The following is a 55,301-nucleotide window of genomic DNA, read 5'->3' as shown; positions in this document are numbered from 1 at the left end:
TGTTTCGACGCGGCCGACGCCGATCGTTCAGTGCGCCTCGAACGCCTCCGCCACGGCCAGACGAACCCCGTCGACGGCGGCGGAGCCCGCCTCGCGCTTGAGCGAGGTCATGTCGACGTCGGGCATCCCGCAGGCCACGGCCCAGCCCCAGGGCGTCAGGTCGCCGTCGACGTTGAGCGCGAACCCATGGCTCGTCACGCCCCGGCTCTGCCGCATGCCGATCGAGATGATCTTCCGCCCGGTCTCGGCCGTCCACACCCCGGTCAGCAGCTCCGACCCGGGAGGCGTGTCCCGGCGCTCGGCGGGCACCCCCAGCTTGCCCAGCGCCTCCACCAGCCGCAGCTCCACCTCGCGTACGTAGTCGACGATGCCCTCGCCCTCGTCCAGCTTGACGACGAGGTAGCCGACGAGCTGGCCGGGCCCGTGATAGGTGAGCTGGCCACCGCGACCGGTCTCGACGACCGGGATGCCATGGGCGGGGTCGGGCAGGTGGGCGACGGGGGTGCGGCGCCCGACGGTGTAGACGGACGGGTGGCTGAGCAGCCAGAGCGTGTCCGGCCGCGCGTCCTGTTGGCGCTGCCCGACCAGGTCGGTCATGCGCTCCATCGCCTCGTCGTAGTCGACCAGCTCATCCTGGATGAGCGTCAGCGGCCTCGCCCTCATGCTTCGAGGATATGCCCCGGTCTCAGTAGGTGGAGACCTCGATGAGGTTCCTGTCGGGATCGCGGAAGTAGACCGACGTGATCGGGCCCTGCGCACCCGTACGCGAGACGGGGCCCTCCTCGACCGGGACGCCGCACGCCTCCAGGTGCCGCAGGACCTCGTCGATCGGCACGGCGCTGATCAGGCACAGGTCGGCCGAGCCGGGCGTGGGCCGGGCCGCCTTGGGGTCGAACTCCCGCCCCTTCTCGTGCAGGTTGATCTTCTGCGAGCCGAAGCCGAGCGCGCGTCGACCGGCGCCGAACGTGACCGCCTCCATGCCCAGGACGCGACCGTAGAAGGCGACGGTCTCCTCGACGTCGGCGACGGTGAGCACCAGGTGGTCGAGGTGGTCGATGCGGATCACCGGGCCAGCCTACGCGGGGGTGAACCGTCCGCCGGCGAATGACGTCTTCAGCGGTATGAAGCCTGTGCATCGGATCGGCCCGGCCGCCGCGGTCGTGGTGTGCGCCTCGGTCGTCCTGGCCGCAGGCGCGTGCGGCGGCGGGACGCCGCAGGCGCCGAGCCCCGCGTCCTGCCCGCAGCGCTGGGAGAGCGACAAGATCGGCGACTGGGTGCCGGACGCCTCCGGTGTCGAGGGCGCCTCGGACTCACTCGCGCCCGGCTCCCCCGTCGGCGCGCTGATCTGCGCCTACCCGGGCGACAACACGAACCCGGGCCAGGAGCCGCTGGCCGGCTCGCGCACCCTGACCGACCAGGCGCCGGCGATGGCTCACGACCTGGGCTACCTTCCCGTCACCAGAGACGGCGTCGAACGGGCGTGCACGCTGATGGGCGGGAAGATGACGAACTACCTCGTCCGGTTCGCCTACCCGGACGGCCGGGCCCTGTGGGTAGGCACCGCCGAGGAGCCCAACTCCTGCGTGACGACCACCAACGGCACGGTCAACACTTTTTCGTACGTCGGGCCCAGCGTCGCCGCCGTCTACCGCACCGGGACCTGGCGGCTCGTCCAGCGGGACGTCCCCTGCGGCCCGACACTCGGCAGGCGAGGTCAGAACGAGCGGATGGTGCCCGAGGGCCCTGCCAAGGTTCGCGTCTGCCGTCAGGTCCCGGTGACGGGCTCGACCCCCCGCCCCGCCGTCGGGGCGGAGCACGGGGAGCAGGAGGCGCGCGCCCTGGCCGAGGCGCTGAACTCGCTGGGCGCCAGACCCGGCGGGAACACCTGCCAAGAGCGGTCCGGTGGGCCACGTGAGATGTTCTACCTGCACTTCGGCTACGCGCAGGGGCCACCGGCGTGGGTACGGATCCAGCCCGGCTGCCGCCCTTCGGTGAACAACGGGATGCTCGTGGGCGATCTGACGGACGGCGTCCTCGATCGGATCGCCCGGCTGGCGCCGCCTGGATGAGCGCGGCGCCACCACGGGCGAGCGTCTAAGCCGCCGTGCGGTAGCCCTTCGGCTCTTCCGGGACGAGGATCCACATCACGACGTAGACCACCCAGAGCGGCCCCGGAATGAGCGAGAGCAGCAACCAGAGGATCCGGACGAGGGTAGGGGGCAGGCCCATCTTGTCGGCGAGACCGCCGCAGACGCCGGCCAGAATCCTGTGCTCTCGGGAGCGGTACATCTGTTCCTCCGTGTGGTGTTGCGACCTATCTCGACAACGGACGGAGTGGCCGACGCGCTCCTGTCAGGGACCCTGAGAAAACCCTGTCAGGGTCAGCCACTCATGTGCCATTCCCAGATGTCTGCTGGTCAGTCCCTCTCTGGGGTCCACATGGATGAGCAGGAAATCCCGCAGCCCCTGACGCACCCTGAGATATTCCTCGTCCTCCGCCCACACCTGGTCGTCGAACCACACGAACGGCCGCCGTCCCGCGTACGCGGCCACGTGCGGTGTCTTGAACATCTCCCCGTGCTCGCTGGGCTCGTCGGGGCTCATGTGGATGACCGGCAGCGAGGGCAGGCCGATCCTGGGAGCGATCCAGTCGTTGGCGTGGTGCTCCCAGGTGGTGGCCCAGACCAGCTCGGAGCCGGTGGCGAGGGCCAGCTCGATCAGGCGGTGGCCGTGGCGCGGGTTGAGGTGCACGGTGTAGACCTCGTTGCCGATCGTGCAGCGGTATCTCCGGAAGTCCGCGGTCGGCCGTCCCATGGGGTTGAGCACGCCGTCCACGTCGATCAGGAGCAGCGGTTTCACCGAACGGCTCCGGCCGTGATCCCCTGCCGCGGGCGCGCCCCCCGGCCCGCGGCCGTCCGGTGTTCCTGCGGGCTGATGCCGCGTACGCGTTTGAAGGCCGCGCTGAGCGCGAACGGGCTGCCGTACCCCACCCGCCTGGCCACCGAGCCGATCGTCGCCTCGGGCTCGCGCAGCAGGTCGGCGGCGAGGGTGAGACGCCAGTCGGTGAGGAAGGCCATCGGCGGCTCACCCACCAGCTCGGTGAACCGCCTGGCCAGCGACGCCCTCGACACACCCACCTCGGTGGCCAGGGCGGCGACCGTCCACGGGTGGGCGGGGTTGTGCTGCATCAGGCGCATGGCCCGGCCGACGACGGGGTCGCTCATCGCGCGGTACCAGCCGGGCGCCTCGTGCGCGGCGAAGTGCGCCCGCAGCACCGCGATGAGCAGCAGGTCGAGCAGCCGGTCGAGGACGGCCTCCTGCCCCGGCTCGTCCTTGACGATCTCCGCGCCGAGCAGCGCGATGACCGGCCCGCCCGGTCGCACGATCAGCCTGGGCAGCGCGTCGAGCAGCCGCCTGCTGACCTCGCCCTCCAGGCTGTACGTGCCGGTGAGCAGCACGGTGGCGCCGTCGGGGTCGTTGCCCCACGACCGCACGCCCAGGTCCATCGACTCGTAGACGGGCTCGCCGTCGAGCGTGGTGCAGCGCTGGCCGGGGTGGACGACGACCTGCGGGGCGGTGGCGGGGTCGTCGGCCACCGTGTACGGCTCCGGCCCCCGCGCGATCGCCACCTGCCCCGGCTCCAGCCGTACGGGCTCGCCGCCGTCGAACATGATCCACGACTGCCCGCGCACCTGCGCCATCACCGACAGCGGGGCCTCGTCCTGGATGCGCAGCGACCAGGGCGGGTCCATGATCGAACGGAGGAGGAAGGCGCCATGGGCGTGCGGCCCGTCGAGTAGCGCCGCGAGCTGGTCCATGGGTTAGACGATCGCATATGGGATTGCGCTTCTCAACCATGGAGAGTCTTATCGGTATGGGGACTTACTAGATGCATGACGATTTTGGTACTCGGCGGGACCGGCAAGACCGGCCGCCGGATCGCTGACCGGCTCACAGCACGCGGCCTGCCCGTACGGATCGGGTCGCGCTCCGGCGTACCCGCCTTCGACTGGCAGGACCGGACGACCTGGCGTCCGGCCCTCGACGGCGTCTCCGCCGTCTACCTGTCCTACTATCCCGACCTCGCGTTCCCCGGCGCGTACGACGACGTCAGGGCCTTCACGGAGGCCGCCGTGTCGGCCGGGGTGCGGCGGCTGGTGCTGCTGTCCGGCCGGGGCGAGCCGGAGGCGCAGGCCAGCGAACGCACCGTGCGGGATTCGGGCATCGAGTGGACGGTGCTGCGCTGCAGTTGGTTCATGCAGAACTTCAGCGAGGACTTCCTCCTCGGCGCGGTGCTCGACGGCGTCATCGCGCTGCCCGCCGCCGACGTGCCCGAGCCGTTCGTGGACGTGGACGACATCGCGGACGCGGCCGTGGCGGCGCTCACCGAGGACGGGCACGCGGGCCAGCTCTACGAGATGACCGGGCCGCGGCTGCTGACGTTCGCCGAAGTGGCCGACGAACTGTCGAAGGCGACCGGGCGGCAGATCTCCTTCGTCCGCGTCACGCCGGAGGAGTACCTGGACGCGGCCATGGCCCATGGCGTGCCGGAGGAGGCGGCGCAGGGCCTGGTCCACCTGTTCACGGAGATCCTCGACGGCCGCAACGCCTCCGTGGCCGACGGCGTACGCCAGGCGCTCGGCCGCCCGGCGCGCGACTTCACCGCCTTCGCCACGGCCGCCGCCCCGGCATGGGTGCTCCCGTCGTAGATCACCGCGTAGATCACCGTGCCGCTCCCGGGTGCCGGTATCGTGGAACCCGGCGTCCGACAGGCCGGGTGGAAATGGCCGGTCCCAGATTCCGCTAGCCTCACCCTCGTCACTCCCGCGCGCACGAGAGGTGTAGTCGTGATCGGCTGGCTAGAAGCGGTGGTTCTGGGGTTGCTCCAGGGGCTCACAGAGTTCCTGCCGATCTCCTCCAGCGCCCACATCCGGGTGGTCTCCGCTTTCGCCGGCTGGCAGGATCCGGGGGCGGCGTTCACGGCCGTCATCCAGCTCGGCACGGAGACGGCCGTCCTGATCTACTTCCGCAAGGAGATCTGGGAGATCATCTCCACCTGGACCCGCTCCCTGTTCAACAAGGAGCTGCGCGGCAACTGGGCGGCGCGCATGGGCTGGTACATCATCGCCGGCACGCTGCCCATCGGCGTGCTCGGCCTGGTGCTGAAGGACCAGATCGAGACGGTCTTCCGCGACCTGCGGCTGGTGGGCACGACGCTGATCGTCTTCGCGATCATCCTGTGGTTCGCCGACCACACCGCGCGCAACAAGCTCACTCTGGAAAAGCACCTCAGCTTCCCCCACGCCCTCGTCTACGGCTTCGCCCAGTCGCTGGCCCTGATCCCCGGCGTGTCACGCTCGGGCGGCACCGTGACGGCCGGCCTCCTGCTCGACTACCGCCGCGAGGACGCCGCGAAATACTCCTTCCTCCTCGCCATCCCGGCCGTGCTGGCCTCCGGCCTGTACGAGCTGAAGGACATCGGCGAGGGCGCGGCGCCCGCCTGGGGGCCGACCATCCTGGCCACGGTCATCTCGTTCATCGTCGGCTACGCGGCGGTGTCCTGGTTCCTGAAGTACATCAGCACCCACCGCTTCACCCTCTTCGTGATCTACCGGATCATCCTGGGCTTCTTCGTCATCCTCGCGGTCAGCCTCGACTGGATTCCGGCTCAGGGCTGACGGCGGCCCGCCTCAGGAGGCCCGTCCCTGTGACAGCGTCCGGGGGTAGCGGCTGCACAGGGCGAAGACGACGGCGAAGAGGGTCCAGGCCGTGACGTACGCGATCGGGTGGGCCCACGTGTCACCGATCACGTCGGCCAGCGCCTGACGGCCCTCGAAGTACACGGCCAGCCCTGCCAGCGCCCCCGGGACCGCGCCCCACCACCGCTGCCACCACACCTCGTGCCCGATCACCTCGAACACCACGAGCGCGATCGGCCCGAACAGCAGGAACTTCGCCTCGGGCGGGTGCGCCAGCAGCGCCGACAGCACCATGACCGCCACCGCCGACAGGGACGTCAGCAGGACGACGGTGCCGAACGGGGCGGGATTGTCACGCGGGTCGTTTTCGTCGGACACACCGGCCATTCTGACCGACCGCGCGGCGCGACGGGCCAGGAAGGGCCGGTGCCGCCCGCCGTCGAGGGTCACCTGACCGGCCCGCTCACCTCCGAGGCGGGCGCCGCCGCCCGGTAGGTGACCAGCGTGAAGAGCAGCGCCGCCAGGCCGAGGGCGGTCGACAGCACGACCACGCCCACGCCGCCGTGGACCTCCAGCACCGCCCCACCGGCCAGCCCCGCCACGAACAGGCCGAAGTACTGCGCCGACGACAGCAGGCCGAGCCCGATCGACACGTTGCCGGGCACGACCGTGACGGTCCTGAACTGCTGGGCCGGGGCGGTCATCCAGCCGACCGCGCCCCACAGGAAGGCCCACACCAGGGCGACGGGCAGCGCCAGGTTCGCGACGGGGATGAGCGCCAGGAAGACCGTGGCCGCGGCCAGCCCGAGGAGGATCATCCGGCGGGGGCCGTACGCGTCGGTCAGCCGCCCGCCGAGCAGGTTGCCCACGATCCCGCCCAGGCCCCACGCCCACAACAGCGCGGGGAGCGGCAGGTCGAACAGCGACCCGATGTAGTTGTACGCGCTGAACGCCGCCGCGAACGCCAGCAACTGCGTCACCATCACCGCCAGCACCCGCCGGTCGCGCAGCGGCTCGAACCGCTCCCGCAGCCGCCCCGACGCCGGGAGCCGCACCTCGGGCACCAGGGCCACGACCCCGGCGAGACCGACCAGGCCGAGCACCACGACCATCCACAACGTGGCCCGCCAGCCCGCCGCCTCGCCCAGCCAGGTCCCGAGCGGCACCCCGATGGCCGACGACACGCTCACCCCGCCCATGACCAGCGCCAGCACCCGTCCGCGCCGCTCGGGGGCGCTCAGCGCGCTCGCCACGGCCGACGAGGTCGGCGTGAACATGGCCGCCCCCGCCGCCGCGACCACCCGGGTGACCAGGACCAGGGTGTACGTCGGGGCCAGCGCGGTCAGCACGTTCCCCGCCACGAACACGCTCATGGCCAGCACCAACAGGGTCCGGCGTGACATGCGTACGGTGAGTGCGGCCAGGACGGGCGACAGGACGGCGTACGACAGCGCGAAGACGGTCATGAGCTGCCCCGCGGCGGACTGGGACACTCCCAGGTCCGCGGAGATGGGCGGCAGCAGCCCGGCCGTCACGAACATGCCCGTACCGATCGCGAAATTTCCGGCGGCCATCGGATAGAGCCGTGAACTCATGGATCCTCCATCAGAAAGTTGGACAGCCATCAAACTGACGTATAGTTGGATTGCTGTCAAACAATTAGACGGGGGTAGGGTTTCACCATGCGTGTGCTACCGCACCCGTCCGTCGGCGACCTCCGGCTCACCGAGGTCCTTCGGGCGCTGTCCGACCCCGTGCGCCTGGAGATCGTTGTCCGGCTCGCCGCCGCAGGAGAGCTGACCTGCACCGGCGCCGGCCACGAGCTCGGCGTGCACAAGTCCACCGCCTCGCACCACTACCGCACGCTGCGCGAGGCCGGCGTGGTGATGACCAAGCAGGAGGGGCGGCTCAACTACATGAGCCTGCGCCGCGACGACCTGGAGGCCCGCTTCCCCGGCCTGCTCGCCTCGGTCCTGTCGTCCGCCTCCCGCGTCTCCACCGGGGCCGATGCGGGGCGCTGAAAGGGGGCTGCCGATCCGGCACGTCCTGCCCGAGCTGCTGGCCGCGCTCGACCGGCACGGCAGCGCCGTGCTGACCGCTCCGCCCGGCACCGGCAAGACCACCGTGGTGCCGCTCGCCCTGGCCGCCGCGGGCCTGCGGGTGCTGGTGGCCGAGCCGCGTCGGCTGGCCGTCCGCGCGGCGGCCCGGCGGATGGGCGTCAGCTACACGATCAGGGGCGAACGCCACACGGGCGCGAACCCCATGGTCGAGGTCGTCACGACCGGCGTGCTGCTCCAACGGCTCCAGCGCGACCAGGAGCTGACCGGGGTCGACGCGGTCATGCTCGACGAGTGCCACGAGCGCCACCTCGACGCGGACACGGCGCTGGCGTTCCTCCTCGACGTACGCGACACGCTCCGCCCCGACCTGCGCCTGCTGGCCACCTCCGCCACCGCCGACGCCGCCCCGTGGGCCGGGCTCCTGGGCGGCCCCGTCGTCGCGGCCACCGGCGACGCCCACCCCGTGGAGACGATCTGGGCCCCGCCGCCGCGCCCGGTCGCCCCGCCGCACGGCCTGCGCGTCGACCCCGCGCTGCTGTCCCACGTGGCCTCGGTGGTACGCAGGGCGCTGGCCGAACGCGACGGCGACGTGCTGTGCTTCCTGCCCGGCGTGGCCGAGATCGCCAAGGTGGCCGCGATGCTCGCCGGAGAGGTGGACGAGCTGCTCCAGGTGCACGGCCAGGCCCCGGCCAGGGTCCAGGACGCCGTGCTGTCGCCGGGCTCGGCCCGCCGGGTGGTGCTGGCCACGTCGGTCGCGGAGTCGAGCCTGACCGTTCCCGGCGTCCGGGTGGTGGTGGACTCGGGGCTGGCGCGCGAGCCGCGTACCGATCACGCCCGTGGCCTGGGCTCACTCACCACGGTCAGGGTCTCGAAGGCGTCCGCCACGCAGCGGGCGGGCCGGGCCGGCCGCGAGGCCCCCGGCGCGGTCTACCGGTGCTGGCCGGCCGCCGACCACGACCGGCTCGCCGACCACGCCCGGCCGGAGATCGCGCTGGCCGACCTGACGGGGTTCGCGCTGCAGGCGGCCTGCTGGGGCGCTCCCGGCGCCGCCGGGCTGGCCCTGCTCGACCCGCCGCCGCCCGCCGCGCTGTCCGCCGCCACCCGCACGTTGCAGGCGCTCGGCGCCCTCACCCATCCCCCGGCTGCCGCCCAGCCGACACCCGTGCGGGTGACCGAGCGAGGGCGGCGGATGGTGGTGGCCGGTGTGCACCCGCGCCTCGCCCGCGCCCTGCTCGACCTCGGGCCCGAGGCCGCCGAGGTGGTGGCCCTGCTGTCCGAACAGCTCCCCCGCGACGTACCGGACGACCTCGTGGAGGTCTGGCGCGCGGCCCGTCGCGGCGGCACCCCCTTCGCCGCCCGCTGGCGGCAGGAGGCCGCCCGCCTGCGCCGCACCGCGGCAGAAGCCGCGACCACCGGAGCGGCCCTCCGGAGAGCCCCTGCCACCACCCCGAGCCGCCGATCCGATGACGAGCTGGCCGGGACGGCGGTCGCGCTGGCGTTTCCCGAGCGGGTGGCGCGCAGGCGCGGCGCCGGATACCTCATGGCCTCCGGCACCCGGGCCCAGCTCCCCGAGGGCTCCAAGCTCGGCACCGCAGAATGGCTGGCCGTCGCGATCGCCGACCGCCCCACCGGCTCGGCCTCGGCCCGCGTCCGGCAGGCGGTCGTCATCGACGAGGCCACGGCCCGCCTGGCGACCGGCACGACGGTCGAGGACGAGATCACCTGGCGCGTCCCCCCTGGCGAGCGCCGCGGCGACGTCCTCGCCCGCAGGGTCGAGCGCCTCGGCGCGATCGAGCTGTCCGCCACCCCGCTCAAGGACGCCGACGTCCGCCCCGCCATCCTGTCCGGCCTGCGCGCCGAAGACCTCCTGACCTGGACGAAACAGGCCAACGACCTGCGCGACCGCCTGGCCTTCTGCCACCGCGCGATCGGCGCGCCCTGGCCCTCGATGGACGCCCTGATCGACCTGGCCGACCAGTGGCTGGAGCCCGAGCTGTCCAGGGCCCGCCGCCGCGCCGACGTGGAGCGCATCGACGTGGCCGCCGCGCTGCGACGCCTGATCCCGTGGAGCGAACGCCTGGAGCGCACCGCCCCAGAACGCATCGAGGTCCCCAGCGGCTCGGCCATCCGCGTGGACTACTCCGGCGAGCAGCCGGTGCTGGCGGTGAAGCTGCAGGAGCTGTTCGGCGAGCAGGAGACGCCGACGATCGCGGGCGTGCCGGTGCTGGTGCACCTGCTCTCCCCCGCGGGCCGCCCGCTGGCGGTCACGGCGGACCTGGCGTCGTTCTGGCGTGACGGATACCGCCACGTACGGGCGGAGATGCGCGGACGCTACCCCAAGCACCCGTGGCCGGAGGACCCGCTGACGGCCCCGCCGACCCGCCGGACGAAGTGATCGCGGGCGACCCCCGTCGGCCGGAGGTCGCGCGCCCGAGTCAGGGGAGGAGGTCGTCGAGGGTCGGGTTCTCGATGACGGGGTGACGCCCGCCCCCGAGCCCCGCGTCCTTGAACCCGCTGGAGGTGGCCACGCAGACGACCGGGCCGTCGAAGTCACGGCGCAGCCGCCGGTATCCGGCCAGCCCCGCCGCCCCCGACAGCTCCTGCCACAGCCCCTGTTTGGCCAGGTCGTGCTGGGCCCGGCGCATCTCCTCGTCGGTGAGGAGCACCGCCTCGCCACCGCTGTCACGCACGGCCACCACGCCCCGATACCCACCAGCCGAACCGGCCAGGCCGTACGCGTCGGTGGGCCCCAGGTCGACGACCGTGGCGGGCACGCCCGCGGCCAGCGCCTTGGCGTGCGGCCCACCGGCGGCCGTCTCGCAGGAGAACATGCGCGGCGCCTTCTCCGTCAGCCCCAGCAGCCGCAGCTCGGTGAACCCCTTCCACACGCCGTAGAGCAGCTCGGCGTAGCCGGTGGGCGTGAAGACGGCCGCGGGCACCTCCCCGAGCTGCAGGAACAGCTCGTACGCGATCGTCTTGTAGCCCTCGGCCCCGAACGGGTGCCCGGTGTGCGTCACGGTCTGGTTGCTGACCGGGTGGTAGCCCAGCCGCTCGACGACCTCGCGCAGCAGCGGCCAGCGCGCCTCGACGGGCACGGACACGACCTTGGCCCCGTACGCCCGCACGAACGCCTGCGCGGCGGGCGGCGAGGCGGCGGAGGTCAGGACGATCGCGGGCAGCCCGGCGCGGGCCGCGTACGCGGCGGCCGAGGCCCCGTGGTTGCCGGAGGAGGCGACGACCACGCCCGGCGCCCCGCAGGCGACCGCCGCGCTGACGGCGACGCGGTTGAGCCGGTCTTTGTGCGACCAGGTGGGGTTGCGCGACTCGTCCTTGATGTGCACCTCGCCGAACTCGACCAGCGGCGTGCCGCCCTCCCCCAGCGTGGGCGCGTCGAGCGGCGGCAGCAGCGGCGACCAGCGCGCGAGGTCGGGGCCCGGGTGCTGGGCGAAGAGGCCGCGGTCGACCTTCGCGTAGTCGTAGACCACCTCCAGTGGATAGGCGAGCTCGGCGGTGCTGGTCTTGGGGCATCCCCGCGTCAGCGGCGGGAACAGGGGGAAGTCGGCCGAGGGGTCGCCCAGGGAGCGCTGACGGAGGGCAAGCGAAGGTCCGTTCACGTGGAGCGACCCTATCGAGACTGGCAGCCGAGCCTCGCCACGATGCGTGAAAAGCTGCACACTCTAGTCATGTTGTGGGCAGGCAGGTCCGCCGTCGAGATCGCGGCGGCCGTCGGGAACGGAGAGGTCAAGGCCACGACCGTCGTCGAGGAGCACCTTCGCGTCATCTCCGCGCGGGATCCGGGGGTGGGGGCGTTCCGGCTGGTCAGAGAGCAGGCCCTGGACGAGGCGCGGCTGCTGGAGAAGCGGGCCGACCTGGCGGAGCTGCCGCTGGCCGGGGTGCCGGTGGCGGTCAAGGACAACGTGGAGGTGGCCGGGGAGGTCACGCGCGGCGGGTCCGCGGCCACCCCTGACACGCCCGCGCCCGAGGACCACGTCACGGTGGCGCGGCTGCGCGCGGCCGGGGCCGTGGTGGTGGGCCTGACCAACCTGCCGGAGCTGGGGCTCGTGGCGTTCGGCGACAGCCCGTACGGGATCGTCCGCAACCCGTGGAACCTGTCCCGCACCGCCGGTGGCTCCTCGGCGGGCAGCGCGGCGGCCGTGGCCGCGGGCATGGTGCCGATCGCGCTCGGCAACGACGGCATGGGCTCGCTGCGCATCCCGGCCGCCTGCTGCGGCGTACTGGCCATCAAGCCCGGCACCGGGCTGGTGCCCGCGCCCGCGAACGACTGGGAACGCCTCACCGAGAACGGCCCGCTGGCGAGGACCGCCGCCGATCTGTCGCTCGCGCTGTCCGTGCTGGCCGGGGACCCGGCGCTGGCCGAGGCGTGGCGGGGCGGGCGGCGGGTCGAGCCCTCGCCGCGCCTGCTCCGCTCGGTCTGGGCGGAGGACGACCAGGTGTGGGAGCCGACACCGCCGCCCGACGGCCCCGAGCCGTTCGACCTGCGGGTGGCGTACGCGCCGCGGCCGCTGCCCCCTGGGCTGCGGGTGGACGGGGAGTTCGTGGCCGCCGTGCGCGGGGCGGCCGAGACGTTGCGGGTGGCCGGGCACACGGTGGTCGAGCACGGCCGCCGTCTGCCCGCCTGGCTGGGCCCGGCCTCTGTCGCCTGCTGGCTGGCCAGGGCCGCCGAGTCGGTCGAGGGGCTCGACCGCGCCCGTCTCGAACGCCGTACGCGGGCGCTGGCCCGGGTCGGCCGGGTGCTCGGGGCGCTCGGGCTGGACGGCGTACGCGGCCGGGAGCGCTGGCGCGGCTACGGCGCCGACCAGTGGTTCGGCGACGCCGACGCCCTCATCACGCCCGCGCTGGCCGCCGTCCCGCCCAGGGCCGAGCGCTGGGGCGAGCGTGGCTTCCTGCGCAACGCGGGCGCCAACGTCAGGTACGCCCCCGCCACCGCCCCCTGGAACCTGTGCGGCTGGCCCGCCGTCACCGTCCCGCTGGCGACCCACTCCGGCGGGCTGCCCATCGGCGTGCAGATCATCGCCCCGCCGGGCGGCGAACCGCACCTGCTGGGCCTGGCCGCCCAGCTCCAGGCCGCCCACCCGCCGCTCAGGCCGCCCGGCTTCTCGTTCTGAGAGACCAGGGCGTCCGGGGCCCCGCTCGCGGGTCGAGTGCGCGGCCCCGGACTCGGGTGCTCAGATGCCGACCGGGTGCCAGACGGTCTTGGTCTCCAGGAAGGCGGTCATGCGGCCGGTGCCGGGATCGGCCGTCCAGTCGTCGTCGGAGGGCCGCAGCACGCGCTTGAGGTTCTCCGCCGCCGCCTGCTCGCACCGCAGCGCCAGATCGGCGTCGTGAACGCCGGTCAGGTCGATGGCGTTGACGTCCATGTGCGCCGCCAGCCACGGCGCCAGCTCGTCCTGGCGTCCGGTGAGGATGTTCACCACCCCGCCGGGCAGGTCGGAGGTGGCCAGCACCTCCGCCAGAGTGATCGCGGCCAGCGGCGCGGGCTCGGAGGCCACCACGACGCAGGCGTTGCCGGTCACGATCACCGGGGCCACCACCGACACCAGCCCGAGCAGCGGATCGGCGGGCGCCACCACGGCCACCACGCCGGTCGGCTCGGGCGTCGACAGGTTGAAGTACGGTCCGGCCACCGGGTTGGCCGCCCCGTGCACCGAGGCGATCTTGTCGGACCAGCCCGCGTACCAGACCAGCCGGTCGACCGCCGCGTCCACCCGCTCCAGCGCGGCCCGCTTGCCGCCGCCCAGCTCTTCCGCGAACTGCCCGCGCCGCCCCTCCAGCATCTCGGCGACGCGGTAGAGAATCTGCCCCCTGTTGTAGGGGGTGGCCCCCGACCAGCCGGGGAACGCCTTGCGCGCGGCCACCACCGCGTCACGGGCGTCCTTGCGCGAGGCCCGTGAGGCGTTGGCGAGGAAGTCGCCCTTGGCCGAGGTCACGGGGTAGGACCTCCCACTCTCAGAGCGCGGGAACGCCCCTCCGATGTACAGCTTGTAGGTCTTTCTGACGGACAACCTACTCATCGCCCCGCCCTCTCCACGTGGACTCCTGCGACATCTCGACCGGCACGAAGACCTGGCCGCACCGGCTCACGCCGCAGCGGTGGGCGAACCAGCCGGTGCGTACGGGCCGGCCGGCCCTGGCGAAGGCGTGCCCCCTCGTGGCCTGCGCGCGCCGCTTCCCGCGACGGGCGCGGCGGTGCTCACACGTCAAGGTAGGCCCCCAGCCCGTGCCGTCCGCCCTCGCGCCCGTAGCCGGACTCCTTGTAGCCGCCGAAGGGCGAGGCGGGGTCGAACTTGTTGAAGGTGTTGGCCCACACCACCCCGGCCCTGAGCCGGTCGGCCATCCACAGGATGCGCGAGCCCTTCTCCGTCCACACGCCCGCGGAGAGCCCGTACGGCGTGTTGTTGGCCTTCTCCACGGCCTCGGCCGGGGTGCGGAAGGTGAGCACCGACAGCACCGGCCCGAAGATCTCCTCCCTGGCGATGCTGTGCGACTGCGCCACCCCGGTGAACAGCGTCGGCGGGAACCAGAACCCCTTGGCCGGCAGCTCGCAGGCGGGCGACCAGCGCTCGGCCCCCTCCGCCTCGCCGAGGTCGCTCAGCCGCCGGATCTTGGCGAGTTGCTCGGCGGAGTTGATCGCGCCGATGTCGGTGTTCTTGTCCAGGGGGTCGCCCAGGCGCAGCGTGCCCAGCCGGCGCTTGAGCGCGGCCAGCAGCTCCTCCTGGACCGACTCCTGCACCAGCAGCCGCGAGCCCGCGCAGCAGACGTGCCCCTGGTTGAAGAAGATGCCGTTGACGACGCCCTCGACGGCCTGGTCGATGGCGGCGTCGTCGAACACGATGTTCGCGGCCTTGCCGCCCAGCTCCAGCGTCAGCTTCTTGCCGGTGCCCGCCACGCTCCTGGCGATGATCCGGCCGACCTCGGTGGAGCCGGTGAAGGCCACCTTGTCGACGTCGGGGTGGGCCACGACGGCCGCGCCGGTCTCGCCGGCGCCGGTGACGATGTTGACCACGCCCGGCGGCAGGTCGGCCTGGCGGCAGATGTCGGCGAACAGCAGCGCCGTCAGCGGCGTGGTCTCGGCCGGCTTGAGCACCACCGTGTTGCCGCAGGCCAGCGCCGGAGCGATCTTCCAGGCCAGCATGAGCAGCGGGAAGTTCCACGGGATCACCTGCCCGGCGACCCCCAGCGGCTTCGTCCCGAACCCGGCGTGCTCCAGCTTGTCGGCCCAGCCCGCGTAGTAGAAGAAGTGCGCCGCCACCAGCGGCAGGTCGACGTCGCGCGACTCCCGGATGGGCTTGCCGTTGTCGAGCGACTCCAGCACCGCCAGCTCCCTGGCCCGCTCCTGGATGATGCGCGCGATGCGGAACAGGTATTTCGCGCGCTCGGCGCCCGGCAGCGCGCTCCAGACGCCGAACGCCTTGCGCGCCGCCTGCACGGCGCGGTCGACGTCGTCGGAGGAGGCCGTGGCGATCTCCGCCAGCGTCTCCTCGGTGGCCGGGTTGACGGTCTTGAAGGAAGGGCCGGAACCGTCGACGAACTCGCCGTTGATGAACAGCCCGTAGGAGGGACTCAGGTCGACGACGTCGCGCGACTCGGGTGCGGGTGCGTATTCGAACATCGGCTAGTCCAGGGTGAAGTAGTCGGGGCCCGCGTACCGGCCGGTGGCCAGCTTCTGGCGCTGCATCAGCAGGTCGTTGAGCAGCGAGGACGCGCCCAGCCGGAACCACTCGGGGGTCAGCCAGTCGTCGCCGGCGCTCTCGTTGACCAGCACCAGGTTCTTGATCGCGTCTTTCGTCGTACGGATGCCGCCCGCCGGCTTCACGCCCACCTGACGGCCGGTCGCGTCGCGGAAGTCCCGCACCGCCTCCAGCATGATCAGCGTCACCGGCGGCGTGGCGGCCGGGGAGACCTTGCCGGTCGAGGTCTTGATGAAGTCGGCGCCGGCCAGCATCGCCAGCCAGGACGCCCGCCGCACGTTGTCGTAGGTGGACAGTTCGCCGGTCTCCAGGATCACCTTCAGGTGGGCCGCCCCGCAGGCCGCCTTCACCGCGACGATCTGCTGGTAGACCTTCAGGTAGTCGCCGGACAGGAACGCGCCCCGGTCGATCACCATGTCGATCTCGTCGGCGCCCGCCGCCACCGCCAGCGCCGTGTCGCTCACCTTGACCTCGAGCGAGGTGCGGCCGCTGGGGAACCCGGTGGCCACCGAGGCGACCTTGACGCCCGTGCCCCTCAGCTCGTCGGCCGCCACCGCAACCAGGTCGGGATAGACGCAGACGGCCGCCACCGAGGGCGCGTCGCCGCCGGGGCGCACGGCCTTGGCGCACATGGCCCGCACCTTGCCGGTCGTGTCGGCCCCTTCCAGGGTGGTCAGGTCGACCATGGAGATGGCCAGGTCGATGGCGTGCGCCTTCGCCGTGGTCTTGATCGAACGGGTGCCCAGCATCGCCGCCCGCTGGTCCGCGCCGACCCGGTCGACACCGGGCAGGCCGTGCAGGAATGCTCGCAGCGTCGCGCCGGACGAACCGACGTCGGCGAGCGAGGTAGTCACAGTTGACACCTAGACAGCATCGCCGACCAGCCCCTCCACCTCCAAACCGGACCACCTTAGGGCACTCGGGCCCACGTACGTAGGTATGTCGAGGGCCACAGGCGGGCCGCAGATAGGGCATGCGCCCGATGTGCCGGGCCGGGCCTTAGCACGAACCTTAAAGGTGTCAGGAAGTAGCACGAAATATCAGAGATCACAGGGAGAAACCCCATGCATCCCGACATTGAGTACGAGCTCATGAAGAACAACGCGAGCGAGCTGCGCAGGGCCGCCGCCGAGCACCGGCGCGTACGCGAGGCCCAGCGCCACAACAAGGCCGAGCGCCGCTCGGTCTTCGGCAAGCGCCGTTCCGCATGAACACCCTACGAGAGCCCGGCCACCTCCCTCGTGGCCGGGCCTCGGTGCCCCCGTAGCACCACTTCGGCACCCCTATGTGCGGCCGCCTCGGCACACCCGCGAGGCCGCCCCGAAACACCCCCATAAAGCCGTCGAAAGCACCAGATGGGGCATGACATGCTGGACGACATGCGGGGACGATCTGTCAGTCCCGTCTTCGTCGGGCGGGAAGAGGAGCTCGCGGCTCTGACCGAGAGCTTCGACGAGGCCCGGAAGGGCACGGTGACGGCCGTCCTGCTGGGAGGCGAGGCCGGGGTCGGCAAGACCCGGCTGGTTCAGCGCTTCGCCGACCGCTGCGTGGCCGACGGCGCCCAGGTGCTGTTCGGCGGCTGCGTCGAGCTGTCCACGGAGGGCCTGGCGTACGCGCCGTTCACCGCCGCGCTCCGGCAGCTCGTCAGAGAGCAGGGCCCGGCCGCCGTGGCGGGGCTGCTGCCCGACGGCGCCGCCCGCGACCTCGCGCGGCTGCTCCCCGAGTTCGGCGAGCCCAACAGCGACGGCGAGACCGACACCGGCCGCGCCCGGCTCTTCGAACAGTTCCTCACCCTGCTCGAACGCCTGGCGGAGCACCGCCCCACCGTCCTGGTCATCGAGGACATCCACTGGGCCGACAGGTCCAGCCGCGACCTCATCGCCTTCCTCAGCCGCAACCTGCAGATCCCGCAGGTCCTGATCGTGATGACGTACCGATCGGACGACCTGCACCGCCAGCATCCGCTCCGGCCGGTGCTGGCCGAGCTGGGCCGGGTCCACGGCGTCCACCGGCTCGACCTGCCCCGCCTGTCGAGAGACGAGGTCGGGCAGCAGATGACCGCGATCCTCGGCAGGATCCCCGAATACGCCAAGGTCGAGAAGGTCTACGAGCGCAGCGAGGGCATCCCCCTCTTCGTCGAGGCCATGCTGGAGAGCGGCGACGACGGCTCGTTCCCCGAGTCGATGCAGGACCTCATCCTCAGCTCCGTCGAACGCCTGCCCGAGGAGACCCAGCGCGTGCTGCGCGTGGCCGCCGCGGGCGGCAACCGGGTCGGCCACGCGCTGCTGGCCGCCGTGAGCGGCCTGTCCGACGTCGAGCTGGAGACGGCGCTGCGCCCCGCCATCGCCGGCAACGTGCTGCAGATCGCCGACAGCCGCGCCTACGTCTTCCGCCACTCCCTGATCCGCGAGGCCGTCCACGACGAGCTGCTGCCGGGCGAGCACCAGCGCCTGCACGCCAGGTTCGCCCAGGAGATCTTCAAGGACCGCGGCCTCGTCCCGCCCGGCCGCGCCGCCGTCGAGCTGGCCCACCACTGGTACGGCGCCCGCGACGACCGCTGGGCCCTGATCTCCGCGTGGGAGGCGGCGCGGAAGTCGTTCAAGGCGTACGCCTACACCGAGGCCGTCCCGCTGCTCGAACGCGTGCTCATGCTCTGGGACCGCGTGCCCGACGCGGCCGAGCTGATCGGCGCCGACCACACCGGCGTGCTGGAACGCGCCTCCGAGGCGGCCTACGCGGGCGGCGACGTGGACAAGGGCGCCAAGTTCGTCAAGGCCGCGCTGTCCGAGCTGGACGAGACCCGCGAGCCGGCCCGGGTGTCGCAGCTCATCGTGCGCCGGGCGGCGGTCAAGAACTCCAAGGGCCAGCCCGGCGTCATCGACGACCTCAGGCACGCGCTGCGACTCGTCCCCGCGGACACCCTCGACTGGGCCGAGGTCGTCACGCCGCTGAGCCGGCACCTCATGCTGCGGGGCGAGATCGAGCAGGCCGGTCAGCTCATCCCCGAGTGCCTGCGCTGGGTCAGGGAGCACGGCGACCGCTGCCTCGAAGGCGACCTGCTGATGAACCTGGCGCTCGGCCACTCGCTCAACGGGCAGCTCGACGCCGTGATCGCCGTCAACGAAGAGGCGCTGGAGATCGGGCGCGAACAGGGCTCGGCCCGCATCATCACCCGGGCGATGGCCAACAACGTCGACGTGCTGCTCGACATGGGCCGCGCGGAGGAGGCACTGAGCCTGGCGGAGGACGGCTGGCGGATCGCCAAGAAGTACGGCCGGCTGCGCGGCAGCGGCCTGTTCATCCTGAACAACTGGTCCGAGGTGCTGGAGGCGATGGGCCGCTGGGACGAGGCCATCGACATCGTCGAGAGCGCGCTCAGCCACGGCCCCTCACTGCGCACCCGGTACGCCCTGCTGCGCGTGCGCGCCGACATCGCCCTGGCCAGGGGCGAGATGCAGCTCGTGGAGAGCATCCTGTCGGAGATCGGCGTGTTCGCGGACCGCACGGAGGAGTTCGTCCAGGACATCATCAGCAACGCCCGCCTGCTCATCGGCTGGCACCTGACCAAGGGCGAGCCGGCCGCCGCGCTGTGCGAGGCCGAGCGCGTGCTCTCGCACCCCAAGCAGTCCAGCAAGGCCATGCTGGGCTGGCGGCTGCTGTCGCTGCTGCCCACGGTCTGCGACGCCGCCCAGGACACCGAGCCCGAGCGGTCCGCCGCGGTACGGGCGCACGCGGCCGAGGTGGCCGCCGAGCTGTCGGTCACCGGGCCGGTGGTGGAGGCGTACCGGCTGACGTACTCGCGTGACTTCGACGCCGCCGCGGCGGCCTGGGAGCGGCTCAACCGCCCGCACAACCGGTCCAAGGCCCTGCTGCGGGCCGCCGGGGTGGCCGCCCGCGCCGGCGACCGGGAGGGCGCGGCGTCCCGCCTGGAGGTGGCGCTGCCGCTGGCCACGGCGCTGCGCGCGACGCCGCTGGTGGCGGAGATCGAGGTCCTGTGCCGCCGGGTGGGCGGCACGCAGGCGGCGCACCAGCCGTCGGAGCTGCTCACGCCGCGGGAGCTGGAGGTGCTGCGGCTGGTGACCCAGGGGCGTACCAACCGGGACATCGCGGCCGAGCTGTTCATCTCGGCGAAGACCGTGAGCGTGCACGTGTCCAACATCCTGGCCAAGCTCGGGGTCACCACGCGCGGCGAGGCCGCCGCCGCCGCTCACCGCCTGTCCCTGCTGTCCTGAACCTCGTTCTCCAGGGCACTCAGAGGATCGCCTCGACCAGCAGCACGATTCCGAAGATCGCGAAGGCGGCGGACGCGCCGTACCGGATGACCTTCTCGGGCAGGTGCTTGCCCAGCAGCCGGCCGACCAGGATGGCCAGCGCGTCCGCCGCCACCATGCCCACCGTGGAGCCGATCCAGGTGCCCACCCAGTCGTGCTGCGTGGCCAGGGTGATGGTGGCCAGCATGGTCTTGTCGCCCAGCTCGCTCAGGAAGAACGCCGCCGTCACCGCGATCACGGCGTTCCTGGTGGTGCGCCCGGCCTTGCTCGCCTCCTCGTCGCTCAACTCGTCGCCGCGCAGCGTCCACAGAGCGAACCCGAGGAAGGCCAGCCCCGCCACCACCGAGATGGCCGTCGTCGGCAGCGCGTCACCGATCAACCCGCCCACGAGCACGCTCACCAGGTGAACGGCGGTCGTGGCGATCGTGATGCCCGCGAGCACGGGCCACATCTTGAAACGGGTCGCGAACGTCATCGCCATCAACTGGCTCTTGTCGCCCAGCTCGGCGACGAAGATGACGCCCAGACTGATCCAGAAAGCTTCCAACGCTCCTCTTCCGCGCGACCGGGCCGGAAGAAGGTACCCGGGGAGAATTTTCGGGCACGGCTTCGGCCCGGCAGCGTCTTTGTCCATGACTGCCAGGCCGAAGGTCTCGTCCGCCCGTATGAGGCCCGCGTGACCGGGCGCGAGCACGCGCCAGTGTGTCGATCACGCGATTGGGACTACTCCCCTTCGGAATTACCGAAACACCATAACAGCCCCAAGAGACCGTCTATTCCCCGAGGGTGCAGCCCACCATCACCGGCTCGTTGACCAGCGTGACCCCGAACTTCTCGCGTACGCCGGCACGCACCTCCCTGGCCAGGGCCAGCAGGTCTTCCGTGGTGGCGCGCTCCATGGGATTGGTGAGGGCGAGCGTGTGCTTGGTGGAGATGCGTACGGGGCCGAGCTGGTAGCCCTTCGGGTAGCCGGCCTGCTCGATCAGCCACGCGGCGGGCACCTTGACCAGCCCGCCGGGCAGGTCCCAGCGCGGGTGCCCGGGAGCGCGCACGGCCAGCTCCTCCGCCTCCCGCGCGGTGAGGACCGGGTTGGTGAAGAACGACCCCGCGCTGCGGGTGTCGGGGTCTGCCGGGTCGAGCACCATGCCCTTGCCGCGCCGCACCCCCAGCACGGCCTCGCGGGCCAGGTCGAGCGGCACCCGGCCGCCCGCCTCCGCGCCCAGCCTGCGGGCCAGCTCGTCGTAGACCACCGGGCCGGACAGCTCGGACAGCTCGAGCGCGTACGTGACCGCCAGCACCACGTAGCGGGCCAGGTCACGCTTGAAGACGCTGTCGCGGTAGGAGAAGCCGCACTGCCGTGCCTCCAGGTCCACCACGTGCCGGGTGCGCCGGTCGTAGGCGCGCACGCACCTGATCGTCTGGGCGACCTCCTGCCCGTAGGCCCCGACGTTCTGGATGGGCGTCGAGCCCACCAGCCCCGGCACGCCGGACAGGCACTCGATGCCCGACCAGCCCTCGGCCACCGCGCGGGCCACCAGGCGGTCCCAGTCTTCGCCCGCCTCGACCGTCACGACGACCTGCTCGCCGTCGCGCGAGACGGCCACGCCCTCGGTGGCGACCTTGATGACCAGCCCGTCGAACCCCTCGTCGGACACCACCACGTTGCTGCCCCCACCGAGCACCAGCGTGGGGACGGCGTTCCTGTCGGCCTCGGCGATCAGCGAAACGAGCTGCTCCGCCGAGGTGGCCTCCGCGAATTCGCGAGCGGGGCCGCCCAGGCGCAGCGTCGTGTGCGGCGCGAGCATCTCCATGGGCAACAAGCTTATGAGGCGCGCAGCATCCGCAGCACCCCGTCGTAGTTGCGGCGGGACTCCCGGTCCAGGTAGTCGGAGGCGATCTCGTGCCGTCCGAGAAGGGTGACGGGCAGCAGCTCGCTGGGCACGACCAGCTCGCCGGGCAGCGCCAGGGAGAGCTCCAGGTCGGCGTAGCGGCCGTAGTGGGCGTCCGCGGGCAACGCGCTCAGCGCCTGCGCCCTGCGTACGGCGATCAGCTCCCCGGTCAGCGCCCGCACCGGGCCCGGCCCCGCCCGCTCCCACTCCGGCCGGTCGCCGCCGTCCGCCGGCTCCACGCCCTTCCACCCGGCCGCCACCGCGCCCTCCACGACCGCCGCGATCAGCGGGGTCAGCGCGTCGGCGCCCAGCACGACGTTCGTCTCCATCAGCACGTGCACCTCGGCCTCGTCGAGCTGCAACAGCTTCGTACGGCACTCACCCCAGGTCGCGGTGCCGCCGCGCCAGTGCGGACGCTCCGTCACGTGCCATTCGACGATCCGGTCGGGGTGGCGTCCCGCCAGCTCGCGCAGGACGTCTCCGGCGCCGTCCACATTGCCCAGGTCGAGGGCGAGCACCCGGGCGGCCGTGTGCTCGATCACCGACCGCAGGCACCTCCTGAGGTCGTCGGGCCAGCCGTCCACGAGCAGGCTCACGCTGGCGGTGACGTCCCTGGTCTCCAGGCGCAGCCGCTCGATGTTCACGCCCTGCACGTCGAGGCGGTTGGTGGCCAGGGTGGCGTCCCAGGTGCGCTGGGCGTGCAACATGCCGTCACCCGGGTCGCCGTGCTGGCCGGGGCCGCCGAAGATGCCCAGGTCCGCGGCCGGGTTGAGCCTGGGGTGCACGCCGTGGGGCCGGGCGCCCGCCGTGCCCACCCCGGTCGCCGCCCCGGCCCTTCGAGCCCGGCCCTCCCGCTCGGCCCTTCGAGCCTGGCCCTCCCGCTCGGCCCTTTGAGCCCGGCCCTCCCGCCCGGCTCCGGCCTCCCGCCGAGCCTCCTGCCCGTGCGGGGCCTCTTGGCTCGCGGGGGTGATCGGCGTGCCGCCCGCCGGGTCGCGTCCGGTACCGGAACCGGCCGCCGGGTCCGGGCGCGCGGGGCGCAGCCGTCCGGGCGGCTTGCCGTCGGTCACGGCGGAAACGGGAATCGATCGAACCGTCGGCCAGACCAGTCGCGCAGCTTCATTCATACGAAGACGCGCTACCCGAGACCCGCCCCTTATATCACCAGGCCAGCGATCGGAGCGACCCGGCCCCCCGGAACCGCCCAGGACGGCCGCCGCGCCCCTCTCCCACGGACGATCAGGAGAGCTGCACCACCGCCCGCGCCTTCGACAGCACCCGTGCCTCGCCCGACCTGGCGGTGAGCCCGATGACCACCCGCTTGTCCTCCAGCTTCTCCTCCACCACGCCGCTGACCGACACCATGGCCCCCCGATCGTCGTCCGGTACGACCACCATCGACGAGAACCGCACCCCGAAGTCGACCACCGCGCCCGGATCCCCCACCCAGTCGGTGACGAACCGCCCCGCCTGCGCCATCGTGTACATGCCGTGCGCGATCACGTCGGGCAGCCCGACCATCTTGGCGAAGCGCTCGTTCCAGTGGATCTGGTTGAAGTCGCCGGAGGCCCCCGCGTACATCACCAGGTTGGCCCTGCGCACGTTGTAGTCCACGGCCGGGATCTCGTGCCCGACCTCGACCTCGTCGTACCGTACCGTGGCGCCCATCAGCCCGCCCCTCCACGCTCGACGATCGTGTTGTACGTGACGCACACCGGCTCACCGTCGACCGTGTTCACGTCGCTCCTGACCGTCAGCAGCTCGTTGTGCCCGGCGGTGCGGATGTCGGTGATCGTGGACGTCATCACCAGCTCGTCGCCCGCGTGGATGGGGCGTACGTACTCGAAGCGCTGCTCGCCGTGGACCACCATGGCGAGGTTCAGCCCCAGGTCGGGGTCCACCAGCGCCTCACCGCCGCTCTGCAGGCTGAACACGATGGGGAACGTGGGCGGCGCGATCACGTCGGGGTGCCCGGCGGCCTGGGCGGCCTCCCTGTCGCGGTAGAGCGGATTGTGGTCGCCGATCGCGGCGGCGAACTCCCTGATCTTCACCCGGCTGACCTCGTATGGGGCACTCGGGGGATAGGTTCTGCCCACGAAGTCGCGGTTCAAGGCCATCGCTGCTCCCTCGCCTGTCTCCGTCCCAGCGCTGATGACGCCGACGCTAACAGAACAAGGTTCGGCTGTCGCCGTTCATGGGCTGCTCTTTGCCCGCGAACGAGCCCAGCCACACAGCACTCCCGGACCCCGGCAAGACCCGCAGCGGACACGCCGACCCGGACAGACGCGGTAGCCGTGCGCAGGGCAGCCCTGGAAGCACCCGGGGCCACCGCAGGCGCGGCCGGGACAGCCCGGGGCAGTCACGGAAGCAGCAGCGCCGCCTCGGGGCCACCTCAGGACCATCGAGAAGGGTGTGCAGAGTGTGCAGGGTGTGCAGACACGACGAAACCGGCGCCCTGTCGGGGACGCCGGCTGCGCGTTATGAAGGTTATGGGGCAGAAGCCCTGCCCGGAGAACCTAGCGGGTCTCGCGGTGCGCGCGGTGGCAGCGGCAGTTGGGGCAGTACTTCTTCAGCTCAAGCCGATCCGGGTCGTTGCGCCGGTTCTTCCGCGTGATGTAGTTGCGGTGCTTGCACTCCTGGCAGGCCAGCGTGATCTTCGGCCTAACGTCGGTGGCAGCCACTTGGGAGTGCCTTTCTACGTTCGGGACATGGACACGCCCGTACCCAGGCCGGTCGACCTGGGATTGGGCAGTAGCGGAGGCCGGACTTGAACCGGCGACACAACGATTATGAGCCGTTTGCTCTGCCTGACTGAGCTACTCCGCCTTTGAGCCGGAACGACCCGGCCCGTAGAGGATACCCGACGTGGCGAGCACATTCGTAACTCACCCGATCAGGTGGGGTGCTCCCAGTATGCCTCAGGAACCCCCGACAACCGAAATCAATAAGCGGCAGCCCCGCCTGCCGCCCCCGCGCGCGAGGATGATCAGCGTAGCAGCAGACCGCACGCCCGGCGAACCCGTAACACCACCGACCCCAGCCCCGACCTCAGCCCTGTCCCCGACCTCAGCCCTCGCACCGACCCCGACCCCGACCCGAGAGCCTCAATCCCCGGAGCCTCAACCCCGAAACCTCGACCCTCGACCCTGGCACTTCGGCCCGACCTCGGCCTGAAATGACGAACGCCCGGCTCCAAGAAACCCTTGGACCGGGCGTTTCCTACCTCAATTGTGCGAGCCCCCAAACGGAATCGAACCGTTGACCTTCTCCTTACCATGGAGACGCTCTGCCGACTGAGCTATAGGGGCCTGTCCGGCGCTGCGGACAGGTGTAACCATACACGGCACTCAGCGATGATGCGAACTCGTTCTGACCTCCGCGGGCGATCTTGTCGCCCGCCACACCGGGAGCTCGACCACCTCGCACAGGTCGGCCAGATCGACGTGCCTGGCCACCTCCGAGACGGAGGTGCAGTCGGCGACGACCCGACCGTTTCTGCGCACCCGCAGCACCTGCCGCCCGGCCCGCACGGCACCCACGACCTCGTAGCCGTCGAGCCCCACCCATCGCCTTTCCATAGCGGCACAGATTAGCCGTGGAGTCTCTCATTTTCGCCACGCCACACGCGTTTCCCGCATACCAAATCGGTACGAATCCACCCCCCACAGACAGCCCCAATACCGAAAGCCTCATTCGGCACCCGCGCGAAACGCCCGCCCAGTACGCGCGAAACGCCTGCTCAGTACCGGTAGAACCCCGCGAGGTCGGCCCTCTCCCGGATGTCGTCGATCCGCACGATGGACCCGGTGTAGGGCGCGTTCATCATCTTCCCGCCGCCCAGGTAGATGCCGACGTGGTGGGTCTTGACGGCCCGCTTCCCGATCTGGCCGAAGAACACCAGGTCACCGGGCCGGGCGGCGGAGACGCGGCGCATCTTCCGCACCTGGTCGTCGGTGTTCCCCGGCCCCAGCACGTCCTCCCCGTGCGCCAGCGCGTACACCCATCGCGCGAAGCCCGAGCAGTCGAGCCCGCGCGTCGTGGCGGCCGGACAGGGCTTGATCTTGCCCCGGTAACCCCGGCAGGTCCCCATGGACGGCCCAGGATCCTCGCCGTGGCCGCCGCCCCACGAGTAGACGATCTGCCGCTGCTCGATCTCGTACGCGAGCCGCACGGTCAACGGCGGCACCGGCAGGCTCAGCGGCACCGAGGCCGTGGCGGTCAGCAGGAGCAGCGCCGCCCCCGCCACCGCCAACCGCCGCTTCATCTCACACATCCCCCCAAAGCTCGCGCCACACATCCCCCCAAAGTCGCGCCACGGGATTCATCCTGCCCTATCCCAACGCATACCGCTTTGTCCAGCTTTATCCCGCTTTGAGAGTAAGCTTCACCGAGCCGACGGTCACGTACACGCCCACCGTCCCCTTCGACTTCGCGGGCTTGGTGGTGATCGTGAACGTCGCCTTCCGCCCGCGCGGCAACTCGTCGATCCGGCACCGCACCGCCGTCCCGCTGAACGTGCACCCCGGCGCCTTCACCACCCGCTGCCCGCCGAACGCCCGCCCCGACACCTTGACGTCCTTGACCGGGTGCGGCCCCGTGTTGGAGACCGTGACCGTGTACGTCTTCCTGCTCCTGGCCTGCCCCGACACCCTCACCTCCGCGGGCGGGTTGGCCAGCGACTCAAGCTGCGACTGCGAGCCGTTGAACGAGTTCTGGCCCCCGACCAGCGGCCCCTTGTCGGCCGACTGCCAGAACGTGTGCTTCTTCCAGCTCTTGGGCAGCTCGCCCGGGTCACCGCCCCAGCGGGCCAGCCACAGGGGGTTGGACTTGAACTTGTCGGAGTTCCCCGTACAAGTCTGCCACCAGCTCGTGGTGGTGTAGATGATCGCGTGCCGGCCGGTCGCCTCGCGGTACTTGGCGGTGAAGTCCTTGAGCCAGGTGACCATGTCCTTGGCGGACAGGCCATAACAGTGGTTCTTGCCGTTCCTGTCCTGATACGGGTTGTCCTCGATATCGAGCACCCCCGGAAGCGTCTGGCCGTCGCTTACCCAGTTGCCGCCGTTCTGCAGGAAATAGTCGGCCTGCGCTGTCCCGTCGGATTCGTGCGGTTGCGCAAAGTGATATGCGCCGCGGATGAGACCGGCCGCGGCGGCGCCGCCGTGCTGGGCCTCGAACCGGGGGTTGCGGTAGTCCGTACCCTCGGTGGCCTGCACGAACGCGAACTTGGCGCCGCCCGTGGCCACGCTTTGCCAGTCGATGTCGCCCGTCCAGTTACTGACGTCGACGCCCGGCACTCCATCGGCCGCCTGCACGACCCCGGTCATACCGACCGTAGCAATTACCGCAAATAACAAGAGACGTTTCACGCCCGAGATCATTGCGGAGCGGCACACAATTCCGCAAGTCCACGAATATCCACTTCTTTAGCCGGGTCAATCCAATAGACCGGCCCACCCCCCAACGGCCGCGCCCTCGCCGGCCGCCCCGGTGTGGTCCCTGCCAGACCCGGGAAGACCGTTCACGACGACCATCCGCTCGCACCTGGCCGGGATGCTCGCGGAGCCACGCTAGGAAATCTTGGGGACGTAGGAAGAAACCGCAGGTCAGGGCCCGGAAACTGGTCACGCGCGAAGGCCGCCCAGTACGTCGTTTCCCCAGGTCAGAGCGTTTTGTGTACGTAGTGTTCGCGTTTGCCAAACCTCCTTCGGCCTGCCCAAACTGGATCCATCCTCAAAAGCGCCCCCGACCAGGGGTTTCTTCGCCATGCCCGGAGGAGACCGACCATGATCCACACCCGGGGACTGACCCGAGTTTTCACGATGAAGAAGGAGACCGTAACGGCCGTCAAAGGCATCGACCTCGACGTGGAGGCTGGGCAGCTCGTGGCGTTCCTGGGCCCGAACGGCGCGGGCAAGTCCACCAGCCTGCGCATGCTCACCACCCTCCTGCCCCCCACCTCCGGCACCGCCTTGGTCGCCGGTCACGACGTGACCCGCGAGCCGAGGGCCGTACGCGCCCGCATCGGCTACGTCGGCCAGCGCAACAGCGCGGGCGAGGACCAGCTCGTCCGCGACGAGCTGGTCACCCAGGGCCGCTGCTACGGGCTGCACCCGAGAGAGGCCGCCGCCCGCGCCGACGAGCTGCTCGACCTGCTCGATCTCACGTCGCTGGCCAAACGGGTGCCCGGCACGCTGTCAGGCGGCCAGCGCCGCCGCCTCGACATCGCCCTCGGCCTCGTCCACCGCCCCGGCCTGCTCTTCCTCGACGAGCCCTCCACCGGCCTCGACCCCAAGAGCCGCGCCGACGTCTGGCAGCACATCCTGCGGCTGCGCGAGACGTACGGGACGACGTTGTTCCTGACCACCCACTACCTGGAGGAGGCCGACAACATGGCCGAACGGGTGGTGATCATCGACGGTGGCCGCATCATCGCCGACGGCACCGCGGAACAGCTCAAGAACGACCTGGCCGGTGACCACATCACGATCACCACCAGCACCGCGGAGGAGGCCGGGACGGCCGCCGGGATCGGCGGCGGCACCGCCGACGGCACCACCGTCCGCCTGCGGGTCGCCAAGGCCGCCGCCGCGCTGCCCGACTACCTGCGCACCCTCGACGCCGCCGGCATCAAGGTCATCACCGCCGAGACCGTCCGCCCCACACTCGACGACGTGTTCCTCACCCTCACCGGGAGAAGCCTCACCGATGACGACATTCTTGCGTGACACCATCACCATCTTCTCCCGCGAGTTCAGGCCCAGCCTGCGCAACCCGACCGGGTTGATCTTCGACATGGGGCAGCCGCTGCTGTTCCTCTTCCTGTTCGGCTCGCTGCTGGGCGGGGCGGTCGGCTCGTCCTGGCAGTGGTTCGTGCCGGGGATCCTGGTCATGATGTGCCTGACCGGGCCCATGAGCGCGGGCTACACGCTGCTGGTCGAGCTGATCGGGGGCGCGATGGAGCGCCTGATGGTCACCCCGGTCAACCGGACCGCGATGCTGGTCGGCAAGAGCATGAAGGCCATGCTCACCCTGCTCGTACAGGCGGTGCTGATCATCGTGCTGGCCCTGCCGCTCGGCTTCGAGCTGCACGTGGCCGGGGTCCTGGCGGGGCTGGCCCAGCTCGTGCTCTTCAGCGTGGGGCTGGGGGCGTTCTCCTTCGTGCTGGCCATCAAGTCGGCTCCCGGCGGCACCCTGTTCTACGTCGTGAGCCAGTCGATCATGTTCCCGTTGCTGCTGCTGTCGGGGGTGCTGCTCCCGCTGGAGACGGCTCCCGGGTGGCTGCGGGTGCTCGGGCAGATCAACCCGGTCACGTACATCGTGGACGCGCAGCGCGCCCTCTTCTCCGGCGACCTGGGCGACCCCTCGGTCCTGTACGGCACCGCCGCCGCCTGCGTCGTCGCCGCCATCGGCCTCTACCTGGGCAACCGGGCCATGCGTCAGGGCGTCTGACCGGCCCGGCCCCTTTGACACCGGTTTCGTGCGGGCACGACAGTGGCGCCATGACGCATGAAGTGGTGGCGACCAAGACCGTGCCCTGGATCCCGGTGGCGCACCGCCTCGACGTGATCCGCGCCAAGACCCTCCCGCCCGCCGACCGCACCACGTCGGCGTTCGCGTTCGTGTCCGACGAGGCCGGCCGGACGCTGATGACGTACGTCGACCGCGCCGGGCGCGGCTGGGACCTCCCCGGCGGCCACCTGGAGCCGGGTGAGGGGGCGACGGACGCGGCGGCGCGGGAGCTGTACGAGGAGACCGGGCTGCGCCTGCCGTCCACCGCCCTGTCGATCTTCGCCTGGCAGCGCATCGAGCTGCTGGAGCCGCCGCCCGCGGACTACCCGTATCCGGCGTTGACCTACATGGCGATGTTCCGGGCGACGGTGCCGGGGCCCAATGGTCCGGCGCGTCCGCCTGCCGGATCGGAGTGCACTCGCGCGGACTGGCTCTCCCGGCCGGAGATCGAACGCGTCTGCGGCCAACGTACGTGGCTGGTCCTGCTGTAGCTCGCTCAGCGGGTGTGCTGGAGTGCGTGGGCGCGATCGAGGTCGCCGTCGGGCCGGTAGAGCCGCTCCGGGATCCGGGCCAGGGTGGAGGGGTGCGCCTGCGGGCCGAGCCCGTACAGCTTCTGGAAGCTCATGATCAGCGGTCGCCACGCGTCGGGGTCGACGTGGTCGTCCGTGCCCGCCAGGCGCAGCTCCTCGTGCACCCAGACGCGCTGCACGCGTACCTCGAAGGCCAGCACGCCGCCGTCCTCCCCCACGGGATGGCGGCGCTCGACCACGGCCTCCATGGCGACCGGGCACTCGGCCGCCCGCGGCGGCCCCACCGTCTCGGACGGGACCGCGGTGAACCCCGCCCGCCCGAACTTGTCACCGACGTGCCGGTAACCCCGCTGCCGCTTCCGCTCGGGAACGGGATCCGACCCGGTGGTCAACGCCAGCCGGTCGACGTGCGGCGCGAGCGCGTCGGAGGGCAGGTTCAGTACGCATTCGCGGGTCCTGAGCAGGTTCTGGGCCGTCTTGGACCGCGCGCCCAGGCCGAGCACGCACCGCCAGCCCAGCCAGAAGGCCGACGACATGGGGGCCAGGTTGGGCGTCCCGTCCTCGTTCGAGGTGGAGATCAGGACCACGGGGGTGCCGAAGTAGAGGATGTTCGGCTCGATGGGGACGTGCCGGTCGACGGGGATGCTCATGAACGTCCACTGTCGTGCCTGGCCGGCGCGCACGCTGGCGGCCTTCGGACGTCACGCTGCCCGGGGCCGCACCACGTCACCTCGCCGTTTCACGACTCGCCCAGCCGGACCTCCGCCAGCGTGCGCCAGTCCCAGACCGTCTCGGGGCCGTCCTGGTTGACGATGTGGATGCTGTGGATGGTCACCTCGCGCTCGGGAAGCTGCTCGCCCAGCGCCTCGATGATGGGGGCCGCCGGGCCGTCCGCGCTGCTGTAGGCCACCGTGACATGCGGGATCCACACGTCGTGGGCGAGCACTCCGTCGCGCCCGGTCGCCGCCCGCGTGGCGAACTTCACCGCCTCCAGCAGCGGCCGCAACCGCTCGGCCGGCCGCGCCTCCAGCACGATCGCCTCGGGGTGGTAGAGCACGCGCCCCAGCGTCACCGTGATGGGCTCGACCCTCGCGAGCTGCCCCGCCACCTCCTCGGCCATCACGCTCACCTGGTGGTCGGTGGTCTCATGCGAGTAGCCCGCGACGAACATGGTCAGATGGATGAACTCCTGCGGCACCAGATCGAGCCCCGGCAGACCGGCCAGCCGCCCCTGAGCCTCCTGAACGATGTCCCGCGCCTGCGTGTCGTCGCCGAGCAGGACGTGCCAGTAGAGCCGCCCCTGCCCCGGCGGCAGCATCAGCGTGCGCCGCTTCTCCCAGCGGTTCTCCATGCGCGTCGGCAGCGAGCTCACACATCCTCCTTGACGGGGGCGGGCAAAGCCCGAGCGCAGTCGTCCGTCCTGATCTGCTCACGCAGCGTGGTCACGATATCCGAGCCACGGAACCAAGGAGTGGCCAATCGCACATCCATCCTCACCAAGAGTCGGCAACCGCGGACAACCATGGCCCGGACGCCAGAACGTCCATCAGAAACGTCCGGTTTTCCGGTATCGCGTAAGCGGCGCCGGACGCACATCACCGGAAGTGCGAGAACCCACGGCATTATTCGCACCCACCGCCATCACCCACGCGACACTCCCGAAGCAACGCAGCCCACAACCGCATACCCCCTACCAATCCGGATCACCACGCCAGGCGCCTCCAGAGCATCATGATCCATCGGAAATGATCGGGAAAGACCACCCTAGACCGCCACCGCACCCGGTTTCCTGGGTGCCGTACCCGGTGACTCTCGTCAGCGGATGCGGCGCCCCGTCTCGGTGCGGGAGTAGCCGCCGAGCGCCGTCACCTCGGCGCGGAAGTCGGCTCGTTCCAGGAGGGCCCACAGCGGAGCCGGCAGTTCGTCGCAGAGCGCGCCGGTACGCCCAGGCCCACCCCGCCCAGGTACGACCGCAACACCCGCTCGCTCAGCTCATAGGGAACGCCGCTCGCCTCCCGGCCGGCGACATCCACGAGCAACGCCCGTCCGAAGAATCCGCCAGGCACCATGACCCGACCCCACGACCTCAGCCGCCGGCGTCCGCGGGCAGGAAGGCCACGGTGTCCCCCGACACCAGGGGCAGCGCCGCGTCCCTGGTCACCTGATCGCCGTTGAGCGCGGCCACCACGTGGCGGTCGAGCACCAGCCCGACGGCGGCGGCCGCGTCCCCCAGCGTGGCGGCCCGTACGCCGCGCGACCGGTGGCCCGCCCGCCTCGCCGGCACGCCGAAGCACTCCACCACGACCTCCGGCGGCGGTTGCTCCCTGGCCGCCGCGTAGTCCTCCGGGGAGTTGACGTTCACCACGGACTCCAGCGCCGGATCGAGCCGGGCGAGGTCGGCGTCGGCCAGCAGGTCCTCGTCGCCCAACCGGGTCACCTCGCAGTGCTTGAAGACCATGCCCGGCCGCAGGTCGCCCGCCTTCAGCAGGTCGGCGACCAGCCCGGCCAGCGCGGTCCGGTACCCGGCCGCCAGCGGCTGCCGGAACCCCCGCGCCACCGGCAACGCGACGTCCGTCCCCGGGGTCAGCGCCCGGAGCACGCGCCGGACGAAGGCCGGGTGCAGGAACGGCAGGTCGGTGGAGCACACGAACGCCGTCTCGGCCCGATCGGCCACCGCCGCGAGCCCCACGGCCAGCCCCTGCACGGGGCCGAGCCCCTCAACCGGGTCCTCGACCACCGAGACCCCCGAGGGCAGCGGCGGAAGCTCCTGCCCCGGCGCGGCCACCACGACGACCGGACCGTCGACCGCCCTGGTGACGACCGCGGCGGCCCGGTGCAGCAGCGTCGATCCGTGCCACTCCAGCCACGCCTTCGGCCGCCCCATCCGGGTGGAACGCCCACCCGCCAGCACGATGCCCGCAGCGGTAGTCTGCATGTCCGCATGCTAGGCCACGCCGCGGAGCCCGCTCACGCGGGAGCGCGCGGCAGCCCGTCGCGCTCGTCCGTCGCGCTCGCCCGGCTTGCTCGGACGGCAGATCATCGGTGAGTGTGAGGCTGTCACTGCCGGTAGAGCACGAGGTGTTCATGGTAGAGAACGCCGTCTCGGACCTCGCCGGTGGCGGTGAAGCCGATGTCGTCGACGTAGTCGATGTGGTCGCCGGTGACCGTGTAGCGGCCGGTGTAGGCCCGTTTGCGGCCGTCCCTCTCCTCCTCGTAGCGGCCGTTGGGCAGGAGTTCCTGCCGGATGCGGCCGTCGGCGGTGACCCACATGCCCACGTGGGGATGGTCCGCGCTGTTGCCGGTCGGCGCTTTGCCGGGCTCAATGGTCGAGCACGCGGCGGTGAGCATGGTGAACAGGCCGAGCCCGAGGAACACGCTTGTTTTCATGGTCGTGACCTTCCTGGTCGGTGAGCGGAGTGTCCTGAGTGGCCGTCAGTGGCGGGTGAACCGGTAGCCTGCGTGGTGCAGTTCGCCGTCCCGGAATTCCCCATAGGCCCAGAAGCCCAGGTCGTCGAGATAGTCGATGCGGGTTCCGTTGATCCAGTACCGTCCCTGGTAGGCGCTGGGACGGTCGCCGCGAGCCTCGTCGTAGCGGCCATCGGGCAGTAGCCGCTGGCGGACGAAGTCGTTCTCATCCACCCACAGGCCGAGGTAGGAGTGGTCGGCGCCGGCCTCAGGCGGCGCGGCCTCGGAGACGGCCGGGGATTCACCGGCCGGGCGTCCGTCCCACACCGTCACGCGGCCGTCCTGCAGGAGAACGTCCAGATGGCCGCCTCGGGCGATCGCCGGGCCGTCCTGGGCACCCTCGGGGTCGGCGATCCTGATCACCGCGATGTCGGCGCGATCGCCCGGTGTCAGCGTGCCGGTGGCGCCGGCGTCGGCGAAGTCGGCGCGGGAGGGCAGGACGAGACAGCCGGCACAGTCAATGACGATCATCCCGTCGTCCTCAGCGGCGGTGCGCAGGCCAGGGCCGACACCGACGATCGCGGGACCGCCGATCAGGACGTCGGCTTGTTCCCAGTCGCCCAGCATCGTGTTCATGCTGATGACGGTGCCGCCGGTCAGGAGCAGAGGGCGAACGTTGTCATTGGTGATGGCCTTGAGCAGTTCCGGAGTGCGCATGTCGGGATACTTCTCCTTCAGGTGAGAGCCGGATGGGATGCCATGCTCGGTCGCGGCCCGCACGACTCGGCGGAAAGGGGCGTTCAGCGGCCGGCGGCACGCAGGACGCGATCGCGGGACTCGCGCACGTCCTGACGCAGTTCGGCCAGGTCGACGCCGAGAACGGTGCCCGCCCACTTTCGCACTCGGCCCGCGATGAAGACGGCCTGGATGTTGCGCGGGTCGGAGCCGAGAACGAGGGTGCCGATCGGGTCGTTGAGCGGCATGTTGTTGAGGTCCTCAGCTCCGACGATGAGGAAGTCGGCCTGCTTGCCGGGGGTGAGCGAGCCGGTGACGTCGCCGAGCCCGACGGTCTTGGCACCCTGCAGGGTCGCGAAGTCCAGGACATCGGCCACACCGATCCGAACGGGGGCGGCGGCGCTGCCGTAGGCGGCGCTGACAGCGCGCATCCGCTGGATCGCGTGCAAGGCGCGCATCTGCGTGAACATGTCGCTGGCCAGTGCCACTTCAACGTCGATGCTCAGGCCGGGGCGGATACCGGCCGCGAGCGCCTCGTCGATGGCCGGGACCGCGGTCTCCAGGCCGATCTGCGCCTCGGAGGTGGGGGCGAGCGTCACCGTCGTGCCCGAGTCGCCCATGGCCCGCCAGGCATCGGGGGTCAAACCGGTGCTGTGGATGAGTGTCACGTCCGGGCCGAGCAACCCATCGGCCGACCAGCGCAGAATGGCCTGGGAGGAGGGGATGCCGAAGACGGCGTCGACGCTGACGCCGATGCCGAGTTCGCGTGCGACGCGGGCGAGCGCGCGCCCGTAGGCGAGATCGGGGCCGGCGATCTCGTCGGTGGCCAGGGTGGCCAGGCGCAGTGTGAGCAACTGGTCGTCGGAGGCGAAGTACTTGTCCTGCAGCCGGGTCAGGTCGGCCGGCCACTGGCCGTCCCAGTCGCCGAAGTGCGGCCGCATGGAGGCGTGCACACCCCGGATGCCGGTGTCGATCAGGGCCTCGATGGCGCTGTCGGAGTGGGCGGCGGTGCGCGAGTTGTGAGAGAAGTCGAGCATCGTGGTGATGCCGCTGTCGATGGCGGTCAGGGCGGCGAGCTTCGTCCCGATGTACATGTCCTGCGGCTGATAGGCGGGAGCGATGCCGTCGAGGGTGGACATGACGTACTCGCCGAGGTCGTTCACGTCGGGCATGATTCGGCGTAGCTGCGTCTCCCAAGCATGGCGGTGGGTGTCGACAAAGCCGGGGGCCAGGATGGTGCCGGTGGCGTCGATGACGACCGCGCCCACGGCGGCGCCGGCGGTGCGCAGGTCAGGAGCTACCGCGGTGATGGCGCTGCCCTGGATGAGCAGATCGCCCTTGGGCAGGACGCCGAGACCGGGATCCATGGTGACGATCGTGGCACCGGTCAGCAGAAGGCGCCGGTCGCGCTCAGTGTCCTGGCGGCGTAGCTGGTCGAGGGTCATGTCGGCGTTCATGAGGGGCCTTCTCTCCGTCGGTCGGGGTTCCACCGCTGACAGATCCGAGTCTGTTCACGTCGCCGAGGGCGAAGAAGGCCGCTGATTTCCTGGGAGTGCCGCACCCAGGATGGAAGACGCGTTCACCACGAGATCAAGGGCATGCCGGGCCGGCGTCCCCTGACGGCACAGTGTCGTGACGGCGGGCGTGACCTGGAGAAGTTACGCCGACGGGCCGCACTCGCCGAGATCCGGCGCGGCCAGGGTGGCCAGGAGGGCCAGCCCGTCCGCGGACGGCGAGCCGGGCTCGGCCTGGTAGGTGACCAGTCGCTGACCGGGCGCGCCGGCGATCAGGAAGACTTCCCTGCTCAGGTGCAACTCGTCGACCTCAGGGTGGGAGAGTCGGACCGTGCGGCGCACGGTTTCCCCGGACTTCTGCTCGGCCCACAAGTGCCGGAACTGCGGGCTCTTGATGGACAGCTCTCCCACCAACTCGGTCAGGCCGCGCTCGTCTGGCGTCATGAGGGCGATCTTGCGCAGCTCGGCCACGGCTGCGCAGGCCGTCTCACTCCAGTCGCGGAAGAACTCTCGTCCTGCGGGATCGAGGAAGATCATGCGCAGCATGTTGTCATCGTGGGCGAACCGGCTGTGGAGGGCATCGGCGAGCGGGTTGCGCGCCAGCACGTCCTGCGACCAGCCCAGAATATAGGCGGGGACGTCCGTCCAGCCGTGCATGAGCCGTAGCACCTCTGGGGCCACCCGCTCTACGCGCGCCGGGCGCCGGCGGCGAACGGCCGGACGGGCCAGCCTGTACAACTCGGCCACGGCCGGCTCGTCCAGCCTCAGAGCCTGCGCCAGGGTGGCCACGGTCTGCCGCGAAGGGTGTCGCTGCCTGCCCTGCTCCAGGCGCGCGTAGTAGCCGGCGCTGAGCCCGGCCAGCCTGGCGACCTCATCACGGCGTAGCCCGGGCACCTGGCGCCGGCCCAGTGTCTGCGCCCCTGCCTGTTCAGGGCGTGTCAACGCGCGGTGGCGGCGTAGGAACTGCCCCAAGGCGTTGCTCGTGTCGGCACCGTCCATGGCATCGAGGCTAGGCGAGAGCGGCGGCAAAGGGATCGCCACCGCCAGGCCGTACTTTTCCTAGGAAGCCGCTTCAGCGCCTCCATATCATGACGCATCGGGCATCTGTCGCCTAGCCTGGCCAAATGAGCCGAAGCACACCTTTAAGTGAGTTCCTGCGAGCTCGTCGCGAAGCCCTCAAACCGCAGGACGTCGGCCTGCCGGAATATGGGCGGCGCCGGGTAAAGGGGCTGCGCCGTGAGGAAGTGGCGATGCTGGCCGGCATGAGCAGCGACTACTACGTACGGCTCGAACAGGGCCGGGAGACGAGCCCTTCGCCGCAAGTGGTCGAGGCCGTAGCGCGCGCCCTGAGCTTGGATGAGGAGGCCACCGAGCACCTTCGCCGCTTGGTCCAGCCGCCTGCCCGGCGCCGAGCCGCCGCCGATGACCATGTCAGCCCGCAACTGCTCCAGCTCATGGACGGTTGGCCCACCTCGCCGGCGTTCGTGCTGGGCCCCGCCCTGGACATCCTGGCCGCCAACACCATGGCCACCGCCCTGCACGAAGGGTTCGCCGCCACCGGCAACCTGGCCCGTATGGTCTTCACCGACCCCGCGGGGAGGGAGTTCTATCAGGACTGGGAGCGGGCCGCGCACTCCTGCGTGGCCGAGCTGCGGGCCGCCTACGGCCACGACCCGGAGTCCGCGCGCATCAACCGGATCGTCGACGAGCTCAGCTCGGCCAGCCCCGCGTTCGCCGAGCTGTGGGCCCGCCACGAGGTGAAGTCAAAGACGCAGGAGGGCAAGCACCTGCGGCACCCACGCGTGGGCGACCTGCACATCCAGTTCTCCGCCTTCACCGTCAACGGCGCCCCGCACCAGCAGCTCGTCGTCTACCAGGCCCAGCCCGCCTCGGCGACCGCGGCCGCGTTCGAGCAACTGCGCTCCTCAACCGCGCGGACGGCGGCAAGGACGCTGCACGACAACAACGTGACCTGACCGCTCCCCCCACACCGCATCAGAGAGGTGGCCAAGCACGCCCAGCTCGTACCGCCTCCGTTCGAGCCCGGCCTTCACCCGACGTTCCCTTCCTAGGTGTGTTACTCCCAGGAAAGTCCCGGCCTTCATCCCTGCCCGTGAGCTGCACAGACTCGAATCTGTCAGCGGCGGGATCCGACTCCGCCGGAACTCTCGACAAGAGATCCACAAAGGGAAGGGACGACATCATGGCTACCTGGTTCATCACCGGTGCTTCCCGCGGCCTCGGCGCCGAGATCGCCCGAGCCGTACTCAAGGGCGGAGACAACGTGGTCGTCGCCGTCCGCAACCCCGACAGGCTCCCCGGCGACCTGCAGACCTCCGACCAGGTCCACGCCGTCGCCCTGGACGTCACCGACAGCGGTGCCATCCCCGCCGCCGTCCAGGCCGCGACAGACCGTTTCGGCGGCATCGACGTGCTGGTCAACAACGCCGGCCGCGGCCTGCTGGGCGCCCTGGAGGAGATCGGCGACGACGAGGCCCGCTCCCTGTTCGACCTCAACGTGTTCGGCCTGATCAACATGACCCGGGCCGTGCTGCCCGGCATGCGCCGCCAGGGCTCAGGCAAGATCGTCAACATCGGTTCGCGCTCCGGATTCGAAGGCGAGCCGGGAGTCAGCCTGTACAGCGCCTCCAAGTTCGCCGTCGCCGGGATCAGCGAAGCCCTCGCCGCGGAGATGTCGCCGTTCGGCATCCAGTCCATGGTCGTCGAACCGGGCGTGCTGCGTACCGACTTCCTGGACGCCAGCTCGCTGTCGCTGGCGCGCGAGCGGATCGCCGACTATGACGGCACCCCCGCGCACGTCACCCTCGACTGGGTCGACGACGCCAACCACACCCAGCTCGGCGACCCCGTCAAGAGCGCGGCCCTGATCTACGAGGTCACCAGCCAGACCGTCCTGCCCCGGCACCTGTACCTCGGGCCCGACACCCTCGATCGGCTCCAGGTGAAGCTCGAGCAGATCCACCACGACCTGAACGCCTGGCGGGACAAGTCGGCGGCCACCGCGCACGACGACGCCGCCTGACCCGCACATCAACTGTCGGCCATCACACGGTGCTCTGACGACCGTCACCGATCCAAAAGCTCAACCGCCAGAAGAAAGGCACGACTCATGTCTGCTCTGCTCACCGGTACTCCGCTCGCCGGCCGCGTGGCCGTGGTCACGGGCGCCTCCAGCGGCATCGGCGCCGCCACCGCGCAGCGCCTGGCCCAACTCGGTGCCAAGGTCGTCGTCATGGCCCGGCGCAAGGACAAGCTCGACACCCTCGTTGACAGCATTCAAGCCGCCGGCGGGGTCGCCATGGCGGTGCCCGTCGATGTCACCGACCGCGAAGCCGTCCAGGCCGCCGCCGATCAGGTCGCCGAGCAGTTCGGGCGAGCGGACCTCGTCTTCAACAACGCCGGGGTCCAACTGATCTCCGCCATCGATGAGCTGCGACTCGACGACTGGCAGCGCCAGATCGACCTGAACATCACTGGCGTGATGAACGTCATCGGCGCCTTCCTGCCACATCTGAGCGCTGCCGCCGAGGCGGGCAAGCCGGCCGACCTGATCACCACCTCCTCCATCGCCGCCACCCGGATCCTGGAGAAGTTCTCGATCTACTCCGGCACCAAGGCTTACATCAGCCACCTCACCAGGCTGCTGCGGGTGGAGCTCGGCCGGAAGAACGTCCGCGTGGCCACCATCGAGCCCGGCATGGTCGACACCGAACTGCCCGACCACGTCACCGACCCCGATGCCACCAAGCTCATGGCCGACCTGATCGACCAGATCGACGTCCTGCAGTCCAGTGACATCGCCGAGACCGTGGCCTTCATGGCCGCCGTCCCCCGCCACGTCAACCTCACCGAGATCACCATCCTGCCCACCGCCCAGGCCGTCTAGCCCAAGCGGCAGCCCTGGGAAGGGAGGCCGATGGCTGAGCACCGACCAGCCATCGGCCCCCGCTCACGCGCGATGAAAGGCCCGAGATGAGCCCCACAGGTTTCTCCGAATACCCGCTGGACCTCGTGCATCGGCTGATCGAGCCCGGGCCGGTCATCATGGTGTCCACCTTCGACGGCGAGCGCGCCAACCTGATGACCAACGGTTTCAACATGCCGATCGCGCATGGTGCGCTCATCGGGCTGATCCTTGGCCCGTGGGATCACAGCTACGACGCGTTGCGCACCACCGGCGAGTGCGTCATCGCCATCCCCTCCATCGACCTGGCCGAACAGGTGACCGACGTCGGCAACATCTCCGGCCGCGACGTCGACAAATGGGGGAAGTTCGGCTTCACTCCCGCACCTGCGGCTGTCGTCCGGGCGCCTCTCGTCCAGGAGTGCTTCGCCAACATCGAGTGCACCGTGGCCGATGACAGGCTCGTCGACGACTACAACCTGTGGATTCTCCGCGGCGAGCGCGCCTGGTTCGATGCCGGCAAACGAGGAGCGGGTGAGTTCCATCATCGCGGCAACGGCACCTTCTCCGGCAACGCCGACACCCTCGACCTGCGAAACCGCATGACCAAATGGCAATACCTGACGCGCGACCAGTAGTCTCCGCCGCATACTGACCAGCCATTTCGCAGAGCGATCCGGCGCAATTCCAGATCTTCGGGCTGAGGGCAGTCGCTTGCGAGACAGGATCCGCAGCTCAGATCTGCGGTTGCTCATCCAGGAGGAGTGGTTCCCACAACAGGGTCAAGACGACCTCTCCGAACTCCCTCTCGCGGACGCGTCGCCGACAAGGACGGTTTCCGGCGGCCAAACAGAGTAAAGCGGAGGTCCGCTCCCGCCGCGATACCCGACCCCATCGCCCAAGCCCAGGGTGCCGTCACGCGAGAAGCCACTCGTCAGGTGACGATGCCCTGGGCGGCGCGACTTCCAGGTACTGGGCCGCTGTGCGGCCAGGTGACGCATGGTCTTTCCACGGCCAGATGACGGCCTGATCTCGTCCCACCTGGATCACGCAGGTGACATGGGCCTGGGTTTTCGGGGTAGGTCGAACTGTCTGGCAGGATCCTACGACGTCGCTCACACAACCACAGTCAGCGTCGGCGAATTCGCAGAGGGCACGCGGCCGCCAGTATTCGCGGTGGAGGGCTCGATGGACACGCGGACAGCTCAGCCCCAGGTTGGGATCACCTCGAACATGTTTGGAATCTCCTACGGGTTGGCCGGTCTGGCCACCTGCTGGGGGTACGCGGCCATGCTGAGGCTGGCGCCCGCGCTGGTGGCCGACATCCTGTTCGTCATCACCGCCGTCGTGTGGCTGGTGCTCATCGTCGGCTACGCGTCGCAGGTCCCGCAACGGCCCGGCGGCTGGCGCGGCGAACTGGCCGATCCGGTGCTGGCGCCGTTCGTGTCGCTGATCCCGATCGTCGGGATGCTCCTGACGACCGGTCTGATGCCCCACGCCCCTACCGTCGGCCGGTGGCTGTTCGCGCTCTTCGCCGCCGCCACCGTCATCCTGGCCGGGTGGATCACCGGCCAATGGATCGTCGAAGGGCTCGACCTGGACCGGCTGCACTCCGGCTACGTCCTGCCCGCCGTCGCCGGCGGACTCATCGCCTCCATCGGCGCCGCCCGCGCCGGCTGGACCGCCATCGCCCACGCGTTCATGGGCATCGGCCTCGTGTCGTGGCTGCTCATCGGCTCCGTCATCCTGGCCCGGCTGCTGTTCCGCCCCCGCCTGCCCGCGCCGCTGATGCCCACCCTGGCCATCGAGATCGCGCCGCCCGCTCTCGCCGGCCTCGCCTACCTGGCCATCACCCACGACAAGGTCGACGCCCTGGCCCTGGTGTTCGGCGGCTTCACCGTGCTCGCCGCCATCGTCCAGCTCCGGCTGATCCCTGTGTACCGCCGGCTGGCGTTCAGCCCCGCGTTCTGGTCGTTCGCGTTCCCGTACGCCGCCGTCGCCATCTTCGCCCTGCACTGGATCCACTACGGAAAACCCGTCGGGCACACGGTGTGGGCCTGGTGCGTGCTGATCGCGATCACGGCCTTCATCGCCGCGCTCGCCGTCAAGACGGCGACCGCCCTCGCCCACCACAGATTCCTGCCCCAACTCCAGAACCCGCAAGCACCGCGGTAAACGGCATACCAAACAGCAGAGATTCCTCCAGGGGGCAGGAGACCCTACTGCCCGAAGGAGAATCGAAGCTGAGCGTTGATCAGGAAATTGAGCCGGAAACGCAGATGGCCGATCACGGCCTGCTCCGGAATTTCCTCAGGTGTCAACAGCGTCCAGCGCAGTGCGCAGCCGTCCTCAGCCGGCCGGATGTCGAACCGGATCTCGTCCCCGGGCCTACCCGGCCACAATGATGACCAGACCACGAGCTCCGGCTTCACCGCGTGCAGGATGTGCGGCTCGACCTCGTCAGAACGCAGATCGAGCCATGGGCGCCCACCAGGCCGTCGTGGCTCGGTCAGGCTCTCCCACACGACATGAGCCGGCGGCGGTTGCTTACGCTCTCGCGAACCCAACTCGATCACTTCAACAGTCTAGAGAAGAATCGGCGATGCCGATGAGGGGGTTCTCCGTACTCCCCAGCGAAACCAAAGGTTCGGAGGAGCAGACTTCGACGTGCGAAGCTGGTGGACATGGAGGCTGGTTCGGTACGCAGAATTCTGGCGGTGCACCCAGATGGTCCGTGGCTGGTACTCGTAAACGGGTCCACCTGGAATGTCGAGTTGCGTAACACCGGGGTGGATTTCCCCTTCACCAGGTCGAGGCTGTCGCTCTTACCACTGCTGGAGAGGCCGCGAGACGAAGTGGAGCGGCAGGCCAGGCAGGCACTCGGTCCTGACGATCCGGACCTCGCTGAAGTCCTACAGGCGGTCATCGAATGCGGGCTCGTAGGGCAGTCGGAGTATTGGACCTCACTGACATTGCCGTGGATGAACACCGATGAGGTCGGACTCTTTGCCGGGCCGCTCAGGGAGATCGCCGTCGGGCGGCTATGGTCTCAGGGCACACAGCACGCTGCGAAACGACTCTTGAAGCGGAACGGTCTCTGGTCAACCGATCGACGGCGACCTCACGACCAGCGCCGATCCGGATGCCGTGGCGGCGGCGAGGCTCCCCCTCCCACAGCCGCGTGAATTCTGGCGGGCGGGTTCAGCGCCTTGACATGCCGACGGCGGAGTGGATCAATTGCGGACTTGTGCGCGTCCTTACAGGAACACTGATGATCGCCACCCTGGTCGCGGGGTGTTCGAGCGACCCCGTCGACGCGGTACCAGCAGCCGCGCTCGCGCCCCCTACGACCACGGTCGCGAGCCCCGACCCGAGCGTGGAGACCGAAACTCCTTCGCCGCGGGCGACGCCGAGCCCGGCGCCGCTGAGCGTCGATCAGGCGGCCCGCCGTTATCTGGGCATCGTGCGCCCGTACAACATCGCGCTCGAGCGACTCGAGCAGGCTGTCAACGGCGGCCGGCCTGTCACGGAGCTACGCCGCCGAGCAGCGCAGGTCGCCACCGCGAACAAGACGCAGATCCGGCATTTGACCGACACCGCCTGGCCCAGGGCGCTGCGCGGTCCGGTGCGGCAACTCAAGGCCGAGTCGCTCACGGCGCAACGGCACTGGCTCCTGGCGGCGCGTGCCCGTACCCGCGACACGCTCATCCAGGAGGTGCTGAACGCCGCCCGCCACGACGGCAAGCCGGCGGCGGGGAAGATCCGCGCACTCCTCCACCTGGAGCAATACGACGAAGAGGACTACTCGTGACCGTCCACGGCGACCTCCGTTGTCCACCGTCGTTCGCTTCCATGCGCCCAGCATGCGGTGGGCCCGCTCTCACCGGCCCGCCTACCCGGCGGGCTCGCCGACCGGCGTGCCCGGCGCGTTGAACGTGCCCTGCCGGTTGATCGTGTGCCAGCGCAGCCGTACGCCCAGGATTGCCGTGGCCACCGACTGGATCACCACCAGGTACATCAACTGCCGGTAGACGAACTGCTGCAGCGGCAGCACCCACAGCGCGGAGACCCGTTCGCCGTCGAGGCGCAGCGCGTACCAGCCGGTTGCCGCCTGCACGGCGACGAACCCGGCCCACACCGCGACGACCGGCAGCGGGTCGCCCACCGCCGTGCTGTAGACCGCCATGAGGTCCACCACGGGCGCGAGCAGCGGCAGCACCACCTGGAACAGAGTCAGATAGCCCAGGCAGCGGCGACCGAAGGGCGCCCGTTCCACCAGCGCCCCGCGATGCTTCCACATGGCCTGCAGGGTGCCGTAACACCAGCGGTAGCGCTGCTTCCAGAGCTGCCCGAGCGTCGTCGGGGCTTCCGTCCAGGCCAGCGCCTTCTCCTCGTACACCACCCGCCAGCCGGCCCGGCACAGCGCCATCGTCAGGTCAGTGTCCTCGGCCAGCGTGTCCGTGCTCACCCCGCCCAGCGCCACCAGCGCCGAGCGGCGGAACGCCCCGATCGCGCCCGGCACGGTCGCCATGCAGTCCAGCAGCTCGAACGCGCGCCGGTCGAGGTTGAACCCGATCACGTACTCGATGTGCTGCCAGCGCCCGATCATGCCGCGCCGGTTGCCGACCTTGGTGTTGCCGCTGACCGCGCCGACGGCCGGGTCGGCGAGCTGGCGGACGAGGTGCCCGATCGTGGCGGGTTCGAAGACGGTGTCGCCATCCACCATGATCAGAATCTCGTGCGATGCCTGCGCGATCCCCACGTTGAGCGCCGAGGGCTTTCCGCCGTTCGGCTTCGTGATCACCCGGACGTTGCCGTAGCCGAGCGCCGCGGCCAACTCGGCGGTGCGGTCGGTCGAGCCGTCGTCGACGACCAGCACCTCCACCTCACCCCGGTAGGACGTGGACACCAGCGAGCGCACCGTTGCCTGGATCCCGGCCTCCTCGTTGTAGGCCGGGACGATCACCGTCACCGCAGGCAGCGCGGGCCAGTCGGGCGCACGCCCCTTGCGCCGCCGTCCGCCCCGGTTGCGGTGGGCGTGCACCATCGCGAGCACCGCGAAGAACGCCAACCGGCCCAGCGTGAGCACACCGGCGGCGAACAGCACCCACGACAGGGCCGCGACGAACCAGCCCGAGGCGCGCTGGGCGAAGGAGAACACCGCGCCCGCGAAGCGCTCCCCGCCTTCCGCCTGCTGGTGCGCCGACGGCATGCCCAGCGCGTCGGTCACGGTGACCGCCCGGTAGCCGCGCGCGGTCAGCTCCCGCAGCGTGCGGTCCAGGGCCTCGACGGTCTGCTGCCGGTTCCCGCCCGCGTCGTGCATCATGACCACCGCGCCCTGTCCACGTTTGGGAAGCGCTGCCGCAGTGATCTTGTCCGTGCCGGGGTGGCTCCAGTCTTTGGTGTCCAGATCGGTCAGCGTCACCAGATAGCCCTGGTCCGCCACTGCGCGCAGACTGTCCCACTGGGGGACGGTGATCGTGTTCGTCGTCGAGGAGTACGGCGGGCGTACCAGCGTGGTGTGCAGCCCCGTCGCGCCGGCCAGCGCCCGCTGCGTCAGCGACAGCTCCAGCCGCAGCCGCCACGCCGGTACGGCTGCCAGGTCGGCGTGGGTGTAGGTGTGGTTGCCGATCTCGTGGCCCTCGGCGACGATCCGCCTGGCCAGCTCTGGATACTGGGCGACCTTCGAGCCGACCACGAAGAAGGTGGCCTTGGCGTCGTGACGGCGCAGCACGTCCAGCACCTTCGGCGTCCACTCCGGATCCGGGCCGTCGTCGAACGTCAGGGCGGCCGTCAGCGCGGGCAGGCGGGCGCTGGCCGGCTCGCGTTCGGTGAGGTTCAGGACGGGGCCGCCACGGCGGGCCTGCTCCAGGTCGGGACTGGGGTGGTCGGCCGCGGGCGGGACCGCTTGCGTCTCTCCGACGACGTTGGTCACGTACCCGTCGAGCACGAGCATGGTGGCGGCCAGCAGCAGCCCGGTGGCCACCAGGAACCAGTGACCCCGCGGATCCGTCCGCTTCTTGGAGACCGGCGCGGGTGTCCCGGGCAAGGGCGGCTCGACCGCTTGCCCGTGCGGTTGCCTGCCTGACGGCCGCTCGTGTGGTGCGTGTAAGTACGGCGGCTGGTGGGCAGGTGGCGGCTGCCCGTACGGGGGTTGCGGGTGCGGCGGGGCGACCGGTGGCAGGCCGGCGGCGAGGCGGGAATCCTGCCAGGCAGGCACCGGCGGCCTGGCCCGGTCGGCAGGATGGCTCATCCCTTCGGCCCTCTCGTCTTGCCAGGGTCGTGTCCCGGCGGGTTGCCGCGGCCGGGCCCGTCCGGCTCGGCGGGCACGGATTCCGTCGGCACGGGCTCGGCCGTGGGCTCAGGTCCGGTGCTGTCCCCACTGGTCGGCGCGCTGGTCGGTTCGGCGCTCGTCGAGCCCTCGGGGTCCGTGCCCGGCCGCTCGGTCGTGGGACGTCCCGCAGGGTCCGTGGCGGGCGCCTGCGGGGGCTCCTGCTGCGCCCCCGTCGGCTCGACCGAGCGCGTCCTGCGCGGCTCCGCCTGGGCGGAGGATGTCGGGGTACGGGTGGGCGTCGCCGCCGGCGGGCTTGCCTGGACGGTGCGACGAGGCGTCGCCGTGGGGCTCGGATGGTCGGGCGAAGCCGTACCTGCCGGGCCGCCGGGCTGGTCCCCTGGCCAGCCGCTCACAGAGAGCGTCGTGCCGGAGAACAACCCGCCGACCACGACGGCGAGCAGCCCGAACACCACCAGGGCTCCGCCGATCGAGCCGAACATGATGAGTCGCCGGCGACGGCCGCTTCCGTCAACGAAGACGGCTCTGGACGGCGGCTGGAAGCCGGCGGTGGGTGGCTGCTCAGGGCGGTGATGCTCTATGGGCACGAGCTGAGATCGTAGTGACAAATCAGGATTTTTGGGACTATTAATGTCCAGCGACGAGATCGTCAGGGCCTTCCAGGAGGTCCTGATCCGAGAGCCCTGGCCAGATACCGGCACAGGCATGGAGCTCCGGCTGCCGAGCGCCCCTGATCCTGGGCGGGGCGGGTCTGGCTCGGGTCGGCGCTGTGGTTGCCCGTCAGCACCAGCCCGATACGGCGGCTTGGCCCGCGGGGATGACGTGCTCGGTCGGCAACGTGTTCCACCGGCCCTGATACTGCTTGCCGCGCTCGAGGTCGTCGCCGCGCCTCAGGTCAGGCGTGCTCTGGACGTTCACCTGCCCCATGCGAACACCCGCTCCGGCGTGATGGCCGGGTCTCCGACCTTGACAGCCTGGGACTCGACCTGATCGACGAAGCTCCGCGTCGGGTTGCCGGAAGGCGCGTCGAGCGACAGGGTGCCGACGCCCCCTCCGGTGGCCGGGCCGAACGGGAGCTTCACCTCGCACGCACTCGCCTCCGGCCAACTCACGTGGACTCCCTGGAGCCGTCGGGCCGCTGGATGTCGGCCATCGGCTCGTCCGTGATGCCGTTGTCGATGCCGTACAGCCAGCGGTCGATCCACCGGTCACCCCGCTCTGCCACTCCGCGGTGCGGAAGCTGGTGGAGTTGGGGTGGACGCCACGGTGGATCCAGAACCTACGCGGCATCTGACGCTTGGCGACCTTGTACCAGATTGGCGAAGTGCATCGTCTTAACGAATCAGCCATCGGGCGAACGCCACCCGCCTGCCCCGCCGTACGCGCGGGGCAGGGCGTGATCGTCACCGGACCGCCCACCTGACCTAGTTCGGGTTGTTCGCGTGGGTGAGGGTCTCCCACGCGACGAACAGGTTGTTGCTGCCCGCGGGCCTCTGCCGCTCGGTCAGGGACTGCGTGTTCGCCATCGGGATGCCCATGCGGTTGTGCAGGCCGTTGAAGCCGACCTCGGTGATCGGGCCCAGCCCGAGGGTGAGGGAGCCGCCGCACAGCCAGCTCGGCACAGCGGTGCCGAGTTGGTACCTGGAGTGGAAGCCGAGCGCGTGCCTGAGCCGCTCCGCGACCTCGGGATAGAGGTCCTGGCCCTGGATGCGGCTGGTCTCGGCGATGTGCGAGATGGACGACAGGCCGTAGCCGGTGTGTGTGAAGTCGCGGCACGTCTCCTGACTGAGACCGTCGACAAAGCTGGTCTGGTTGTGCCAGTACCCGATGATCTCGGCCGGGGTGTCGATGCCTCCCACGGGCGGCGCGACCGGGAGGGAGCCGTCCGCGGTCACGTAGACGTAGGCGGGCAGGCGGGCGCGGAACTTGGCCACCGCCCGGTCGTAGGCGGCGCGGTCCTCCAGGAAGACGGCGATGCCCAGGGCCGCCTCCGTCATGGTCAGCTCCCAGTTGCCGTTGCTCGATGAGCCGCCGGCGACCTCAGGCAGGTACACGTTGCGCAGCATGGTGGCGAAGCGGCCGGCGTTGGGCCAGCCGGTGTACGTGTAGCGGATGATCTCGGCGGCGCGCGGCCAGGTCGAGCCGGCCCAGCCGCTCTGCAAGGGCGCGTTGCTGTTGGTGTGGTCCTGGATCGTCGCAGACCAGGCATCCATGATCGAGATCGCCTTCTCGGCGTACCGGCTGTCTCGGGAGATGTACCAGCGCAGCGCGAGCGTGTACGCCGCCAGGGCGTCCTCGCGCTCGTCGGTGCAGCCGTTGTTCGGGTTGGAGTAGGACCCGCACTCCACGATCGCCCGCGGGCGAGGAGTCCTGGTCAGGGAGGCGTAACGGCTGGCGTTCATCTGGTCGTACGCGCTCTTCCACGGCTGCGCGTTCGCCTGGACCTGGGCCCGGACGAAGTCGAGCTGTGGCCGGCTGACGAGTACGCCGGGGTGGGTGAAAGTCGCCGGGGCGGCCTCGGCGGTACCGCCGGTGAGCCCTGTGACCAGCAGGGTGACCAGCATGGACAGAGAGAGGAGGATACGGCTGCGCATGGGGAGATCCCTTCGTCCACATATGTGTACGACATGCATAAGCCTGGACAGACTGCGCGTGATGGCGAACATAAAGCGCGAGCACGACCCGGTCAAGGCTTTCTGTTCGTAAACTTTCCTATTGACAACCCTCCTTTCTCCTGTTTTGATCCGAGTTATTTTAGGGACCGAAGTAAGCCCTGCACTCGCGGCGCAGAGAGAAAGGGACACACCCCATGACCCCCCAGCGCCCCCCATCACGGCTGCTCTTGAGCATCCTCGCCGCCCTCGGCCTCGCGACCGTCGGCCTGGTGACGCCGGCCGCGGCCGCCACCGGTCAGATCACCGGGTACGGCGGCAAGTGCGTGGACGTGGCTGGCGCCGGCACCGCCAACGGCACCCAGATCCAGCTCTACACCTGCAACGGCACAGCCGCCCAGCAGTGGACCACCGGCACGGACGGCACCCTGCGCGCCCTCGGCAAGTGCATGGACGTGGCCGCGGCAAGCACGGCCAACGGCACAAAGGTGCAACTGTGGGACTGCAACGGCTCGGCCGCCCAGGTCTGGACGGCGGGATCCGACGGCACCCTGCGCTCTCTGGGCAAGTGCCTGGACGCCACCGGCCCCAGTTCGGCCGACGGCACCCCGCTGCAGATCTGGGACTGCTTCGCCGCCGCCAACCAGCGCTGGACCCTGCCCGGAGACGGCACCACGCCGCCCGCCCCGGGCAAGACGGCCGCCGCCCCGTACCTCTACCTCGGCTGGGCCAGCCCGCCCAGCGCCACGTCGGTGATGAGCCAGACCGGCGTGCGCTCCTTCACCATGGCGTTCATCCTGTCCGGCGGCGGATGCGTGCCCCGCTGGGACGGTTCGCGACCGCTTACCGGCGGCGCGGACCAGCAGACGATCAACGCGATCAAGGCCGCGGGCGGCAGCGTACAGATCTCCTTCGGCGGCTGGTCGGGCAACAAGCTCGGCCCCAACTGCACCAGCCCCGCCGCCTACGCCGCGGCCGTCCAGCAGGTCATCGACGCGCACGGCCCGGCCGTGGTCGACTTCGACATCGAGAACACCGACGAGTTCGAGAACTACCCCGTCCAGGACCGCATCCTGAACGGCCTCAAGATCGTCAAGCAGAACAACCCCAACGTCAAGATAGCCGTCACCTTCGGCACCAACCAGAACGGCCCCAGCGCGGCCGGGCTGCGGCTGATCAACCAGTCCAGGGCGCTGAACGTGCCGATCGACAACTACACGATCATGCCCTTCAACTTCGGCGCCTCGAACATCTACCAGAGCACCGTCAGCTCCGCCGAAGGGCTGAAGAACGCCCTCAAGAACGCGTGGGGCTGGACAGACGCCCAGGCGTACGCCCGTATGGGCATCTCCGGCATGAACGGCATCTCCGACCAGTCAGAGGTCACCACGACGGGGACCTGGACCCAGATCCGCGACTGGGCCAAGGCCCGAGGGCTGGGCCGCCTGGCGTTCTGGTCGGTCAACCGCGACCGGCCCTGCTCCGGTGGCCTCACCCAGACCTGTAGCGGCGTCAGCCAGGGGAACTGGGACTTCACCCGCATCTCGGCGGGCTTCTAGACACAGCCCCACGAACCGGCCGCGTATCGGCCATGAAGAGCCGTAGGGCACCGATGATCGATAGATAGCCGGACACAAAGCGAAAGGCCCGCCACCACGTTTCCGCTGGTGACGGGCCTTTCCCCGCTGGTGCGACAGGTGCAAGGCTCGAACTTGCGTAGGCCGAGCCTGCGAGGCAGAGGCAGGCACGATCCTCCCTTCACGCCGCCGACCTCGACGCCACCCACACGTGATTTCAAGATCCAGTAGACGCCTTGAGCATCTTCACCTGCTGGTCTTACCGTCGTGACCATGCGACAGATCGACGACGTGGACGTGCTCAAGGTTATGAGCAGCCGGTTTCGGATGAAGCTCTTCAGCCTCCTGTTCCGGATTGGCCCGGTCACGGTGAGCGAGCTCGCCAGGCGGATGGATGCCGACCCCGGCCAGGTGAGCTATCACCTGCGGCAAATGCAGAAACATAGGTTGATCGAGGACGTGCCGGAACTCGCCCGGGACAGCCGGGAACGCTGGGTGCGGGCGGCTTTGAGCGGGTGGGCATTGGTGAGGGACTTCGAAGCCCCGGAGGCCAGAGCCGCCCTGCAGGCGTGGACTTCACAGTGGGTGATCGATCAGTTCGAGCGACTGCGCGACTTCGAACGCACTCACATGACGCTTCCCGAGGACTGGCAGAACGCGGCCTTTGGAAGCAGCCGCCACCTACGGCTCACCAAGGATGAGCTCACGCAGCTCGACGACCAGCTCAATGCCGTGCTGAAGCCGTGGTGCGAGCTGACCAAATCGCGCGTCGAATCGAGCGCGGCTCCGCCGGACACTCGCCCGATTTTCATTTTCTACCACGCATTCCCCGAAGAACCCTGAGGAGCTTCCCATGTACACCATGCATGAGGAGTGGGGCCGCGCTTACCTCGCTGAACAGCGAGCCGAGGCGGCACGGTCACGCATGATTCCGCCGCGCACGCGCCGGCCTGTTCATCTGCGCCTCCGCGGCCGGTTCGCGATCACCCTCCGCCGCCTCGCCGACCACCTCGAACCTGCCTGACATTCCGTACGGGTATCCGTCGACGTAGATCTCCAGAGCACGTCCCGCACGTTACGGACCTGCAGGTCTCTGAGCAGGGAGCCCGCTGCCGCCTCTCAAGGTCGAGCCAACCTTTTCGTCGGACTCGCATGCCATCATCTTCATGATCTGTCCCGAGAGAACAGGATCCCCGTGGGCGGCTACGACTGGCTCGATGACGACGCGTTCTGTGCAACCTTCGTCCGCGGTCTCACTCCGCACGAGGCGCTGGCCCGCCTTGGCATTGACATGTTCGACGGGGATGACGAGGAAGGCGATTTCGAGGACGGGCTCATCTGCGCCCGGCCGGCCGAGGGCGGGACCATTCTGAGCGAGTCGAACGGCTTCGCCGGCACGCTGCCCGAGGTGCTGCGGCCCTTGTCGGCTGGGACGGTCACGGCGAGTGTCTTCGTCAACGTGAACAGAGTCGCGTTCTTCGACCATTACGCCGCCGGCCGCAGCATCCTGACCTTCGATCCGCTGTTCGGCGGCGACGAGGACGGCCTCCCCGAGGACTACCTGGCCGACCGGATCGAGCTCGGGCTGGCCGGCGACAAGTCGGAGGGCGGGCTCGCCGCCGCACTGCTGCTGGCCGAGCGCATCACCGAGGTGCGGCCGAACGCGTCAAGTGACGCGGTGGCCGCCCATGGCGTTCTCGAGTACTGAAAGCAGCGCGAGACTTCGTGAAGTCATCGGGCCGCACCTCCCGGAGGCACTCGTAGCGCTCGGCGAACCTGTCGACAGCCTCATGGATCGAGCCACCGAACTGGTCCCGCATGACCATCAGGACCGGAAGGATACGCCTGCGGACAATGTGATCATCAATGGAGCCCCAGAGATCTCCCACAAGAGCATCTTCCCGCGTTATCAGCTTGGGAGCTGTATCGATCACAGCCCTACAGGGCTGCCGAGCAGGGCAAAGGCCGCTCCTGAGTGACCATGGCTCCCCCTTCGTCACCTCCCTTGTTGGCCCGCTGATGACCCAGACGATCAAGTTGGCGCGGACCGAGAGATCAAGATCATTCCGCGCATATTCCGGATCTTGCCAGTGCCGGTGTGCTGACGAATACACAAGTTCGAACACACAAGGTCAGTTGGGATGATCAAACCGTGGCACGTGGTGGCCGAGACTGATAGGGGGTGGACTGCGTGAATGGAGTGGCTGAGGCGCTGCTGGCTGCGTACGACAATCAGTTGCCGGGCCGGGTGCCGCAGGAGTTGCCGTGGGGAGCCGCGATCGAGCGGGATGGACCACTGATACGAACCCACTTCGGCACCCACGGGACCGTCGACCTCCCCAGTCTCGTCTACGACGATCTGGCAGGGCTGATCCGCCGACAACAGGAGATCTTCGCCGCACGCTGCGAACCGATCGAGTGGAAAGTCCACTCCCACGACTCACCCCTGCTCCCTGAATCGCTGCGAGACGCAGGATTCAGCCCGGGGCTGGAGCGGACCCTCCTGGCGGCCGACATCGCCGACGTCCCATCACCCGAAGTCCTGCGATCTGGCATGCGCATACGGCCCTATCTCCGTGGGGAACGAGAGCGGCTGCATCGCATGGCCGCGGCCGCGCCAGAGCAGCGAAGGCCGCTCACGGAGTTGGAGGCCGACGGGACAGCCCGCGGAACAGGATCAGAGATGCAGATCCTGGTGTTGGAGTACGACGGGCGGATCCTGGACTCAATCTGGATCGAACGAGTGGCCGACACCGACTTCGCGGCCATCGGTGGAATCACCGGCCCACGCCCCGAACTGCTCCACGCCGCGGCCGCCTGGGCGGAATGGCGCGATATTCGGCACGTGTATCGACCTCGGACGCCGCGTCACCTTGCCGCCGAAGCGACCGGCGCCTTGATCCCCACCTACCTCGCGGCGGGCTTCCATGAGATCGCCCGGGTGTGCACCTACCGCTGGGCGCCCGCCGGTGAGCCAGCCCGGGAGCGCCCTGCAAAACAGCTCCTGTCCGATCCTGAGTATGACGAGATCTGGAAGCGGTTCGAGGCTCGGTTCGAGGTGACCTACGAGACTGCCGATCGGGGAATCGCTGAACCTCCAGCCTCCACCACCTGGCACCTCGAAACCGTCGACCGCCCGGACGACCCCCTGCTTGCCAAGGTAGAGGAGATTGTCGCGCGCGGATTACGTGCCAGCGCTCGGCCCGGTGACCGGCTCTACCGCCTCAAGTGGTACATCAGCGGCTCTCGCATCGACCCAACCCGCGTCGGCGGGCCAGGACAGCCCCCGTGGACGACTTACGCCTACCTCATCGATGAACACGTCATCCAAGTCACCGAGGACCTCCGAATGGGCACGTTCGGCAACTGGCGGGAAGCATCCTTATGTGTCTTCGGCGACGAACTTCTCGCCCACGTAGACGATGAGCTCACTGGCCTTCTCGGCACCGTGCTGCGGCGCGGCGGACGCCCTGTCGGCAACGTCTGGAGCTTTGGTCCCTGACGACATGCCACGTCGCCACGCCAGCCCTACGACCGACTGGCCGCTTAGGGATTGCCCAACGGTCCGTTCCGCCCGGCCGCTCACCGCGGCATCCGGCTGCACACTCCTGAAACGCAGAAGAGACCCCATAGGGCCTCTGAGCTGCTGTTACTGCTGGCGGCAGGTGCAAGGTTCGAACTTGCGTAGGCTGAGCCGACGGCTTTACAGCGCGTGGCCGTTCCTATCGACTCAATGCCTTGGACCTGCGACTCCATCCTGCCAGGCCGCCACAAGCAGCAAGATCATTGCACGCATATTGCACGGTCCACCGGACGCCCCGTGAGAAGCTCAGCCCTGTGGATCAGCGCCCGGAGGCAGCCTTCCCGACGGACAAGCTAAGCGCGCTTCGCCTTGGCACACCCCTCGTCGCCGAAGTTGAGGCGGGCGCTCTGGAGTATCGAGCATGGATCGAGATCCGCCCACTGCGGACTACCGCCGACGATGCCGCCCAGCAAGAAGGCTGGACACGAAACGACGAAAGGCGCAGCTTCCGGCTGACACACTGCGAATACGTCATCAAGCGCCTCGACGGCTGGGACTACGACATCGGAAGCCACGAAATCAAGCGCACAATCGCCACCGACGAAGTTGACCTCCTAGCCATACTCCAAGGTTGGGGCGTAGCGCCCGAACGGTTCGCCTACCCTTGGGACACCGACTTCCCTGCCTAGTGCTGCACCGCTTTAGGTCGTTGGGGGCGGTGGAGGTGTGGTCTGAGCGTCGGGGTCAGCAAAATGGAAGGCGCACGCACGGTCGAGGGCTTCCTCGGGTGAGCCTGAAGGGTGGCCGCTGGGCAGGAGACTGTCCTGATAGATGCCCTCGCTAGGCAGGTAGATTGCGAAGGCCCAGATGTGCGAGAGGCCGTCGAAGCGCAGGCGGCACAACCGCGCATAGGCACCGCCGTGCAGGCGCGCTTCGAGATAAGCGAATCCACCGCGGAAGCTCACGTCGATCCCGGCCAACTGCCAGCGTGAGCGAGCGTGGTCGTTCAGGCGCTGACGCAAATGATGCTTCATCGACTCGGGCGGATTCTTCGGCATTCCGCTCATCGTGCCCTCCAAGAGATCAACCACGCTGCTCGGTGAGCCAGGGTGAGGAACGAACTCTGGATCGTCGATCGGCCCCCGAGCACGTATGGCGTCCAGCCATGCAGTGGCGATCGTAGGGCTGCATCTGTGCGGCGGCGTGGCGACCCCGGTCGGGGCGTTTGGTTGGTACGGCGGGGCCGGCGTACGGTGCCCGGCCCGGTGTCCCGCCGCCGTCCGGGACCGGCCCTCAGGCCGCACGCCCGGACGGCGGGCGGGCGGAGGGCCGGGGGTACGGCGGCGCGCCGCGCCGCCGCTTGATCCCTATCAGGGCAATTCGGCAAGGGTCAACCAGTTATCGATCAGCCACTTCAGAGCGTGAAGAGAGAGGCAAGGCCCTCAGTGACCATCCGCTTCGGGCAGATGTCCTGCTGCGCGTCTATGCCAAGTGCATCGACGGTCCGGAGGAGATCGTCAACCAGCGGATAGCGGACCTGCTGACCATATGAGATCACGAACAACTTTCCTCGAAGGGCTCCGGCTTCCCCCGGGGCCTTTCGGCATTGCAGGGCCGCTCATCCCGCGCATGCTCCGGATCATGCGCGTCTACCTGGGAAACACCGCAGGATCCATCCCGCGTATATCCCGTGACCAGCGACAAAGGCCACTCACGGCGACGTCCGGCTGCACACCCCTGAAACGCAGAAGAGGCCCTGAAGGGCCTCTGACCTGCAGCGCCTGCTGGTGGCAGGTGCAAGGTTCGAACTTGCGTAGGCTGAGCCGACAGTTTACAGCGCGTGACCATTGCAACCGAGAGATGGCCTTCCACCTGCGACAGGACTCGTGTCAATCCCCTCAAACCGTGGAGACGGTTCTATGCCACAGCGGTCCTTAGCAGGGCCGTTGATGTTTGCCGCTTCTCGATCATCAGGCGCTCGAATGTGACAGGCGGCAGCCCGTCGTTGGCACTGTGCCTGCGCTTGACGTTGTAGAAATCCGCGATCCAGGTCG

57 protein-coding genes and 3 tRNA genes are annotated in these 55,301 nt (G+C 69.9%); 22 read left to right on the top strand and 38 right to left on the bottom strand.

All coding sequences use genetic code 11. The features are described from left to right. Nucleotides 1-27: 27 nt before the first annotated feature. Nucleotides 28-663 carry a lipoyl(octanoyl) transferase LipB gene (gene lipB / locus ACZ6S0_RS10200; protein WP_465915366.1) on the bottom strand — a complete coding sequence of 212 codons (636 nt, stop codon included), beginning with the start codon at nt 661-663 and terminating at the stop codon, nt 28-30. 22 nt (nt 664-685) lie between these two features. After that, on the bottom strand, nt 686-1,066 hold the full coding sequence (locus ACZ6S0_RS10195; RefSeq protein WP_465915364.1) for a VOC family protein: 381 nt from the start codon (nt 1,064-1,066) through the stop codon (nt 686-688). A 55-nt stretch (nt 1,067-1,121) separates the two neighbouring features. Between ACZ6S0_RS10195 and ACZ6S0_RS10190 the strand changes: the two genes are divergently transcribed. Further along, nucleotides 1,122-2,069, top strand: coding sequence for a hypothetical protein (locus ACZ6S0_RS10190; RefSeq protein WP_465915362.1), 948 nt, complete (start codon nt 1,122-1,124; stop codon nt 2,067-2,069). Nucleotides 2,070-2,094: 25 nt separating this feature from the next. Here the strand turns inward: ACZ6S0_RS10190 and ACZ6S0_RS10185 are convergent, their stop codons facing one another. From ACZ6S0_RS10185 to ACZ6S0_RS10175, 3 genes are all read right to left on the bottom strand, one after another. Next, a complete protein-coding gene (locus ACZ6S0_RS10185; RefSeq protein WP_344890037.1) occupies nt 2,095-2,289 on the bottom strand; it encodes a PspC domain-containing protein in 195 nt (64 codons plus the stop codon). 63 nt (nt 2,290-2,352) lie between these two features. Continuing rightward, complete coding sequence (locus tag ACZ6S0_RS10180; protein WP_465915359.1) at nt 2,353-2,859, bottom strand: HAD domain-containing protein; 507 nt, start codon at nt 2,857-2,859, stop codon at nt 2,353-2,355. Continuing rightward, nucleotides 2,856-3,818, bottom strand: coding sequence for an AraC family transcriptional regulator (locus tag ACZ6S0_RS10175; RefSeq protein WP_465915357.1), 963 nt, complete (start codon nt 3,816-3,818; stop codon nt 2,856-2,858). The genes ACZ6S0_RS10180 and ACZ6S0_RS10175 overlap by 4 nt, the downstream gene beginning before the upstream one ends. 75 nt (nt 3,819-3,893) lie before the next feature. Between ACZ6S0_RS10175 and ACZ6S0_RS10170 the strand changes: the two genes are divergently transcribed. Beyond that, nucleotides 3,894-4,709: an NmrA family NAD(P)-binding protein gene (locus ACZ6S0_RS10170; RefSeq protein ID WP_465915355.1), complete on the top strand. Its 816-nt coding sequence runs from the start codon at nt 3,894-3,896 to the stop codon at nt 4,707-4,709. Between the two features lie 138 nt (nt 4,710-4,847). Next, a complete protein-coding gene (locus ACZ6S0_RS10165; protein ID WP_344890049.1) occupies nt 4,848-5,678 on the top strand; it encodes an undecaprenyl-diphosphate phosphatase in 831 nt (276 codons plus the stop codon). A 12-nt stretch (nt 5,679-5,690) separates the two neighbouring features. Here ACZ6S0_RS10165 and ACZ6S0_RS10160 read toward each other — a convergent pair whose 3' ends face one another. Together ACZ6S0_RS10160 and ACZ6S0_RS10155 are read right to left on the bottom strand one after the other, a co-directional pair. After that, nucleotides 5,691-6,077, bottom strand: coding sequence for a hypothetical protein (locus tag ACZ6S0_RS10160; RefSeq protein WP_465915353.1), 387 nt, complete (start codon nt 6,075-6,077; stop codon nt 5,691-5,693). Between the two features lie 68 nt (nt 6,078-6,145). Then, entirely contained in the window at nt 6,146-7,294 is a 1,149-nt protein-coding gene (locus ACZ6S0_RS10155) for an MFS transporter (RefSeq protein ID WP_465915351.1), read from the bottom strand. Between the two features lie 87 nt (nt 7,295-7,381). Between ACZ6S0_RS10155 and ACZ6S0_RS10150 the strand changes: the two genes are divergently transcribed. Next, nucleotides 7,382-7,720, top strand: coding sequence for an ArsR/SmtB family transcription factor (locus ACZ6S0_RS10150; RefSeq protein ID WP_465915348.1), 339 nt, complete (start codon nt 7,382-7,384; stop codon nt 7,718-7,720). Continuing rightward, on the top strand, nt 7,707-10,154 hold the full coding sequence (hrpB, locus tag ACZ6S0_RS10145; RefSeq protein WP_465915346.1) for an ATP-dependent helicase HrpB: 2,448 nt from the start codon (nt 7,707-7,709) through the stop codon (nt 10,152-10,154). Before ACZ6S0_RS10150 ends, hrpB begins: the two co-directional genes overlap by 14 nt. A 40-nt stretch (nt 10,155-10,194) precedes the next feature. Here the strand turns inward: hrpB and ACZ6S0_RS10140 are convergent, their stop codons facing one another. Further along, nucleotides 10,195-11,373: a threonine synthase gene (locus ACZ6S0_RS10140; protein WP_465915344.1), complete on the bottom strand. Its 1,179-nt coding sequence runs from the start codon at nt 11,371-11,373 to the stop codon at nt 10,195-10,197. Nucleotides 11,374-11,415: 42 nt separating this feature from the next. On the opposite strand from ACZ6S0_RS10140, the gene ACZ6S0_RS10135 reads away from it, so the two are divergent. Further along, nucleotides 11,416-12,885 (top strand): amidase, encoded by a 1,470-nt coding sequence (locus ACZ6S0_RS10135; RefSeq protein ID WP_465915343.1) that lies wholly within the window; start codon nt 11,416-11,418, stop codon nt 12,883-12,885. A gap of 60 nt (nt 12,886-12,945) precedes the next feature. On the opposite strand, the gene ACZ6S0_RS10130 is transcribed toward ACZ6S0_RS10135, so the two are convergent. Genes ACZ6S0_RS10130 through deoC form a run of 4 tightly spaced genes read right to left on the bottom strand, consistent with a single transcriptional unit; the run spans nt 12,946 to nt 16,322 of the window. Further along, nucleotides 12,946-13,791 carry an aldehyde dehydrogenase family protein gene (locus tag ACZ6S0_RS10130; protein ID WP_465915341.1) on the bottom strand — a complete coding sequence of 282 codons (846 nt, stop codon included), beginning with the start codon at nt 13,789-13,791 and terminating at the stop codon, nt 12,946-12,948. Next, nucleotides 13,784-13,981, bottom strand: coding sequence for a hypothetical protein (locus tag ACZ6S0_RS10125; RefSeq protein ID WP_344892736.1), 198 nt, complete (start codon nt 13,979-13,981; stop codon nt 13,784-13,786). Before ACZ6S0_RS10125 ends, ACZ6S0_RS10130 begins: the two co-directional genes overlap by 8 nt. Then, nucleotides 13,971-15,389, bottom strand: coding sequence for an aldehyde dehydrogenase family protein (locus tag ACZ6S0_RS10120; RefSeq protein ID WP_344892739.1), 1,419 nt, complete (start codon nt 15,387-15,389; stop codon nt 13,971-13,973). The genes ACZ6S0_RS10125 and ACZ6S0_RS10120 overlap by 11 nt, the downstream gene beginning before the upstream one ends. A gap of 3 nt (nt 15,390-15,392) precedes the next feature. Further along, nucleotides 15,393-16,322: a deoxyribose-phosphate aldolase gene (deoC, locus tag ACZ6S0_RS10115; protein WP_465916119.1), complete on the bottom strand. Its 930-nt coding sequence runs from the start codon at nt 16,320-16,322 to the stop codon at nt 15,393-15,395. 210 nt (nt 16,323-16,532) lie between these two features. Between deoC and ACZ6S0_RS10110 the strand changes: the two genes are divergently transcribed. Both ACZ6S0_RS10110 and ACZ6S0_RS10105 read left to right on the top strand, forming a co-directional pair. Continuing rightward, entirely contained in the window at nt 16,533-16,679 is a 147-nt protein-coding gene (locus ACZ6S0_RS10110; protein WP_344892745.1) for a hypothetical protein, read from the top strand. Nucleotides 16,680-16,847: 168 nt separating this feature from the next. After that, nucleotides 16,848-19,700, top strand: coding sequence for an ATP-binding protein (locus tag ACZ6S0_RS10105; RefSeq protein WP_465915335.1), 2,853 nt, complete (start codon nt 16,848-16,850; stop codon nt 19,698-19,700). Between the two features lie 19 nt (nt 19,701-19,719). Here the strand turns inward: ACZ6S0_RS10105 and ACZ6S0_RS10100 are convergent, their stop codons facing one another. The 11 genes from ACZ6S0_RS10100 to ACZ6S0_RS10050 form a co-directional block, all read right to left on the bottom strand. Next, nucleotides 19,720-20,286, bottom strand: a complete 567-nt coding sequence (locus ACZ6S0_RS10100) for a TMEM165/GDT1 family protein (protein WP_344892751.1) — start codon at nt 20,284-20,286, stop codon at nt 19,720-19,722. 226 nt (nt 20,287-20,512) lie between these two features. Beyond that, nucleotides 20,513-21,550 (bottom strand): UDP-N-acetylmuramate dehydrogenase, encoded by a 1,038-nt coding sequence (locus tag ACZ6S0_RS10095; RefSeq protein ID WP_465915332.1) that lies wholly within the window; start codon nt 21,548-21,550, stop codon nt 20,513-20,515. 11 nt (nt 21,551-21,561) lie between these two features. Continuing rightward, entirely contained in the window at nt 21,562-22,695 is a 1,134-nt protein-coding gene (locus ACZ6S0_RS10090) for a hypothetical protein (RefSeq protein ID WP_465915330.1), read from the bottom strand. Between the two features lie 169 nt (nt 22,696-22,864). After that, complete coding sequence (locus ACZ6S0_RS10085) at nt 22,865-23,293, bottom strand: MaoC family dehydratase (RefSeq protein ID WP_465915328.1); 429 nt, start codon at nt 23,291-23,293, stop codon at nt 22,865-22,867. After that, the gene (locus ACZ6S0_RS10080) at nt 23,293-23,742 is read right to left on the bottom strand and encodes a MaoC family dehydratase N-terminal domain-containing protein (RefSeq protein ID WP_344892763.1); all 450 of its coding nucleotides are present in this window, start codon (nt 23,740-23,742) and stop codon (nt 23,293-23,295) included. The genes ACZ6S0_RS10085 and ACZ6S0_RS10080 overlap by 1 nt, the downstream gene beginning before the upstream one ends. A gap of 399 nt (nt 23,743-24,141) precedes the next feature. Further along, a complete protein-coding gene (rpmG, locus tag ACZ6S0_RS10075; RefSeq protein WP_019632658.1) occupies nt 24,142-24,306 on the bottom strand; it encodes a 50S ribosomal protein L33 in 165 nt (54 codons plus the stop codon). Nucleotides 24,307-24,377: 71 nt separating this feature from the next. Next, nucleotides 24,378-24,451, bottom strand: a tRNA-Met gene (locus ACZ6S0_RS10070). A 409-nt stretch (nt 24,452-24,860) separates the two neighbouring features. Next, nucleotides 24,861-24,933, bottom strand: a tRNA-Thr gene (locus ACZ6S0_RS10065). Between the two features lie 39 nt (nt 24,934-24,972). Then, nucleotides 24,973-25,203 carry a transposase gene (locus ACZ6S0_RS10060; protein ID WP_465915325.1) on the bottom strand — a complete coding sequence of 77 codons (231 nt, stop codon included), beginning with the start codon at nt 25,201-25,203 and terminating at the stop codon, nt 24,973-24,975. A gap of 161 nt (nt 25,204-25,364) precedes the next feature. Further along, nucleotides 25,365-25,889, bottom strand: a complete 525-nt coding sequence (locus ACZ6S0_RS10055) for a C40 family peptidase (protein ID WP_465915323.1) — start codon at nt 25,887-25,889, stop codon at nt 25,365-25,367. A 97-nt stretch (nt 25,890-25,986) separates the two neighbouring features. Beyond that, nucleotides 25,987-26,949: a GH25 family lysozyme gene (locus tag ACZ6S0_RS10050; RefSeq protein ID WP_465915320.1), complete on the bottom strand. Its 963-nt coding sequence runs from the start codon at nt 26,947-26,949 to the stop codon at nt 25,987-25,989. 459 nt (nt 26,950-27,408) lie between these two features. On the opposite strand from ACZ6S0_RS10050, the gene ACZ6S0_RS10045 reads away from it, so the two are divergent. From ACZ6S0_RS10045 to ACZ6S0_RS10035, 3 genes are read left to right on the top strand one after another with little or no spacing between them, the layout of a single operon-like run. Beyond that, nucleotides 27,409-28,350, top strand: coding sequence for an ATP-binding cassette domain-containing protein (locus tag ACZ6S0_RS10045; RefSeq protein WP_465915318.1), 942 nt, complete (start codon nt 27,409-27,411; stop codon nt 28,348-28,350). Then, on the top strand, nt 28,331-29,074 hold the full coding sequence (locus ACZ6S0_RS10040; protein WP_465915317.1) for an ABC transporter permease: 744 nt from the start codon (nt 28,331-28,333) through the stop codon (nt 29,072-29,074). Before ACZ6S0_RS10045 ends, ACZ6S0_RS10040 begins: the two co-directional genes overlap by 20 nt. A 50-nt stretch (nt 29,075-29,124) precedes the next feature. After that, nucleotides 29,125-29,625, top strand: a complete 501-nt coding sequence (locus ACZ6S0_RS10035) for an NUDIX hydrolase (RefSeq protein WP_465915315.1) — start codon at nt 29,125-29,127, stop codon at nt 29,623-29,625. A 5-nt stretch (nt 29,626-29,630) separates the two neighbouring features. Here the strand turns inward: ACZ6S0_RS10035 and ACZ6S0_RS10030 are convergent, their stop codons facing one another. From ACZ6S0_RS10030 to ACZ6S0_RS10000, 7 genes are all read right to left on the bottom strand, one after another. Next, nucleotides 29,631-30,314, bottom strand: a complete 684-nt coding sequence (locus ACZ6S0_RS10030; protein ID WP_465915313.1) for a flavin reductase family protein — start codon at nt 30,312-30,314, stop codon at nt 29,631-29,633. Nucleotides 30,315-30,403: 89 nt separating this feature from the next. Then, entirely contained in the window at nt 30,404-31,036 is a 633-nt protein-coding gene (locus tag ACZ6S0_RS10025; protein ID WP_465915311.1) for a 2'-5' RNA ligase family protein, read from the bottom strand. Between the two features lie 714 nt (nt 31,037-31,750). After that, nucleotides 31,751-32,599, bottom strand: coding sequence for an NTP transferase domain-containing protein (locus tag ACZ6S0_RS10020; RefSeq protein WP_465915309.1), 849 nt, complete (start codon nt 32,597-32,599; stop codon nt 31,751-31,753). 122 nt (nt 32,600-32,721) lie between these two features. Further along, nucleotides 32,722-33,051: an Atu4866 domain-containing protein gene (locus ACZ6S0_RS10015; RefSeq protein ID WP_465915307.1), complete on the bottom strand. Its 330-nt coding sequence runs from the start codon at nt 33,049-33,051 to the stop codon at nt 32,722-32,724. Nucleotides 33,052-33,096: 45 nt separating this feature from the next. Beyond that, complete coding sequence (locus tag ACZ6S0_RS10010) at nt 33,097-33,849, bottom strand: Atu4866 domain-containing protein (protein WP_465915305.1); 753 nt, start codon at nt 33,847-33,849, stop codon at nt 33,097-33,099. 20 nt (nt 33,850-33,869) lie between these two features. Continuing rightward, complete coding sequence (locus ACZ6S0_RS10005; RefSeq protein ID WP_465915303.1) at nt 33,870-35,261, bottom strand: amidohydrolase family protein; 1,392 nt, start codon at nt 35,259-35,261, stop codon at nt 33,870-33,872. A gap of 201 nt (nt 35,262-35,462) precedes the next feature. Then, nucleotides 35,463-36,317: a helix-turn-helix transcriptional regulator gene (locus tag ACZ6S0_RS10000; RefSeq protein ID WP_465915301.1), complete on the bottom strand. Its 855-nt coding sequence runs from the start codon at nt 36,315-36,317 to the stop codon at nt 35,463-35,465. Between the two features lie 125 nt (nt 36,318-36,442). Between ACZ6S0_RS10000 and ACZ6S0_RS09995 the strand changes: the two genes are divergently transcribed. The 5 genes from ACZ6S0_RS09995 to ACZ6S0_RS09975 all read left to right on the top strand — a co-directional run bounded on the left by ACZ6S0_RS09995 (nt 36,443) and on the right by ACZ6S0_RS09975 (nt 41,418). After that, nucleotides 36,443-37,294 (top strand): helix-turn-helix transcriptional regulator, encoded by an 852-nt coding sequence (locus tag ACZ6S0_RS09995; protein WP_465915299.1) that lies wholly within the window; start codon nt 36,443-36,445, stop codon nt 37,292-37,294. A gap of 227 nt (nt 37,295-37,521) precedes the next feature. Further along, on the top strand, nt 37,522-38,361 hold the full coding sequence (locus tag ACZ6S0_RS09990) for an SDR family NAD(P)-dependent oxidoreductase (RefSeq protein ID WP_465915295.1): 840 nt from the start codon (nt 37,522-37,524) through the stop codon (nt 38,359-38,361). An 87-nt stretch (nt 38,362-38,448) separates the two neighbouring features. Further along, the gene (locus tag ACZ6S0_RS09985) at nt 38,449-39,225 is read left to right on the top strand and encodes an SDR family oxidoreductase (RefSeq protein ID WP_465915293.1); all 777 of its coding nucleotides are present in this window, start codon (nt 38,449-38,451) and stop codon (nt 39,223-39,225) included. An 86-nt stretch (nt 39,226-39,311) separates the two neighbouring features. Then, complete coding sequence (locus ACZ6S0_RS09980) at nt 39,312-39,881, top strand: flavin reductase family protein (protein ID WP_465915291.1); 570 nt, start codon at nt 39,312-39,314, stop codon at nt 39,879-39,881. Between the two features lie 595 nt (nt 39,882-40,476). After that, entirely contained in the window at nt 40,477-41,418 is a 942-nt protein-coding gene (locus ACZ6S0_RS09975; RefSeq protein WP_465915289.1) for an SLAC1 family transporter, read from the top strand. Between the two features lie 44 nt (nt 41,419-41,462). Here the strand turns inward: ACZ6S0_RS09975 and ACZ6S0_RS09970 are convergent, their stop codons facing one another. Beyond that, nucleotides 41,463-41,819 (bottom strand): SRPBCC family protein, encoded by a 357-nt coding sequence (locus ACZ6S0_RS09970; protein WP_465915287.1) that lies wholly within the window; start codon nt 41,817-41,819, stop codon nt 41,463-41,465. A 695-nt stretch (nt 41,820-42,514) separates the two neighbouring features. Here ACZ6S0_RS09970 and ACZ6S0_RS09965 point away from each other — a divergent pair. Then, nucleotides 42,515-43,054 carry a hypothetical protein gene (locus tag ACZ6S0_RS09965; protein ID WP_465915286.1) on the top strand — a complete coding sequence of 180 codons (540 nt, stop codon included), beginning with the start codon at nt 42,515-42,517 and terminating at the stop codon, nt 43,052-43,054. Nucleotides 43,055-43,135: 81 nt separating this feature from the next. Here ACZ6S0_RS09965 and ACZ6S0_RS09960 read toward each other — a convergent pair whose 3' ends face one another. The 5 genes from ACZ6S0_RS09960 to ACZ6S0_RS09940 form a co-directional block, all read right to left on the bottom strand. Beyond that, nucleotides 43,136-45,292 carry a bifunctional polysaccharide deacetylase/glycosyltransferase family 2 protein gene (locus tag ACZ6S0_RS09960; protein ID WP_465915284.1) on the bottom strand — a complete coding sequence of 719 codons (2,157 nt, stop codon included), beginning with the start codon at nt 45,290-45,292 and terminating at the stop codon, nt 43,136-43,138. A 200-nt stretch (nt 45,293-45,492) separates the two neighbouring features. Further along, the gene (locus ACZ6S0_RS09955) at nt 45,493-46,122 is read right to left on the bottom strand and encodes a hypothetical protein (RefSeq protein WP_465915282.1); all 630 of its coding nucleotides are present in this window, start codon (nt 46,120-46,122) and stop codon (nt 45,493-45,495) included. 193 nt (nt 46,123-46,315) lie between these two features. After that, entirely contained in the window at nt 46,316-46,453 is a 138-nt protein-coding gene (locus tag ACZ6S0_RS09950) for a hypothetical protein (RefSeq protein ID WP_465915280.1), read from the bottom strand. After that, complete coding sequence (locus ACZ6S0_RS09945) at nt 46,450-46,647, bottom strand: hypothetical protein (protein ID WP_465915279.1); 198 nt, start codon at nt 46,645-46,647, stop codon at nt 46,450-46,452. The genes ACZ6S0_RS09950 and ACZ6S0_RS09945 overlap by 4 nt, the downstream gene beginning before the upstream one ends. Before the next feature lie 312 nt (nt 46,648-46,959). Then, nucleotides 46,960-48,129 carry an alginate lyase family protein gene (locus tag ACZ6S0_RS09940; RefSeq protein WP_465915277.1) on the bottom strand — a complete coding sequence of 390 codons (1,170 nt, stop codon included), beginning with the start codon at nt 48,127-48,129 and terminating at the stop codon, nt 46,960-46,962. A 215-nt stretch (nt 48,130-48,344) separates the two neighbouring features. Here ACZ6S0_RS09940 and ACZ6S0_RS09935 point away from each other — a divergent pair, with 215 nt between their 5' ends. The 5 genes from ACZ6S0_RS09935 to ACZ6S0_RS09915 all read left to right on the top strand — a co-directional run bounded on the left by ACZ6S0_RS09935 (nt 48,345) and on the right by ACZ6S0_RS09915 (nt 53,936). Next, entirely contained in the window at nt 48,345-49,706 is a 1,362-nt protein-coding gene (locus ACZ6S0_RS09935; protein ID WP_465915275.1) for a ricin-type beta-trefoil lectin domain protein, read from the top strand. A 291-nt stretch (nt 49,707-49,997) separates the two neighbouring features. Next, nucleotides 49,998-50,567, top strand: a complete 570-nt coding sequence (locus ACZ6S0_RS09930; protein WP_465915273.1) for an ArsR/SmtB family transcription factor — start codon at nt 49,998-50,000, stop codon at nt 50,565-50,567. Between the two features lie 352 nt (nt 50,568-50,919). Next, nucleotides 50,920-51,432, top strand: a complete 513-nt coding sequence (locus ACZ6S0_RS09925) for a DUF6461 domain-containing protein (RefSeq protein ID WP_465915270.1) — start codon at nt 50,920-50,922, stop codon at nt 51,430-51,432. Between the two features lie 492 nt (nt 51,433-51,924). Further along, nucleotides 51,925-53,226 carry a DUF2716 domain-containing protein gene (locus tag ACZ6S0_RS09920; RefSeq protein ID WP_465915267.1) on the top strand — a complete coding sequence of 434 codons (1,302 nt, stop codon included), beginning with the start codon at nt 51,925-51,927 and terminating at the stop codon, nt 53,224-53,226. 335 nt (nt 53,227-53,561) lie between these two features. Then, complete coding sequence (locus ACZ6S0_RS09915) at nt 53,562-53,936, top strand: hypothetical protein (protein WP_465915265.1); 375 nt, start codon at nt 53,562-53,564, stop codon at nt 53,934-53,936. Between the two features lie 12 nt (nt 53,937-53,948). Here ACZ6S0_RS09915 and ACZ6S0_RS09910 read toward each other — a convergent pair whose 3' ends face one another. Together ACZ6S0_RS09910 and ACZ6S0_RS09905 are read right to left on the bottom strand one after the other, a co-directional pair. Beyond that, complete coding sequence (locus ACZ6S0_RS09910) at nt 53,949-54,314, bottom strand: hypothetical protein (RefSeq protein WP_465915263.1); 366 nt, start codon at nt 54,312-54,314, stop codon at nt 53,949-53,951. Between the two features lie 718 nt (nt 54,315-55,032). After that, nucleotides 55,033-55,117 (bottom strand) — tRNA-Tyr (locus ACZ6S0_RS09905). Nucleotides 55,118-55,301: the final 184 nt, after the last annotated feature.

It is taken from the genome of Nonomuraea sp. NPDC051298 (assembly GCF_055586305.1).
This window is presented reverse-complemented; position numbering and strand designations above follow the sequence as displayed.

Coding starts and splice junctions, on each gene's coding strand:
- lipB (WP_465915366.1), bottom strand. CDS start 663: ATGAGGGCGAGGCCGCTGACGCTCATCCAGGATGAGCTGGTCGACTAC.
- ACZ6S0_RS10190 (WP_465915362.1), top strand. CDS start 1,122: ATGAAGCCTGTGCATCGGATCGGCCCGGCCGCCGCGGTCGTGGTGTGC.
- ACZ6S0_RS10185 (WP_344890037.1), bottom strand. CDS start 2,289: ATGTACCGCTCCCGAGAGCACAGGATTCTGGCCGGCGTCTGCGGCGGT.
- ACZ6S0_RS10175 (WP_465915357.1), bottom strand. CDS start 3,818: ATGGACCAGCTCGCGGCGCTACTCGACGGGCCGCACGCCCATGGCGCC.
- ACZ6S0_RS10170 (WP_465915355.1), top strand. CDS start 3,894: ATGACGATTTTGGTACTCGGCGGGACCGGCAAGACCGGCCGCCGGATC.
- ACZ6S0_RS10155 (WP_465915351.1), bottom strand. CDS start 7,294: ATGAGTTCACGGCTCTATCCGATGGCCGCCGGAAATTTCGCGATCGGT.
- ACZ6S0_RS10150 (WP_465915348.1), top strand. CDS start 7,382: ATGCGTGTGCTACCGCACCCGTCCGTCGGCGACCTCCGGCTCACCGAG.
- hrpB (WP_465915346.1), top strand. CDS start 7,707: ATGCGGGGCGCTGAAAGGGGGCTGCCGATCCGGCACGTCCTGCCCGAG.
- ACZ6S0_RS10135 (WP_465915343.1), top strand. CDS start 11,416: ATGCGTGAAAAGCTGCACACTCTAGTCATGTTGTGGGCAGGCAGGTCC.
- ACZ6S0_RS10130 (WP_465915341.1), bottom strand. CDS start 13,791: ATGAGTAGGTTGTCCGTCAGAAAGACCTACAAGCTGTACATCGGAGGG.
- ACZ6S0_RS10120 (WP_344892739.1), bottom strand. CDS start 15,389: ATGTTCGAATACGCACCCGCACCCGAGTCGCGCGACGTCGTCGACCTG.
- ACZ6S0_RS10110 (WP_344892745.1), top strand. CDS start 16,533: ATGCATCCCGACATTGAGTACGAGCTCATGAAGAACAACGCGAGCGAG.
- ACZ6S0_RS10105 (WP_465915335.1), top strand. CDS start 16,848: ATGCGGGGACGATCTGTCAGTCCCGTCTTCGTCGGGCGGGAAGAGGAG.
- ACZ6S0_RS10095 (WP_465915332.1), bottom strand. CDS start 21,550: ATGGAGATGCTCGCGCCGCACACGACGCTGCGCCTGGGCGGCCCCGCT.
- ACZ6S0_RS10085 (WP_465915328.1), bottom strand. CDS start 23,293: ATGGGCGCCACGGTACGGTACGACGAGGTCGAGGTCGGGCACGAGATC.
- ACZ6S0_RS10080 (WP_344892763.1), bottom strand. CDS start 23,742: ATGGCCTTGAACCGCGACTTCGTGGGCAGAACCTATCCCCCGAGTGCC.
- ACZ6S0_RS10060 (WP_465915325.1), bottom strand. CDS start 25,203: ATGGAAAGGCGATGGGTGGGGCTCGACGGCTACGAGGTCGTGGGTGCC.
- ACZ6S0_RS10055 (WP_465915323.1), bottom strand. CDS start 25,889: ATGAAGCGGCGGTTGGCGGTGGCGGGGGCGGCGCTGCTCCTGCTGACC.
- ACZ6S0_RS10050 (WP_465915320.1), bottom strand. CDS start 26,949: ATGACCGGGGTCGTGCAGGCGGCCGATGGAGTGCCGGGCGTCGACGTC.
- ACZ6S0_RS10045 (WP_465915318.1), top strand. CDS start 27,409: ATGATCCACACCCGGGGACTGACCCGAGTTTTCACGATGAAGAAGGAG.
- ACZ6S0_RS10040 (WP_465915317.1), top strand. CDS start 28,331: ATGACGACATTCTTGCGTGACACCATCACCATCTTCTCCCGCGAGTTC.
- ACZ6S0_RS10035 (WP_465915315.1), top strand. CDS start 29,125: ATGACGCATGAAGTGGTGGCGACCAAGACCGTGCCCTGGATCCCGGTG.
- ACZ6S0_RS10030 (WP_465915313.1), bottom strand. CDS start 30,314: ATGAGCATCCCCGTCGACCGGCACGTCCCCATCGAGCCGAACATCCTC.
- ACZ6S0_RS10020 (WP_465915309.1), bottom strand. CDS start 32,599: ATGCAGACTACCGCTGCGGGCATCGTGCTGGCGGGTGGGCGTTCCACC.
- ACZ6S0_RS10015 (WP_465915307.1), bottom strand. CDS start 33,051: ATGAAAACAAGCGTGTTCCTCGGGCTCGGCCTGTTCACCATGCTCACC.
- ACZ6S0_RS10005 (WP_465915303.1), bottom strand. CDS start 35,261: ATGAACGCCGACATGACCCTCGACCAGCTACGCCGCCAGGACACTGAG.
- ACZ6S0_RS10000 (WP_465915301.1), bottom strand. CDS start 36,317: ATGGACGGTGCCGACACGAGCAACGCCTTGGGGCAGTTCCTACGCCGC.
- ACZ6S0_RS09995 (WP_465915299.1), top strand. CDS start 36,443: ATGAGCCGAAGCACACCTTTAAGTGAGTTCCTGCGAGCTCGTCGCGAA.
- ACZ6S0_RS09990 (WP_465915295.1), top strand. CDS start 37,522: ATGGCTACCTGGTTCATCACCGGTGCTTCCCGCGGCCTCGGCGCCGAG.
- ACZ6S0_RS09985 (WP_465915293.1), top strand. CDS start 38,449: ATGTCTGCTCTGCTCACCGGTACTCCGCTCGCCGGCCGCGTGGCCGTG.
- ACZ6S0_RS09980 (WP_465915291.1), top strand. CDS start 39,312: ATGAGCCCCACAGGTTTCTCCGAATACCCGCTGGACCTCGTGCATCGG.
- ACZ6S0_RS09975 (WP_465915289.1), top strand. CDS start 40,477: ATGTTTGGAATCTCCTACGGGTTGGCCGGTCTGGCCACCTGCTGGGGG.
- ACZ6S0_RS09965 (WP_465915286.1), top strand. CDS start 42,515: ATGATCGCCACCCTGGTCGCGGGGTGTTCGAGCGACCCCGTCGACGCG.
- ACZ6S0_RS09940 (WP_465915277.1), bottom strand. CDS start 48,129: ATGCGCAGCCGTATCCTCCTCTCTCTGTCCATGCTGGTCACCCTGCTG.
- ACZ6S0_RS09935 (WP_465915275.1), top strand. CDS start 48,345: ATGACCCCCCAGCGCCCCCCATCACGGCTGCTCTTGAGCATCCTCGCC.
- ACZ6S0_RS09930 (WP_465915273.1), top strand. CDS start 49,998: ATGCGACAGATCGACGACGTGGACGTGCTCAAGGTTATGAGCAGCCGG.
- ACZ6S0_RS09910 (WP_465915263.1), bottom strand. CDS start 54,314: ATGAGCGGAATGCCGAAGAATCCGCCCGAGTCGATGAAGCATCATTTG.